Consider the following 57671-nt stretch of genomic DNA (forward strand, 5'->3'; position numbering starts at 1 on the left):
TGCCCACACCCGCCCGCGCGCGGCCGGGCCGGGGAAAGGGGGCGGGGGGGCCCCCCGCCCCCCCCCCCCCCGCGGGGGCGGGGGGGGGGGGCCGGGGGGGGGGGGGGCCGGGGGGGGGGCCCCCCCCCCGGCTCCTCACCGGAATGGGTGCGCTACGGCTTCATCGTGCACTCGATCTTCGGGCCCGCCGTCGGGCAACCGTCGAATCCGGGAATGTCGACCCAGTAGGAATCCGCGTCGAGAAGCCGGAAATGCGACGCGAACCCGCCGAACCGGTTCATGGATCCCGAGTTCTGCCAGCCGGACATGGACGAGCGTCCGCACACCTCGTTGAACGAGGGCGGGTCGTACCGGTCGTCGTCGTACAGCTTCCACGTGCCCTCGCCGATGCGGGTCGCGTAGGTCTGCACGCACGCATCGCCGGAGGACACCGGATTGCGCCCGCGCATCTCCGAAGGCATACCGGCGGACTGATAGGTGGAGGCGAAGGCGTATTCGTCGCAGGACGCCGTGTCGCCGGCGTTCCTCAGGGTGGTGTCCGGGTGGTAGGTGTACGACCTCGGGCAGATGACGTCCCGGTTCTTCTGCGTCTTCCGCTCGTACTGGTTCTTCTCGTCGGGAAGGTAGTTCATCGGCGAGTTGTACTTCTTGGACCCGGCGTGCGGTGACAGCGCGTTCTGGATGAGCCAGGCGTGCGCCGCGGCGGCCGGGTACTTCGCCGAGTTGAACTGGTAGGTGGGCCGGTATGTGCCGAAGCTGCAGCCTTCCGTGCCGTTGATGGCGAAGTTGTCGCACTGCGGGAGCAGGTCCTGGGCGTAGACCTTGATCGCGGTGGGGCCGGCCACGGGAGTGTAGCCCTGGAACTTCCAGTTGAAGCCGAGGATGTCCCAGCCCTTGGTCGAGGTGTAGTTGGTCCAGGAGTGCTTCTTCGTCGCCCTGGCTATGTGGGCGTCACCGGGTGTCCAGGTCAGCGACGAGTTCCACTGCTCGGTCTGGGACGTGCATGTGCTGCCTTCGTCGAAGCAGTTCATGCGCATGTCCAGAGTGATGTTGACCAGTTTCGGGTCCAGTGTTCCGATCGGCCAGACCTCCATCTGCTGCTCGAAGTCCTTCGACTTCTGGTTCAGCCTGATCTGCTGGAAGACGTCGAAGTCGGCTTCGGCGAAGGTCGAACCGTCCTCGGTGTCGATGGCCACGTACTCGTAGGTCGTGTGGAAGCAGGCCTCGAACCTCGTGTACCGGTGCGACCCGATGGTGTTGCTGCACCACGAGACAATGTCGCCCAGGGCGGAAGCGCTCTGCGCCGCTGTCTGCTTCCGCACCGCGGGCCGGCCGGCCATCTGCTGCTTGGTCGTGAGGAGACGGGAGCAGCCGCTGATCCCCTGAGAGTTCGCGGGAGAGCAGGAGTAACCCTTCAGCTTCGCCGGCTCGCCCCTGAACGCCGTGGCGCCGGAGCCGGGGCCCGCGTTGTCCGGAATGGCGGGCTCGTACTGCGGAGCCTCCATCGTCTGGGGTCCGTTGATGCTGTCCCAGTCGACGTTCGGCGCGTTCTCGTCCGGTGCCGGCAGCGTGATGTCGACGGTGGGGTAGCGGCCGGGCACGAAGGCCACCGCGTCGAACGCGATGTCCTCGTCGCCCGTGCCGTTGGGAGTGATCGTGTCCAGCTGGACTTCCGGCACGTTGTCGAAGGCGTAGATCCCCAGTTCGACCCAGCGGTTTCCGCTGCCCGGCTGGGAGATCGTCTTGGTACGCGTACCGTTCCTGGTCGTTATCCGGTACTTCGCGTACTTCGTCTGAGCGCCGTGGTCGGGAAGGTGGACCATGACCTTGGCCCGCCCCGTGAGCGACTTGTTCAGCTTCCAGTCACCCGTGATCTTCAACCGCTGGCCCTTGGCGTCATCGGCCCGGGTGTGGCCGAAGTAGAAGTGGCCGCCGAAGCCGGCCCCCAGTTGATGGAGGTCGATCTTGGCCGGGTAGACGGTCTCGACCCCGTTGTTCGCGAAACCGAGGGTGAAGGTGCCGGAGTTCGTCCAGGAGTTGGTGCACCCCGGGCGGACGACGGGAGTTCCCGCGGGGACGTCGTCGACGATCAGGGCGCCGTCCGGGAGACCGCTGACCGTGCAGTTGGGCGGATACGCCGTACCGTCGGCCTCCTCCGGTGAGCTGTCGCCGAAGCGAACGAACTCGTAGCCGCAGGTGTCGACGCAGTCGCTCTTCCAGGTCACCGACTTGTTCCACCAGCATTTGACGTCGTCACGGCCGCACGGACCACTGGACGCGGTGTCGTTCGAGGCGCCGTCGGAGATCCGGCTCGGGTCGCAGCTGTTGGAGGAGTCACAGAACGAGTCCTCGGGTGCCTTCAGATGTGCGCGGTTGTAGAGCGCGCTGCCCTTGACGGTGACGGCCGAGTTGGTGCCGTTCCAGGTGGCGGGCCGGAAGGCGGGAACCAGCGTGCCGGGCGATTCCAGGAAGGACGGCGGATGTGCGGCGAAGCCGAGGACCTTCTCCTGGTAGGGCCAGTTCTGCGGGCGGGCGGCGGCACTGGCGTCCTCGCCGCCGGCGGCGTTCTCCATGAACGGCAGCCGCCCGGCATCCCATTCGGGGTTGGCGGGGTTGTTGGCCCAGCCCAGCCCCCACGGTGAACCGTCACCGGCGTTGGGGTGGAAGCCGGAGTTGTAGGCCCACAGGGCGAAGTACCAGTTCTCCGGCCGGCCCGTGGTGCCGTGGTTGGCGATCATGCCGGCGGCGCGGGTCTCGTTCCACTTGGAGACCAGGGTCTGCAGACCGGCCGCGATGTTCGCGGTGTAGTCGAGAGCGGCAGCCCGCTGCTTCTGGTAGGGCCAGGCCTCGCCGCCGTGTCCGTCCTCACGGCCGGCCATACGCATGTGGTCGGTGATCTGTGTGATCCCATAACCGCAGTCCGCCTTGGCGAAGTTGACGTCCCAGTCGTTGCCGGTGTCACCGTCGTAGAGGTTGATTCCGTAGTAGTTGCCGATCAGCGGGCTGGCGGTGACACCGGGGACGGCTTCCCGGCCGGCCTGCCACATGTTCGACTCCTGCGTGGTCACGCCGAGCATGACCTGTGCCATTGCCCGGCCGCCGCCCTCCAGCGCGGGGTTCAGGAAGAGGGTCTGCGGCTGATACGCGGGCATCCCCAGGTTCTTCCAGCCTGCCGGACGCGAAATGTGCGTGTTGAGCAGGCCTTTGACCGCCATGTCGACCGCCCACTCCACTTGGCGCGGCTTGGGCTGCATGGCCTGGTTCAGCGGGTCGTTGCGTGGCACGGAACAGGTGCGCTCGGCCTCCACCGGATCGTTCGGGTCACCGGCGACCGTCGCCGTCACCGACGCCTTGCCGTTGCCTCCGGCACCGGACAGCAGCCCGGGCGACGCGTCACGGCCCTGGCCCGCATACGCCGACACCCGCAGGCCCGGATCCACGGTGAAGGAAGCCGTGCGGCCCGTACCGCGTGTGGTCAGGGACATCTTCACCGTGCGGGCCTTTGCGGCCTCGCCGGGCAGCAGCAGCGTCCCCTTGCCGTCGGCCCAGGCCGTGTGGGTCAGGACGGCCTCGCCACGCGTGGAGACGGTGGCGTCCTTCGGAGCGTCCGAGAGCCGTCGTACCGTCGACGGCAGCTGAACGGATCCGGAGCCGGCCTTGGTCCTGCCGGTCACATACACGGTCCCAGCACTGCGGGTGAGTCCCGTCTCGGTCGCGAGGCCCTGCGCCAGTACCGCCGCACGCGTCCGACGCGCGTCCGGGTGGGTCACGGCGGCGGCGGTGATGCGCTTGACCTGGGAGGTGAGGCCCCGCTTGTCGAGGAAGGTGACCCCGCCCTGGCCGTCCGGGGTGAGCCGGTAGGGCACGCCGTCGGTACGGACGAGGATCTTGCGCCCGCCGTGGGCGTCGACCCGTACGACCTCCGCACCGGAGGCCGCGGTCATGGTGCCGCCCGCGGTCGGCACCGCGGACGTGTACTGCCCCTTGAGATCGATCGCCTTACCAGGCTTGCCCGTTGACGTGTTCAGCTTGATCAGCCGCGTACCAGGCAGATCGTCGCCGCCGGACTGGGTGAGGACAGCCGTCTCTCCTGTGCCGCAGCCCGGGTTGTAATACGACAGCGATGCCTTGAGCTTCAGCTTCGTCACCTGGCCGTTCGTCAGGTCGACGATCGCCGTGAAGCCGCCGCGGGCCATCAGCTGCGGCTTGTTGGTGAAGGTGCGCGGCGCGTAGACCACAACCGCCCGCTTGCCGGAACCGGTGACACATATGTTGCCGATCCAGGCGTCTGCCTCGAACCCCGGCTCGGACAGCGAGGCGGCGGTCCGCCATGTGTAGCCGTCCTTCTTCTGTGCGGTGAGGACGTGGAAGCCCTCGGCGTCCCCCGACGTGGTCCACGCCAGGTCGCCCGACTTCTTCCAGTTCTTGCCCAGCAGCTCGGCGCGCCGGTCCGCCGATACCGAGGACGAGGCGAGCCTGCTGTCGGCGTCGCCTGCCGCCGGGCGCGGTACCGGGGCGGCGGCCGCCGCGGGCGGCTGTACCAGGCCCGCCACGGCTGTTGTCGCCGCCAGGGCAACCGCAACGGTCGTCCTGCGTCTTCTACGTGTCAACGCAACTCCCTCGAAGATGGATTGCTGCGTGTGGAGCACTCCGCCGCCGATTCCGAATGAAACAACTGCTCAATCCCTCGGAATTCGACCCACCGGGAACGGAACGACGGCCACCGAGCGATCCCAGCAAAAAAACAAATCGCAGACATGACATCACGAGGAAACCACCGAAAACACAGCCACTGCTGGCGTATTTACGCCCGACGGCCAGAAGGCCGAACAAGAAGGCGCCTAACCCGACATAAGCCGCGCAAAACACCCGCATTCAACCCGAAAAACCTGGCCACATGGCGCAATTACGCCAATTTTTTGCCCCGCTATACGCCAATAGGTGAGTATTAAACAACCTTGCTTGCACATAGCTGACACACATAGAGTGACGGAAGCGCACCACCAATCCGAAGCAAGAATGCTGGTAAGGCACACAAAAAACGGGGGCTCCCCATTGAGCCGCAAGTTATCTACCGATGACCTCGATATGGAGATCCTTCGCCTTATGCGAAACGGCCTCCCGGACAAAGCCATCGCCCAACATCTCGCCCTGGGACACAGAACTGTCCAGCGACGGGTGAACAGGCTGATGGAAGACTTGGAGGCCCGCGGGCGATTCGCGCTGGGCCTGCGCGTCAGTGAGATCGGACTGCTGAACGAAGCTGCGTGACCGTGTTTGGATGCGGCCGCTCAGCCATGTGTCGATCGAATGAAACCCGCACAGGAGAAGCGATGAAGAAGAAATCCGTGATCAAGGTCGCTGCCGTCACCGGAGCGGCGATGACCGCCGTTCTGATTCCGCTGGGTGGAACGTCGTACGCAGCGGGCTGCAACAGCACAGGGTGCGAGGGCAAGGGCCCCGTGTCGATGAACTGCGACGACGCGAACACGACCACGGCGCGTACGGTGAACAACAACGGTCGGATCGCCGAACTGAGGTGGTCGAGCACCTGTGACGCCGCCTGGGTCCGCGTGCACAACACGTCGAGCAATCCGACCTACAACGCCTTCGGGTCCATCGAGAAGTACAACTCGTCCGGAACGACGCTTATCAAGTCGTTTTCCCTCGCTGTGCCCGACTCCGGCAACGACTGGTCGAACATGCTGGGCGGCGCTTCGTACACGTATCGCGTGTGCGTCAGGTTCCAGGGGAACGAGTATCCCCTGAAGTGCAGCACCAAGTTCTGAATGACATCGGGGCCCGCCAGATGGCGGGCCCCGATGTTCATCAGTGATGCATCAGCATCCTCATCAGCCTCCGGAGCCTCCGAAGAGGCCTCCGTTCTGATTGCCTCTGGTGCTGTCCGTCTCGGTCGCGGTCGGTGTCGGTGTGCTGTCCCCGCCCGTGCCTCCGTCCGTGGTGCCGGCGTCCGTGCCGCCGTTGTTGCACTGGAAGAAGTTGTTGCAGGTCTCCGTGGCCGTGGGCGACGGCTGGATCTGCGTCTGCGTGGCGGTCGGAGTCGGGGACTGCTGCGCTTCCTCGGTCTCGGTGGCCGTGGGAGTGGGCGTCGCCGACGGTTCCGCGTTGACGACCTCACCGATCGGCTCGGGCTCCGGGAAGTCCTTCGCCGGCGTGCCTTCCAGGGCCTCGGCCATGTAGTCGTGCCAGATCTGGGCCGGGAACGAGGCGCCGTGGATCTTCTTCTGGCCACCCGTTCCGAACATCTTCAGGAACGTGCGGTTCTTGTTGTTCTCGTCGTCGTCCAGGCGGAACATGCTGATCGCGGTCGACAGCTGAGGTGTGTAGCCGACGAACCAGGCCGACTTGTTGCCGTCGGTGGTACCGGTCTTGCCCGCCACCTCACGGCCGGGCAGCTGAGCGTTGGTACCGGTGCCCCGCTCGACCACGGTCTTCAGGACGTCCGTGACGTTGTCGGCGACCTTCGAGGTGAAGGCCTGCTTCGACTCGACCTTGTGCGTGAAGATCTGGCCGTCCTCGCTGGTGACCTTCTCCACGGAGTACGGGTCGCGCTGTTTGCCGCTCGCGGCGAAGGTGGCGTACGAGCCCGCCATACGAATCGCGCTCGGGTCGGAGATACCGATCGAGAACGCGGGGAAGGTGGTGCCGGTGAGGCTGTCCTTCCGCAGCCCCGCACTGATCGCGGCGTCCTCCACCTTGTCCAGACCGACGTCCATGCCGAGCTGCACGAAGGCGGAGTTCACCGACTCGCGCATCGCCTCGCGCAGGTCGATCTTGAAGTCCGGCGCAGATCCGTACGAGGCGTTGCCGTCATTGGTCTGCAACCACTCCTGACCCTTCTCGTTCTTCCAGACCGTCCTGTTGTAGTCCTGGATCTTGAGCTTGTTCTTACCGCTGAACAGGCTCTCGGGGGAGACGATGGTGCGCTCGTCCTGCGCCTGCGACGACCCCAGGTCCGGGTCGCGCACGCCCCAGGTCATCGCGGCCGCCAGCACGAACGGCTTGAAGGTCGAACCGACCTGGGCACCGGTTTCGTCGGCGTTGTCGGTGAAGTGCTTGGTGGCGTCCTCACCGCCGTAGATGGCCCGGATGGCACCGGTGTCCGGCTCCACGGAGGCCCCGCCGAACTGGACGTGGGTGTCCGTCTCCGGGCGTTCCTTCGGCTTGATGTTGGCCTTCTGGACCTTCGTGACCGATTCCTCGAGCGCCTTGACCTTGTTCTTGTCGAAGGTCGTGTAGATCGAGTAGCCGCCCTGCTGCAGCAGGTTCTGGGTGATCCCGGTCTCCTTGCTGTGGGTCACCAGGTAACCGTTGGCGAGGTCGACGAGGTAGCCGACCTGACCGCTGAGCTGGGTGTTCGACCGCGGGTTCTTCACCGCGGGGAGCTTGGTGTACTTGGCGCGGACCGAGGCGTCGAGGTGGCCGTACTCGACCATCTTGTCGAGGGTGTCCTGCATCTGGAGCAGGGCCCGCTTGCTGTTCTTCTCGGGCGTGGCATTGACCGGGTCGATGGAGGTGGCACCCGCCGGGTCGTAGTACGTGGCGCCCTTCAGCATGGCGGCCAAGAAGGCGCACTCACCCGGGTTGAGCTTGATCGCGTCCTTGCCGAAGTAGCCGCGGGCGGCCGCCTGGAGGCCGTAGTCGTTGCGGCCGTAGTACGCGGAGTTCAGGTAGCCGGCCATGATCGTGTCCTTGTCGACCTCGGCGCCCACCTTTATCGACACGAAGATCTCCTTGAACTTACGGGAGATCGTCTGCGACTGGTCGTTCAGCATCGCGTTCTTGACGTACTGCTGGGTGATGGTCGAACCACCCTGCGTCTGACCGCCTCGGGCCATGTTGAACAGGGCCCGGGCGATGCCCTTGGGGTCGATGCCGCTGTCCTCGTAGAAGGTCTTGTTCTCCTGCGAGATCACCGCGTAGCGCATCTCCTGGGGGATCTGCGAGAGCGAGATGTTCTGACGGTTCGTCTCACCACCGGTGGCCACCATCTGGGAGCCGTCTTTCCAGTAGTAGACGTTGTTCTGGGCGGTCGCCGTCTTGTCGACGTCGGGCACACCCACCATGGCGTAGCCGATGCCCGCCACGGCCACCATGCTGCCGACGAAGCCGATGAACAGACCGGCGACGAGCTTCCAGGACGGCATCCAGCGCTGCCAGCCGTACTTGTCGGCGCGCGGATAGTCGATCAGGCGCTTCCTGCCGGGCGCCGAGCGCCCTCTGCCCCGGCCGGGGCCGGTCGGGCCGCCGCGGCGGCCGCCGGTGGGCTCGGGCCCTCTACGCCGGCCACCCGAGCTTCTCTGGGAGGCGCGTCGGGCATCGGCGCGGCCGGGGTACGACTGCTCCTCGCTTCCCGACCCAAGACCCAACCCATAGTCGGAAGGAGATCCGGTGGCGCCTCGCGGTGCGCGGCGGCCGAGGGGCGGCCCGGACTGGCCGCGTCGGGCCGCGGCTCGTCCGCCTCCCTGCGGCTGCGGCGGTTTGCGACGGTGCTCGCTCATCGAACGATTACTCCTAGGGCAGGCGCATCCGTGCGCGCCTGGAAAGGGCGGCTGGTTTCCTGTCCCCCCGAAGTACGGATGTGGTCGGTCGCGCATTCACCCGTACGGCACCGAGGGCCTCGACGCCCCCCGGCGTCCCTTGAGTCCCGGTGGTCTGCATGGCGCACAGACTACGCACCGTCAAAACCTGCCCAGCTCAGAGGTTCACCCCAAATCAGGCAAGTTGCCTGCAACGAATCGGTGATGTGATCCCGTTCACCGTCTCCCCTCTTGTCGCATCCGGAAGGCCGTTCTATCGTCGTGATGTATCGAGTCGATACATCAGAGCGAGATAAGCGAGCTGCGGACGAGAGGAGGCGACGTTGAGCCGACGCTCCGGCATCCTCGAGTTCGCCGTGCTCGGCCTGCTTCGCGAATCCCCGATGCATGGCTATGAGCTGCGCAAACGACTCAATACGTCACTGGGAGTGTTCCGTGCCTTCAGCTACGGGACGCTGTACCCCTGCCTCAAGACGCTGGTCGCCAACGGCTGGTTGATCGAGGAACCGGGGAACACCCCCGAGGACGCCCTCGCCGCGCCACTCGCAGGGCGTCGCGCCAAGATCGTCTACCGGTTGACGGCGGAAGGTAAGGAGCACTTCGAGGACCTGCTCTCGCAGACGGGGCCCGACGCGTACGAGGACGAGCACTTCGCGGCTCGTTTCGCCTTCTTCGGGCAGACCTCGCGCGACGTCCGGATGCGAGTCCTCGAAGGCCGCCGCAGCCGGCTGGAGGAGCGACTGGAGAAGATGCGCGCCTCCCTGGCGCGCACCCGGGAGCGCCTCGACGACTACACGCTTGAGCTCCAGCGCCACGGGATGGAGTCCGTGGAGCGCGAAGTGCGCTGGCTGAACGAGCTCATCGAGAGCGAGCGGGCCGGACGGGACCTGAAGGGTTCCGCTTCCGGGGGGTCCGCTCAGCAGAACACCAATGGAGCGCCGGGCGTCCTGCCCCGTCCCGGGGACACCCCCGGGACGGATACGCCCGGCGACACCACCACGTGAGCGCCCAGCCAGGGCCTCACTCGTACACACAGGGAGCAACCGGAATGGGTTCGGTTCGCGTAGCCATCGTCGGTGTGGGCAACTGCGCCGCATCGCTGGTGCAGGGCGTCGAGTACTACAAGGACGCCGACCCGGCGTCCAAGGTCCCGGGCCTGATGCACGTCCAGTTCGGCGACTACCACGTCCGTGACGTCGAGTTCGTCGCCGCGTTCGACGTGGACGCCAAGAAGGTCGGCCTGGACCTGGCAGATGCCATTGGCGCGTCCGAGAACAACACCATCAAGATCTGCGACGTGCCGAACACCGGTGTGAAGGTGCGACGCGGCCACACCCTCGACGGTCTCGGCAAGTACTACCGCGAGACCATCGAGGAGTCCGAGGCCGAGCCGGTCGACGTCGTGAAGATCCTCAAGAAGAAGCAGGTCGACGTCCTCGTCTGCTACCTGCCGGTGGGCTCCGAGGAGGCGGCGAAGTTCTACGCCCAGTGCGCCATCGACGCCAAGGTCGCCTTCGTCAACGCCCTCCCGGTCTTCATCGCCGGCACCAAGGAGTGGGCGGACAAGTTCACCGAGGCGGGCGTCCCGATCGTCGGTGACGACATCAAGTCCCAGGTCGGCGCCACCATCACGCACCGCGTCATGGCGAAGCTGTTCGAGGACCGCGGTGTCGTCCTGGACCGCACCATGCAGCTGAACGTCGGCGGCAACATGGACTTCAAGAACATGCTCGAGCGTGACCGCCTGGAGTCCAAGAAGATCTCCAAGACGCAGGCCGTCACCTCCCAGATCCCCGACCGGGAGCTCGGCGAGAAGAACGTCCACATCGGTCCGTCCGACTACGTCGCCTGGCTCGACGACCGCAAGTGGGCGTACGTCCGCCTCGAGGGCCGCGCCTTCGGTGACGTCCCGCTGAACCTGGAGTACAAGCTCGAGGTCTGGGACTCCCCGAACTCCGCGGGTGTCATCATCGACGCCCTGCGCGCCGCGAAGATCGCCAAGGACCGCGGCATCGGCGGCCCGATCCTGTCGGCCTCCAGCTACTTCATGAAGTCCCCGCCGGTCCAGTACTTCGACGACGAGGCCCGCGAGAACGTCGAGAAGTTCATCCGCGGTGAGGTCGAGCGCTAGCTCGACACCACGCGGTGCGCCAAGCGCGACCCCGCTGAAAATTCGCTCCTGCCAGGGCTGAGAAGGTCCCCGGGTCACATGGCCCGGGGACCTTCCCCGTATGTGAGGCTGGGCCCCATGGCCGTCGTCCGTGATCTGCGCGTCCTGCTGCGCTTCGGCAACTTCCGGCGCCTGCTCGCCGTACGGCTGCTGTCCCAGTGCGCCGACGGCGTCTATCAGGTCGCGCTCGCCACCTACGTCGTCTTCTCCCCGGAGAAGCAGACCTCGGCCGGCGCGATCGCCTCCGCGATGGCCGTCCTGCTGCTCCCTTACTCCCTGGTCGGCCCGTTCGCCGGCGTCCTGCTGGATCGCTGGCGCCGCCGCCAGGTCTTCCTCTACGGCAATCTGCTGCGCGCCCTGCTGGCGTCCGCGACGGCCGTCCTGATGATCAGCCACGTGCCCGACTGGCTCTTCTACGTCTCCGCGTTGTGCGTCACCGCCGTCAACCGCTTCGTCCTCGCGGGCCTCTCGGCGGCGCTGCCGCGGGTGGTCGACGCCGAGCGTCTGGTGCTGGCCAACTCCCTCTCCCCGACCGCCGGAACACTGGCCGCGGTCGCGGGCGGCGGTCTCGCCTTCGTCGTACGGCTGGCGATCGCGGACACCGATGCCGCGGTGGTACTGCTCGGCAGCGCGCTGTACCTGTGTGCCGGGCTCATGTCCCTGACCATGGCCGCCGACCTGCTCGGGCCCGACCGCGAACTCGTCCCGGCCCGGTTGGCGACCGCTCTCAGAGGAACGGCCCGAGGGCTCGCCTCAGGGGTGCGTCACCTGGCCGAGCCGAAGCGCAGACAGGCCGCCCGGGCGCTTGGCTCGATCACCCTGATGCGGTTCTGCTACGGCGCCCTGACTGTCATGGTGCTGATGCTGTGCCGGTACGCCTGGTCCTCGGACACCGACGAGGGACTGGCCCTGTTGGGCCTGGCCGTGGGGATCTCCGGCATCGGCTTCTTCGTCGCGGCCGTGGTGACCCCGCCGGCGGCGGCACGTCTGGGACCGGCCCGCTGGATCGTCGTCTGCTCCGCGGCGGCGGCCGTTCTGGAGCCGGCCCTGATGCTCCCGTTCGCCCGGACGACCACGTTCGTCGCGGCCTTCGTCCTCGGGCTAGTCACCCAGGGCGCGAAGATCTCCACCGACACCATCGTCCAGTCCTCGGTCGAGGACGGATTCCGCGGCCGGATCTTCTCCCTCTACGACGTCCTGTTCAACGTCGCCTTCGTCGGCGCCGCCGGTGTGGCCGCCCTGATGCTGCCGCCTGACGGCCGCTCAGCGGCGCTGGTGGTAACGGTCGCCGTTACCTACGGAGCAATTGCTGTGACTATGGCCCGCTTTGAGCGCCAGTAAGTGTCACATCAAAGACACAGACTTCCATTGAATCGCTGGACTGTCAGTGGGTGCCGGTACTTTACGTGGGTCTTATTTCGCGCCATGCGCACCCACGTTCTAGGGGGACCCCAGAAGTGACCACTCCGCCGCCTCCACAGGGCCAGAACCCGTACGCCCAGACGCCCACCGGCCCCATGGCGCAGCAGCCCGGTCAGCCGGGAGTCCCGGCACAGCCGTACGCCCCGTTCCCGAACCAGGGCGACGCTCCGGTTCCGCCGCCGCCGGCCCCGGCTCGGAGCGGCGGCAAGAAGGTGCTGCGGATCGTCGGCGCCATCGTCGTCGGCATACTCATCCTCGGCGTGAAGTTCGGCATCGGCTGGTGGGCCGACCGCACCGACGCCGAGACCACGTCCGTGGGTTCCTGCATGCACAACGACGGCAACAACACCGAGCCTGACCTCCAGGAAGTCGACTGCTCGTCAAGTAACGCGCAGTACAAGGTCGTCGAGAAGTTCGATGACACCAGTGACGACAGCAAGTGCGAGACCGTCACCGACGCGGAGATCTCCTACATCCAGTACGGCAGCGGCCACGACGTGGTGCTCTGCCTGAAGGAAGTCAAGTAACAGCACAGCCGTCATGCACGAGGGCCGATGTTTCACGTGAAACATCGGCCCTCGCACTGTGTGTCCGGGGGCGATGTTTCACGTGAAACATCGCCCCGTTTCACGGCCTCAGCTCTGCTCGGCCCACCACTCCTTGAGTGCCGACACCGCCGCGTCGTACTCCATCGGCCCGTTCTCCAGGCGCAGCTCCAGCAGGTGCTGGTACGCCTTGCCGATCACCGGGCCGGGGCCGACACCGAGGATCTCCATGATCTGGTTGCCGTCGAGGTCGGGACGGATCGCGTCGAGCTCCTCCTGCTCCTTGAGCTGAGCGATGCGCTCCTCCAGGCCGTCGTACGCCCGCGAGAGCGCGGCGGCCTTGCGCTTGTTGCGGGTCGTGCAGTCGGAGCGGGTCAGCTTGTGAAGGCGCTCGAGCAGCGGTCCCCCGTCGCGGACGTAACGGCGGACGGCTGAGTCGGTCCACTCGCCGGTGCCGTAGCCGTGGAAGCGCAGATGGAGCTCGACGAGGCGGGAGACGTCCTTCACCAGGTCGTTGGAGTACTTCAGCGCCGTCATACGCTTCTTGGTCATCTTCGCCCCGACCACCTCGTGGTGGTGGAACGAGACCCGGCCGTCCTTCTCGAACCGCCGTGTGCGCGGCTTGCCGATGTCGTGGAGCAGCGCGGCGAGCCGCAGCGTCAGGTCGGGGCCGTTCTCCTCCAGCGCGATCGCCTGCTCCAGGACGATCAGCGTGTGCTCGTAGACGTCCTTGTGCCGGTGGTGCTCGTCGCTCTCCAGCCGCAGGGCGGGCAGCTCCGGCAGGACGTGGCCGGCGAGGCCGGTGTCGACCAGGAGGGTCAGGCCCTTGCGCGGGTACGAGGAGAGGATCAGCTTGTTCAGCTCGTCCCGGACGCGTTCCGCGGAGACGATGTCAAGGCGCTCGGACATCTCCCTCATCGCCTTGACGACCTCGGGGGCGACCTCGAAGTCGAGCTGGGCGGCGAACCGGGCGGCGCGCATCATGCGCAGCGGGTCGTCCGAGAAGGACTCCTCGGGCGTGCCCGGGGTGCGCAGCACACGGGCCGCGAGGTCGTCGAGGCCGCCGTGCGGGTCGATGAACTCCTTCTCCGGGAGCGCCACGGCCATCGCGTTCACAGTGAAGTCACGCCGGACGAGGTCCTGCTCGATGGAGTCGCCGTAGGACACCTCGGGCTTGCGCGAGGTGCGGTCGTACGCCTCGGAGCGGTACGTCGTCACCTCGATCTGGTAGCCGTTCTTCTGCGCACCGACCGTGCCGAAGGCGATGCCGACCTCCCACACGGCGTCCGCCCACGGCCGCACGATCTTCAGCACGTCCTCGGGACGGGCGTCCGTGGTGAAGTCCAGGTCGTTGCCGAGCCGGCCGAGCAGCGCGTCCCGGACCGAGCCGCCGACCAGGGCGAGGGAGAACCCGGCCTCCTGGAAACGGCGGGCTAGGTCGTCGGCGACAGGCGCGACCCGCAGCAGTTCGCTCAGCGCGCGGTGCTGCACCTGGCTCAGGGCACGGGGAGTCTCTTCGTTGGCGTTCGGCACAACAGAAGAGGGTACGTGCCCCGGCGGCCCCGGGGCGCCCCGATTTGGCGGGCAGGACACCTCGGTGGATAGCCACCGAAGATCAGCGTTTGAGCTTTTTCACAGCCACTCCTCCCTATACGCGAACATAGAGGACAGGAGGAGGGCCTCACCTGATCTTGTGGAGGACTCCGCGGCACTTCACCTCAGCGCGCATCGTTACCATGCGTGGACGCACATTCCGACGACCACTGACGACGACGAGAGACGGGCGAACGCGTGGCCGAGGCGGCAGACTTCCCGGGGATGAGTCCCTCACCTGCCCGCCGGTGGCTGCGGCGCACCGGAGCACTGCTCGCCGGGGCGCCCCTGCTGGCCGGTCTGCTCCAGCTGCCCGCACACGCCGAGGCTCCCGCAACCGCCAAGGAGGCCTCCGACACGGGCTCGGTCGCCGTCGCCGTCGACTCCCTCAGCCCCGCTGTCCCGACCGACGGCGACACCGTCACCGTCTCCGGCACGGTGACCAACAAGGGCAAGCAGGCCGTCACCGAAGCGCACGTCGGACTGTCGGTGGGCTCCGCGCTGACCACCCGCTCGGCGATCGACGACGCCGCCAAGGACGCGAAGGACCTCGACGGCGCCTACGGCTCCGAGGTGGGCGGCAAGTACGTCGCCGAGTTCGCCAAGCTCACGCCGGGCGTGGCCGAGCACTTCAGCATCTCCGTACCGGTCGACAAGCTGGACCTCGGCGGCGACGGCGTCTACCCGCTCGGCGTATCCCTCTCGGGCGAGACGTCCGCGCAGCCGTGGGAGCGGGTGCTGGGCATCCAGCGGACCTTCCTGCCCTGGCAGCCCGACGGGGCGGACACGGCGACGAAGACGACGGTGCTGTGGCCACTGGTGTCCAGCGTCCACATGACGGCGGAGACGGGCTCGAACGCCCAGCAGACGCCCGTCTTCCTCAACGAGGACCTGGCCGAGGAGATCGCCCCCGGCGGCCGTCTCGACCAGCTCCTGAGCCTCGGCAAGGACCTCGACGTCACCTGGGTGATCGACCCGGACCTGCTGGCCTCCGTCGACGCCATGACGGGCAGCTATCGGGTCCGCTCCGACGGCGACACCACCAGGGCCGGCACCCACCAGGCCGTCGCCAAGCAGTGGCTCGCCGAGCTGCAGGAGGCGGTGGTCGACAAGGAGGTCGTCGCCCTGCCCTTCGCCGACCCGGACGTGGCCTCCCTCGCCCACAACGGCACGGGTGTCACCGGCTCGCTGAGCCAGCTGAAGGCGGCCACCGACGTCGCCGCGACCACGGTGGAGACAGTGCTCCACGTGACCCCGAGCACCGACTTCGCCTGGCCGGTGAACGGGGCCGTCGACCCGTCGATCGTCAAGGTCGCCACCTCCGCCGGCGCCGACAAGGTGATCGCCCGCAGCGACAGCCTGGCGGAGACCGGCGGCCTGTCCTACACCCCCTCCGCGGCCCGGCCCATCGGTGGCGGCACCACGGCGGTGGTCGCGGACGCACGCCTGTCGAAGACGTTCGAGGGGGACCTGACGAAGGCGTCCGCGTCCACACTCGCGGTGCAGGAGTTCCTCGCCCAGAGCCTGGCCCTGAACCTGCAGACGAACAAGCAGCGCAGCATCGTCGTCGCCCCGCAGCGCATGCCGACCGCGAGCCAGGCCCAGGCGATGGCGGCAGCGGTCACGGCGCTCCAGGGCGGCGGCTGGTCGCAGTCCCAGGGCCTCTCGGCGGCCGCCGAGGCCAAGCCCGACGGCGGTGCCACCACGAAGGTGCCGTCGCGGTCGGCGTACTCCTCCGCGCTGCGCAAGCAGGAACTGCCGAGGTCGGCCTTCGAGCAGATCGCGGCCACGCAGGACAAGCTCGACAACTTCAAGGTGATCCTCGCCGACAAGTCCCGGGTGGTGACCCCGTTCGGGCGGGCCATGAACCGGGAGATGTCCACCTCGTGGCGGGGCCGGTCCACCGCCGCGAGCACCTTCCGGCAGGACGTGCAGTCCTACCTCGACACCCTCACCGACCAGGTCAAGCTGATCGACAAGTCGGAGACCAAGCTCTCCGGGCGCAGTGCCACGATCCCCGTGACCGTGCAGAACAACCTGGTGCAGGGCGTCGACCATCTGATCCTGCGGCTCACCTCGGCCAACGACACCCGTCTGGAGATCGGCGGCCACGTCTACGACGAGCAGCCCATCGAGGTCTCGGGCGGACACAGCACGACGGTGAAGTTCACCACCTCCGCCAACGTGAACGGCCAGACCACGGTGATCGCCCAGCTGTACACCGAGGACGGCCAGAAGTACGGCGACGCGGTCACCTTCGATGTGAAGGTGACCGAGATCACGGCCACCGTGATGCTGGTCATCGGCGGCGGTGTACTGCTGCTCGTGCTGGCCGGCTTCCGCATGTACACCCAGCGCAAGCGGGCCGCGGCCCGGGAGGCGGAGGAGGCGGACGCCGAGGAGACCGACGAGGCCGAGGCCGACGGCGGCCCGGTGAACGCCGGGGGTTCCGAGGACCGTACGGAGGAAGAGTCGGGCGCCCGGTCCGGGGCAGACGACCCGGAGCAGCCGAGTGACGGGACAACGGACACCGCAGCGGAAAGCGCGGCCCCTTCGGGGACGGGTGAGAGAGTGGACCGTTGAGGATGTCGTGGCCGGTGGGCCCGGGACGATGAGGTGGGGTAGCCATGAACGCGCCGTACGAGGGTGACCGCGGCCAGGCCGCGGGCAACTCGGGTCACCCCGAGGGCCCGCCGCCCGAGCACGGCCAGGTGCCGCCGCAGCACCCCGCGGACATGTACCTCCAGGACGCCTACGACCAGGACCCCTACCGGTCCCAGGACCTCACCGCACAGGACCCGGTCGCCGAGGCGCTCTACGACCGTGCCGCACACCCCCCGCCGCCCCCGGGCACGTACCAGCCGCAGCAGCCGCTCTACGGCCGCCCCCCGCAGTCCCCGTACGCCCCCGACCCCCGTGTGTGGGCCCAGCCCCCGGCGCCCGAGCCGGAGGGCCCCACCCAGTACCTGCCCTACGGCGACGACCCGCGCACGACGCAGTTCGTGGGCGTGGACGACCTGGTGTCGCACTCCGGCGAGGAGGAGCACCGGCCCGACGCCTTCGCACACCTGTTCAAGGACCAGCAGCAGGGCGGCACCCGCCCGTCGGCCGAGCCGGCGGTGCCGGGCCCGGCCGTGGCTCCCGGCGGTCAGGGGCCCGCGCCGCGATACGCGGCTCCGGCTTCCGCACCGCCCGTGGACGACCGCACCATGAACCTCGGCAGCGCGGCCGCCGCGGCCGAAGCCCTGGAGCCCGATCCGGCTCCGGCCGCGAAGAAGGGCGGCCGCGCGGCAGGTCTGCTGAAGTCCAGCGCCGTGATGGCCGCGGGCACGATGGTCTCCCGCCTCACCGGTTTCGTCCGCTCCGCGCTGATCGTCTCCGCGCTCGGCGTCGGCCTGCTCGGCGACACCTTCCAGGTCGCCTACCAGCTGCCGACGATGATCTACATCCTGACCGTCGGCGGCGGCCTCAACTCCGTGTTCGTGCCGCAGCTCGTGCGGGCCATGAAGGAGGACGAGGACGGCGGCGAGGCGTACGCCAACCGTCTGCTGACCCTGGTCATGGTGGCGCTGGGCGTGCTCACGATCGCCGCGATCGCCGCCGCCCCCCTGCTGATCCGGGCCCTGTCCGACCCGGTCGCCAGCGACCCGGCGGCCAACGACGTCGCCGTCACGTTCGTCCGCTACTTCCTGCCCTCGATCTTCTTCATGGGCGTCCATGTGGTGATGGGCCAGATCCTCAACGCGCGCGGCAAGTTCGGCGCGATGATGTGGACGCCGGTCCTGAACAACATCGTCATCATCGTGACGCTCGGCATGTTCATCTGGGTCTACGGCACCGCCGCCGACTCCGGCATGAAGGTCACGTCGATCCCGCAGGAGGGCCAACGGCTCCTCGGCGTCGGCGTCCTGCTCGGCCTGGTCGTGCAGGCCCTGGCGATGATCCCGTATCTGCGGGAGACCGGCTTCCGGCTGCGGCTGCGCTTCGACTGGCGGGGCCACGGCCTCGGCAAGGCCGTGACACTCGCCAAGTGGACGTTCCTGTTCGTCCTCGCCAACCAGGCCGGCGCGATCGTCGTCTCCCAGCTGTCGACCGCGGCCGGCAAGGACTCGCCCGTCGACGGCACCGGCTTCGCCGCCTACGCCAACGCCCAGCTGATCTGGGGCCTGCCGCAGGCCATCATCACCGTCTCGCTGATGGCCGCCCTGCTGCCGCGCATCTCCCGCTCGGCGGCCGAGGGCGACGGGGGCGCGGTCCGCGACGACATCTCCCAGGGCCTGCGCACCACGGCCGTCGCGATCGTGCCGATCGCCTTCGGCTTCCTCGCCCTCGGCATCCCGATGTGCACCCTGATCTTCGGCTCCTCCGGCACCAGCGAGGCCACCAACATGGGCTTCATGCTGATGGCCTTCGGCCTCGGCCTGATCCCCTACTCCGTGCAGTACGTGGTGCTGCGCGCCTTCTACGCGTACGAAGACACCCGCACCCCCTTCTACAACACGGTCATCGTGGCCGCGGTCAACGCGAGTGCCTCGGCGGTCTGTTACTTCGTCCTGCCGGCCCGCTGGGCGGTGGTGGGCATGGCCACCGCGTACGGCCTGGCCTACGCGATCGGTGTCGGCGTCGCCTGGAACCGGCTGCGCAAGCGGCTCGGCGGCGACCTCGACGGCTCCCACGTCCTGCGCACCTACGCCAGACTGTGCATCGCCTCCGTACCGGCCGCCCTGATCAGCGGCGCGGCCTGCTACGGCATCGGGCACACTCTGGGCCAGGGCGTGATCGGCTCCTTCGCCGCGCTGCTGGCCGGAGGCGCCCTGCTGCTCGGCGTCTTCTTCGTCGCCGCCCGCCGCATGCGTATCGAGGAGCTCAACTCCCTCGTCGGCATGGTCCGCGGGCGCTTGGGGCGCTGATACAGGAGGTAACGCACAACCATCGTTCGCCGCCGCGTGTCGTGCATAGCGGCGGACTGTGGGCACAATTGGATCGGCGTCGGACGGCGCGCACGAGGTCGGACGGCGCGCACTGGATGGGGAGGCAGGAACGACGGTGGCGGAACGGAGTACGGCTGCCGTCGACGTGGCAGACAACAGCGGCGACGAGCCGCTGACCGCGCAGGCGGACCAGTCCACGGCCGACGGGGTGGCCAAGAACCGGGAGCGGGACACGGACAGCGACGAGGCACAGGGGAGTGGCGGGACGGAACATCCCGATAAGGCCTCACCGCCTGAACTGCACAGCGGCCACAAACTGGCCAGACGCTACCGTCTCGAGGAGTGCGTCACCCGTCTGGACGGTTTCAGCAGTTGGCGTGCCGTCGACGAGAAACTCCGTCGTGCCGTGGGCGTCCATGTCCTGCCCGCGGAGCATGCGCGCGCCCGTTCGGTGCTGGCGGCCGCCCGTTCCTCGGCGCTGCTCGGCGACCCTCGCTTCGTGCAGGTACTGGACGCCGTCGAGGAGAACGACCTCGTCTACGTCGTCCACGAGTGGCTGCCCGACGCCACGGAACTGGCCACGCTGCTCGCGGTCGGCCCGCTGGAGCCGCACGACGCGTACCAGATGGTCAGTCAGATCGCCTCGGCGATGGCCGCCGCGCACCGCGAGGGCCTGTCGCATCTGCGGCTGAACCCCAACGCCGTGCTGCGCACCTCCAGCGGCCAGTGGCGCATCCGCGGCCTCGCGGTCAACGCAGCCCTGCGCGGTATCACTTCCGACACCCCGCAGCGCACCGACACGGAGGCGATCGGTGCGCTGCTGTACGCGGCGCTCACCCAGCGCTGGCCGTATGAGAACGACGCCTACGGGCTGTCCGGGCTGCCCAAGGACGTCGGGCTGATCGCCCCCGACCAGGTCCGCGCCGGCGTCCACCGGGGTCTGTCCGAGCTCGCCATGCGCGCACTCGCCAACGACGGGGCGACCGCCTCCCGGCACGAGGCTGCGTGCACGACGCCGGAGGAACTGGTGAAGGCGATCGGCGAGATGCCCCGCATCCGCCCGCCGGAGCCCGCGTTCACCGCGCCGCCGGAGTACCAGCGCACGACGTACCAGCAGGGCACCTACGGCCGCCCCGCACCCCACCCGGGTGTGACGCAGCCGGTGCCGGCCCCACCGCCCCCGCTGCAGAGCCGCACCGGCCGCGCCCTGAAGTGGGCTGTCTCCGCCCTGCTCATCGCCGCGCTGGGCCTGGGCAGCTGGCAGCTTGCGGACGCCCTGATGGACCAGAGCAAGTCCGACGAGACGAACAAGACGCAGACGACGGACGACGGCGACAAGAGCAGCGCGGCTCCGAAGCCGGCGGCGCTGAAGATCCAGGGTGCGGCCGAGTACTACCCCGATGGGAAGGCCCAGCACGCCAACGACGTGAAGCTCACCTACGACGGCGACAGCTCCACCTACTGGCGGACGTACTCCTTCAACGCGGGACCCGTGCTGGCCCCGTACAAGCAGGGTGTGGGCATCGTCTACGACCTCGGATCCGAGCAGAGCGTGTCGGCGGCTTCGATAGAGCTGCACTACGGCGGGAACTACACCGCGGCCACTCTGTACGCGGCCGATTCACTCTCGTCGTCGGCTCCCCTCAGTTCCATGACGAAGATCGCCACCGCACAGACCACCGGTAAGGAACTGAAGATCTCCGCCAAGACGGCGGTGAAGGCACGGTACGTTCTGCTCTGGATCACGGCGGCGCCCTACTCGGGGCAGGACTCCTACAGCGGTGCCGGCTACAAGCAGGCGATCACGGACGTGCAGTTCACGGGCTGACGTCCCACCGAAGGGGGAGGAGGTCCGATGGCGGAGAGCGCCGGATATGACGCGGCGAGCGATCAGGACCTCCTCGCCCGGCACGTGGAGGGCGACCAGGACGCCTTCGGTGAGCTTGTGCGGCGTCACCGGGACCGGCTCTGGGCCGTCGCCCTGCGGACGCTGGGAGACCGCGAGGAAGCCGCTGACGCCGTCCAGGACGCCCTGGTGTCGGCCTACCGCGCCGCCCACACCTTCCGCGGCCAGTCCGCCGTCACGACCTGGCTGCACCGCATCACCGTGAACGCCTGTCTGGACCGGGCCCGCAAGGCGGCCTCGCGCAAGACCTCGCCGGTCGACGACACCGAACGGCTGGAGCAGCTGCTGGAGCCGCACGAGTCGGCCTCGGCCCCCGCCGAGCGCAACGACCTGCACCGCCAGCTCCTCGAAGCCCTCGGCACCCTCCCTCCCGATCAGCGCGCCGCCCTCGTCCTGGTGGACATGCAGGGCTACCCCGTCGCCGAGGCCGCCCGCATGCTCGACGTGCCGACCGGGACGGTGAAGAGCCGCTGCGCCCGGGGCAGAGCCAGGCTCCTGCCGCTGCTGACCCATCTGCGGCCGGAGAACACCGGCGACGAGAAGGAAAGCGGCAGGGGAAGGAACCGGACGCAGGGGACATCCGTCCCACCGGCAGCGGCCCCTCGGGACGAAGGGGCCGACAGCGCCGGGCCAGGCGATTCAGCTGCTGTGAAGGGCGGAGGTGGGCGAGCGTGACATCGACGACGGACACGACCGGACACCCGGACGTCGCGGAGATCTCCGACCTCACCGAAGGCCTGCTCGCACCGTCCCGCAGCGCCGATGTGCGCCGGCATCTCGACGGCTGTGAGCTCTGCGCCGATGTCCACGCGTCACTCGAGGAGATCCGCGGTCTGCTGGGCGAGCTCCCCAATCCGCCTCGGATGCCGGACGACGTCGCCCAGCGCATCGATGCCGCCCTCGCCGCCGAGGCACCGCATGTTTCACGTGAAACAGCGACCGCGACGGACCGGCCCTCGGGACACGCCCGCACCGCCACCACCGGCCCGGGACGCAAGAACGGCAAGGACGGCAGCGGCCCCCGACGGGGCGGACGCCGCAGGGTCGCGGTCCTGGGCGCTCTCTTCGGCGTCGCGGCTCTGGGGCTCGGTGGCGTCCTGGTGTCCTCGCTGACGGGAGGCGGAGGCCCGGGAACCGCCACGCCCGGGCAGTCCACCGCAGCCGACACCTTCGCCCAGGGCACTCTGGAAGGAAAGGTCGCCGACCTTCTCGACAAGGCCCAGGGCTCCAAGGCCCCGGACAGCCTGGGTGCCGCGACCGTACCCGGCACCGGGGGGCCCAGGGTCCTGCAGGAAACCTCGGTCCCCGTCTGCGTCCAGAAGGGCATCGGCCGCAGCGACACCGCCCTCGCCACCGAGAAGGGCGTGTACCAGGGCACGGACGCCCTGCTCGTCGTGCTGCCCGACACCTCCGACGGCACCAAGGTCGACGCCTACATCATGGACAGGACCTGCGTCACGCACCGGACGTCCGACCCGGCCAAGATCCTTCTGAAGAACTCCTACACCCGTCACTGACGGCCCACCTGCGACTCCGTCCCCAGCGGCTCTCTCCACGGCGTCGTCCCTCCGTGTGCCCGGACACACCGGGAATGCGCGCCCCTTAGGATCCGTTGGGTGGGGTGAGAGTTCAGAGCAACTCCCACCGGTCGAACGACGCAGACCAGAGACGAGGAACAAAGCCGTGAGCGACGTCCGTAACGTGATCATCATCGGCTCCGGGCCCGCCGGCTACACCGCCGCGCTCTACACCGCGCGCGCGTCGCTGAAGCCGCTGGTGTTCGAGGGGGCCGTCACCGCGGGCGGTGCCCTGATGAACACGACCGAGGTGGAGAACTTCCCCGGGTTCCAGGACGGCATCATGGGTCCCGAGCTCATGGACAACATGCGCGCCCAGGCCGAGCGCTTCGGCGCCGAGCTCGTCCCGGACGACATCGTCTCCGTCGACCTCACCGGTGAGATCAAGACCGTCACGGACACCGCCGGCACCGTCCACCGCGCGAAGGCCGTCATCGTCACCACCGGCTCCCAGCACCGCAAGCTCGGTCTGCCGAACGAGGACGCCCTCTCCGGCCGCGGTGTCTCCTGGTGTGCCACCTGTGACGGGTTCTTCTTCAGGGACCACGACATCGCCGTGATCGGCGGCGGCGACACCGCAATGGAAGAGGCGACCTTCCTCTCCCGCTTCGCCAAGTCCGTCACGATCGTCCACCGCCGGGACACCCTGCGCGCCTCCAAGGCGATGCAGGAGCGCGCCTTCGCCGACCCGAAGATCAAGTTCATCTGGGACAGCGAGGTCGCCGAGATCCAGGGCGACCCGAAGCTGGCCGGTCTGAAGCTGCGCAACCTCAAGACCGGTGAGCTCTCCGACCTGGCGGTCACGGGCCTGTTCATCGCGATCGGCCACGACCCGCGCACCGAGCTCTTCAAGGGCCAGCTCGACCTGGACGAGGAGGGCTACCTGAAGGTCGCCGCGCCCTCCACCCGGACCAACCTGACCGGTGTCTTCGCCGCCGGTGACGTGGTCGACCACACCTACCGCCAGGCGATCACCGCGGCCGGTACCGGCTGCTCCGCCGCTCTCGACGCCGAGCGCTACCTCGCCGCCCTCGCGGACGAGGAGCAGGCCGAGCCCGAGAAGACCTCTGTCTGACCCCCCTCTCCCGCCCCACCGCACAAGGAATTAAGGAGCCCCCTGTGGCCGGCACCCTGAAGCAAGTGACCGACGACAACTTCGACGAGGTCGTTCTCAAGAGCGACAAGCCCGTTCTGGTGGACTTCTGGGCCGAGTGGTGCGGCCCGTGCCGTCAGATCGCTCCCTCGCTCGAGGCCATCGCGGCCGAGCATGGCGACAAGATCGAGATCGTCAAGCTCAACATCGACGAGAACCCGACCACGGCCGCGAAGTACGGCGTCATGTCGATCCCGACGCTGAACGTGTACCAGGACGGCGAGGTCGCCAAGACCATCGTCGGTGCCAAGCCGAAGGCCGCGCTCGTCCGCGACCTGGAGATCTTCATCTCCGAGTGACGCGCTGTTTCACGTGAAACACAAAGGGGCCGGCCCGTAAGGGCCGGCCCCTTTCACATGCTTACAGCGGCCGCAGCGCCGGCTCCTTCTGCACGGCCCCCAGCAAGCGGTCCAGCGCCATCTCCACGTCCTCCTTCCAGGACAGCGTGGTCCGCAGCTCCAGCCGCAGCCGAGGGTGGCTGGGATGCGGGCGCACGGTCTTGAAGCCCACGGCCAGCAGATGATCGGCAGGGAGCATGCAGCCCGGTTCCTTCCAGCGGGCGTCGCCGAACGCCTCGATCGCCTTGAAGCCCCTCCGCAGCAGATCCTTGGCGACCGTCTGCACCATCACCCGGCCGAGTCCCTGCCCCTGGTATCCCGGCATGATGAACGAGGTCATCAGCTGCACTGCGTCCGGTGCCACGGGGCTTGTGGGAAACACCGCCGAGCGGGGCACATAGGCGGGCGGAGCGTAGAGGACGAACCCGACGGGGACGTCATCCACGTACACGACCCGGCCGCAGGATCCCCAGTCCAGCAGGACGGCGGAGATCCAGGACTCCTTCTCCAGGGCGGCAGTGCCCGCCTTTACCGCGGCCTCACCGCTGACGGGGTCCAGTTCCCAGAAGACACACGAGCGACAGCGCTTGGGAAGGTCTTGAAGGTTGTCCAGCGTGAGCGGTACGAGCCGGCGCCCCATGAAGGCTGTTCCTCGCTTCCTTCGCCCGCGGCGTCGCGAGCGGCTGTCAGAGCGCTGCGTTCCCTGAGCAGACTGCCGACGAAGCCGCCGACCGCGCCCAGCCCCAGCCCCGCGCTCACCAGTCCGGTCCGGCTCATCGTTCGCATGGCCCCCGCCTCCCACTCCGAGGTGCTGCCTGGTGGATGCGCCATACCCCACCGCATCGTATCCGCGATGCGATTCCCGTCGATACCGACTGAACGCAAAGAGCGAGCCGTGTTCCGGACACACCGGACACGGCTCGCTCGGGCGGTCGTACGCCGACGGGCGGCTCAGTCGTCCGTCAGCTCGGCGTCATCGCCGGCCTTCGGCAGGGTGAAGCCCTCACCGGGAGCAAGGGTGCCGAGGATCCGCTCCAGGTCCTCCACGGAGGCGAACTCGACGGTGATCTTCCCCTTCTTCTGCCCCAGGTCGACCTTCACCCGGGTCTCGAAGCGGTCCGAGAGGCGCGTGGCGAGCTCGGACAGCGCCGGGGAGACCAGTGCACCGGCACGCGGCTTCCTGGCGCGCTGGGCCGTCTGCGGCCGGGAGCCCATGAGGGTCACGATCTCCTCGACGCTGCGCACCGACAGGCCCTCGGCCACGATCCGGTGGGCCAGTCGCTCCTGCTCCTCCGAGTCCTCCACGGAGAGCAGCGCCCGGGCGTGCCCGGCAGAGAGCACTCCTGCCGCCACCCGGTTCTGGACCGCCGGCGAGAGCTTCAGCAGACGCAGCGTGTTGGATACCTGCGGGCGGGACCGACCGATACGGTCCGCCAGCTGGTCATGCGTGCAGTTGAAGTCCTTCAGCAGCTGGTCGTAGGCGGCTGCCTCTTCCAGCGGGTTCAGCTGCGCCCGGTGGAGGTTCTCCAGGAGGGCGTCCAGCAGCAGCTTCTCGTCGTCCGTGGCCCGCACGATCGCCGGGATCGCCTCCAGGCCCGCCTCACGGCAGGCCCGCCAGCGCCGCTCGCCCATGATGAGCTCATACTGCCCGGAGCCCACCTCCCGTACGACGACGGGCTGGAGGAGGCCGACCTCCTTGATGGAGGTGATGAGCTCGTCCAGTGCGTACTCGTCGAAGACCTCTCGCGGCTGGCGCGGGTTCGGCGTGATCGCATCGAGGGGGATCTCCGCGAAGTACGCACCGATGGGCGTGGCCGGCATCTCCACCGCGCCGTAGGCCGGCAGATCCTCCGTTTCACGTGAAACATTCGGCAGCGTGGCCACCTTGGCCGCGGCCACACCGCGGTCGGAGTTCGGGCCCGGAACAGTCGCCTGGGGCACGGAGCCCGCGTTGCCCACTGCGGTCTGCGCCGGCGTCTTCTCCGTCGGGGCGGCAGGGATCAGTGCGGCGAGGCCTCGGCCCAACCCCCTCCGTCGCTCATTCACTGGATCCCCTCCACCATGCTCGGATTGTTCTGAGCGCCGATGTGGGCGTGGGTGGCGTCATAGCTGACGCCCACACCCTTCAGCGCGATCTCTCGTGCCGCCTCAAGGTAGGAGAGGGCACCGCTCGATCCTGGATCGTAGGTCAGTACCGTCTGCCCATAGCTCGGCGCCTCGGAGATACGGACCGAGCGAGGAATGCTCGTCCGCAGCACCTCGTCGCCGAAGTGGGTGCGCACCTCCTCGGCGACCTGCGACGCCAGGCGCGTCCGGCCGTCGTACATGGTGAGCAGGATGGTCGACACATGCAGGGCGGGGTTGAGGTGCCCCCGCACCAGGTCGACGTTGCGCAGCAGCTGGCCCAGTCCCTCCAGCGCGTAGTACTCGCACTGGATCGGGATGAGGACCTCCGCACCGGCCACCAGCGCGTTGACCGTCAGCAGGCCGAGCGAGGGCGGGCAGTCGATGAGGATGTAGTCCAGCGGCTGCTCATAGGCCTGGATGGCCCGCTGCAGTCGGCTCTCTCGGGCCACCAGGGACACCAGCTCGATCTCCGCACCGGCGAGATCGATCGTGGCGGGAGCACAGAAGAGGCCTTCGACATCGGGGACCGGCTGGACGACTTCCGCGAGCGGGCGGCTCTCGACCAACACGTCATAGATGGACGGAACCTCGGCGTGATGGTCGATCCCGAGGGCAGTGGACGCGTTGCCCTGGGGGTCGAGGTCGACCACAAGGACGCGGCCGCCGTGCAGGGCGAGGGAAGCGGCAAGGTTGACGGTCGTCGTCGTCTTGCCGACCCCACCCTTCTGGTTGGCGACCACGATGATCCGGGTCTGCTCAGGGCGTGGCAGACCCTCGCCGGCGCGGCCCAGTGCCTCTACCGCCAGTTGGGCAGCACGACCGATCGGAGTGTCGTCCATCGGGGGCGGTGTTTCACGTGAAACATCCTCCCCCAAGGACTCGGTACGGGGACCGGGGACCGGATCGGCCATCGGTCCCGCGATGTTGGCGTCGGACCGCAAGGATTCACTCTCCTCGACTTCAAGCTCGCAATGAACAGAGCCTGCCATGTCTTCGGGGTCGCGAACCAGTGAGGCCTGTTGTTCTGTGGAGAAATCCACCTCTGTGGACAACTTCACGCCCGCATCGAGTGAACCGAGAGGCTTACGGTCGCGGGGTTCGGCCGCGGCGCGACCGCGGCTGATGATGCCGTGCAGTAGGGAGCGACGTTTCACGTGAAACACGATGCACAGCACCCACGGCCGAACTGTCGCGACACTCCGTTGGGCGTAGGTGGGGCAGCTTGTGTGGAGTACGCCGCGCTACTGCGCCTCCCGTTTCCTCGTCAGCGACGGCGGCGTGCCCGCCCCGTCCGGGCCGCCTTCGCCCGCTTGGCCGCGAACCGCACACCGCCGGGGCTCTCCCCGACCTCGACCCGCACCACCGTGGAGAGCGGATCGACGACGCCCTCGCCGACCTGGAGGATGGAGGTGCCGACCGCGCCGAGCTTGCTCAGGGCGGTGGCCGCGCTCTTCAGCTCCTCCTCTGCGGTGTCGCCCTTCAGGGCGAGCATCTCGCCGTAGGGACGCAGCAAGGGGATGCCCCAGGTGGCCAGGCGGTCCAGCGGGGCCACGGCGCGGGCGGTGACCACATGGACGGGCGGGATCTTGCCCATGACCTCCTCGGCACGGCCGCGGACGACGGTCACATGGTCCAGGCCGAGGAGCTCGACGACCTCGGTCAGGAAGTTCGTACGCCGCAGCAGCGGCTCCAGAAGGGTGATCTTCAGGTCCTCGCGCACAAGCGCCAGGGGGATACCGGGCAGTCCGGCACCTGAGCCGACGTCGCACACGGTCACCCCCTCGGGCACGACCTCGGAGAGCACCGCGCAGTTCAGGATGTGCCTCTCCCACAGGCGGGGCACCTCGCGCGGGCCGATGAGGCCGCGCTGCACGCCTGCCTCGGCCAGGAGCTCGGCGTACCGGACCGCATCCGCGAAGCGATCGCCGAATACCTCGCGTGCCACCTCGGGCGCAGGGGGGAGCTCCGCTGCCTCCGTCACGGGGACCGTCCTTCCGTACCGCATCGGCGCGTCCAGCGCCGACCACCAGAACTACCAGGCTGACAAAGACCGGCCCCGCCTGCGCTACAGACGGGGCCGGGAGAGACGTATGTACCGAATCAGTTGGGGAGCACGACGACGAAGCGCTGCGGCTCCTCGCCCTCGGACTCGCTGCTCAGGCCCGCGGCCTTGACCGCGTCGTGCACGACCTTGCGCTCGAAGGGAGTCATCGGCTTGAGCTTCACGGGCTCGCCGCTGTTCTTGGCGTCGGCCGCGGCCTTGGCGCCCAGCTCGGACAGCTCGGCGCGCTTCTTGGCGCGGTAGCCCGCGATGTCCAGCATCAGCCGGCTGCGGTCGCCGGTCTCCCGGTGCACGGCCAGGCGCGTCAGCTCCTGCAGCGCCTCCAGCACCTCGCCGTCCCGGCCGACCAGCTTCTGCAGGTCACGGGTGCCCGCGTCGCTGATGATCGAGACGGAGGCGCGGTCGGCCTCCACGTCCATGTCGATGTCGCCGTCGAGATCGGCGATGTCCAGCAGACCCTCGAGGTAGTCCGCCGCGATCTCGCCCTCCTGCTCCAGGCGGGTCAGGGTGTCTGCACCCTCGGCGGCGGCGGAGGTGGTGCCTTCCGTCACGGGATGGGCTCCTTCTTACTTCTTGGACGGGGACTTGGGGCGCTGCGGGCCGCCCTTGCGCTGCCCGGACTGGGCCTTGCTGCGGCCACCGGAACCGGCCTTGGGAGCGGCCTGCTGGGCGGCGCCGGAGGGCTTGGCGTCCTCGGGCTCGTCGGACTTGCTCAGCGAGGTCGTCTCACCGGCCGCCTTGGGGCTGCCGGACTGACGCTGCGACTTCGACTGCCGCTTCGGCTGCTGCCGCTTGGCGGCGGCCGCGCTCGTAGCCGTGCCGTCCTCGGTCTGGGCGACGTCCTGGGACTCGCCCTTGACCACGGTGCCGTCGGCCTGGGCCGCGAAGCCCGCCTTGTTCAGAGCGTTGATGAACTTGCGCTCGGCCTCGTTGCGGTCGCGGCCCTTGGCGACGATCGCCTTGATGATGGCGCGCTGCCCGCGGTTGCGGGTCTTGCCGGCGTGGGTGACGTGCTTGTAGAGGCGCTCCAGGTACGCGGCCTGGGCCTTGGAACCCGGGGTCGGGTTGTTGTGGATGACGTACATCTGCTGGCCCATGGTCCACACGTTGGTGGTCAGCCAGTAGACGAGGACACCGACCGGGAAGTTGATGCCGAAGACGGCGAACATGACCGGGAAGATGTACATCAGCATCTTCTGCTGCTGCATGAACGGCGTCTTCACCGAGGTGTCGACGTTCTTCGTCATCAGCTGGCGCTGGGTGAAGAACTGCGAGGCCGACATCAGGACGATCATGATGGCGGTGACGACCCGCACATCGGTGAGGGAGGCGCCGAGGGACTCCGCCTTCGCCGCGCTGTCGGTGAACTTCGCGGCCAGCGGAGCACCGAAGATGTGCGCCTTCTGCGCGCTCTCCAGCAGGCTCTGGTTGATCACGCCAATGGTGTCACCGGACGCGATGCCGTTGAGCACGTGGTACAGGGCGAAGAAGAACGGGGACTGCGCCAGGATGGGAAGGCACGAGGACAACGGGTTGGTGCCCGTCTCCTTGTACAGCTTCATCATCTCTTCGGACTGGCGCTGCTTGTCGTTCTTGTAGCGCTCCTGGATCTTCTTCATCTCGGGCTGCAGCGTCTGCATGGCCCGGGTCGCCTTGATCTGCTTCACGAAGAGCGGGATCAGGCAGATGCGGATCAGAATCACCAGGGACACGATCGACAGGCCCCAGGCCCAGCCGGTGTCAGGCCCGAAGATCTTGCCGTACACCGTGTGGAACTGGACGATGACCCAGGAAACGGGTGTCGTGATGAAGCTGAAGAGGCTGGCAATCGTGTCCACTAATCATGCTCCTTGGGCATGGGACGGGGTCTCTGCGGCCGGGCTCGAAGGACGATTCTCTTCGGTGGTCGAAGAGGGCTTGTCTTCGGTGGCCGTTTCGGCGGCGGAGGTCCCGCCACTGCGTGCACGCCAGGCGTCGCGCAGCATTTCGTGCCACCGCGGGCGCTTCCGCGGCGGGACATGGTCCACGCCCCCCAGCGACCAAGGGTTGCACCTCAGGATGCGCCAGGCAGTGAGTGCCGTTCCCTTGATCGCGCCGTGCCGGTCGATGGCCGTGTAGCCATAGTGAGAGCACGACGGGTAGTACTTGCAGACCGGCCCGAGCAGCGGACTGATCGTCCACTGGTAGAGCTTGATCAGGGCCAGCAGCGGGTACTTCATCGCGCGCCCCCTCCCAGCAGCCGTTGAAGGGCGGCATCAAGGTCTTGGGCCAGCTGTGCGTGGTCGGCGTCGCCCGCGCCGGGCAGCGCCCGTACGACTACCAGGCTACCGGGGGGCAACAGGACGACTCGATCGCGCATCAGATGGCGAAGCCTGCGCTTCACCTTGTTGCGTACGACCGCTCCACCCACGGCCTTGCTCACGACGAAACCCGCACGCGTCGGGGGAGCGCTCTCCCCAGGCGCGTGCGGGTCCGTGGCACCGCTTCGAAGGTGGACGACGAGCGTCGGGCGTCCGGCCCGGCGCCCCCGTCGTACCGCGGTCGCGAAGTCCTCGCGCCGCCTCAGCCGGTTCTCGGTGGGCAGCACGACGGCATGACCTGACCGGAATCAGGCGGACAGGCTGGCGCGACCCTTGGCACGACGGTTCGCGAGAATCGCGCGACCGGCACGGGTGCGCATCCGCAGGCGGAAGCCGTGGGTCTTGGCGCGACGACGGTTGTTCGGCTGGAAGGTGCGCTTGCTCACTCGGGGGCTCCAGAAATCAAATCGGTGGTGGCGGGTGCCGTCCTGGCTGTCACCGTGCGCCCACGAGTAGCTCTCGTTACGCCCGAGTGCACCGCTTCCCGATCACCTGACGCGATCTGTGCCCATCGGAGGCAGGCGGCAGCAGCCATCGACAACTCGACCTGGTTACGGTACGCGCGGCTGCGCCATCCGGTCAAACCAGGGGTCACCGGGAGACACTATCCACAGCCTGGGGACAACAACTTGAACCGCACCCGCCGCCCTGACTACCGTGGCTGGACTCCGATTCGTTCCTTTGTCCCCTGTTCCTGGTCCCCCCGATGCGAATCCCGACCCGTCCCGCAACCACACGTTCGTGGGACCCACGAGAGAGCGTGCCCTGTGGCTGATGTACCTGCCGATCTTGCCGCAGTGTGGCCACGAGTACTGGAGCAGCTCCTCGGTGAGGGCCGGGGCCAGGGTGTCGAGGTGAAGGACGAGCACTGGATCCGGCGCTGCCAGCCGCTCGCGCTGGTGGCCGACACCGCCCTGCTCGCCGTACCGAACGAGTTCGCGAAGGGCGTACTGGAGGGTCGGCTCGCCCCGATCGTCAGCGAGACGCTGAGCCGCGAGTGCGGCCGCCCGATCCGTATCGCGATCACCGTGGACGACTCCGCCGGCGAGCCCCCCGCCCCGCCGGCACCCCCTGTCCAGCAGCCGCCGCAGCCCCGCTACGAGGAGCCCGAACTCCCGTCCGGCCCGTACGACAGCCCGTACGACGAGCAGCCCAAGCCCGGCCGCTACGACAGCACGTACGACAACGGGTACGACAGCCCGTACGAGGGGTATGGCCGGCACCGCGCCGAGCAGCGCCCGGGCCCCTCCGACGGCTCGCGCGGGGACCAGATGCCGACCGCGCGGCCCGCGTACCCGTCGGAGTACCAGCGGCCCGAGCCCGGCGCCTGGCCGCGGCCCCAGCAGGACGAGTACGGCTGGCAGCAGCAGCGGCTCGGTTTCCCGGAGCGCGACCCGTACGCCTCGCCTTCGCAGGACTCCTACGGCTCCCCGAAGGACCCGTACGCCTCGCCGTCCCAGGACGCCTACTCCCAGGACTCCTACGGCCCGCCGGCGCAGGACTACCGTCCCCAGCCGATGGAGCGGCCGTCGTACGACTCCTCTCCGTACGAGCAGAAGCGGCCCGACTACGACCAGCGGGACGCGGTCCGGCGGGAGCTGCCCGAGCCGCCGGCCGGTTCCGGGCCGCCGCAGCGGCCCGGCGGACCCGGTATGCCCGGGTCGTCGGCCGTGCCGTCGCCGTCGGGGGGCGGGCCCGGGGAGCCGACCGCTCGGCTGAACCCGAAGTACCTGTTCGACACGTTCGTCATCGGCGCGTCCAACCGCTTCGCGCACGCGGCGGCGGTCGCCGTCGCCGAGGCGCCGGCGAAGGCCTACAACCCGCTCTTCATCTACGGCGAGTCGGGGCTCGGCAAGACGCACCTGCTGCACGCGATCGGACACTACGCGCGGAGCCTCTACCCCGGCACGCGTGTGCGGTACGTGAGCTCCGAGGAGTTCACCAACGAGTTCATCAACTCCATCCGCGACGGCAAGGGCGACAGCTTCCGCAAGCGGTACCGGGAGATGGACATCCTGCTCGTCGACGACATCCAGTTCCTGGCGGACAAGGAGTCGACGCAGGAGGAGTTCTTCCACACCTTCAACACGCTCCACAACGCGAACAAGCAGATCGTGCTCTCCAGTGACCGGCCGCCCAAGCAACTGGTGACGCTCGAGGACCGGTTGAGGAACCGTTTCGAGTGGGGCCTGATCACCGACGTCCAGCCGCCCGAGCTGGAGACGCGGATCGCGATCCTGCGCAAGAAGGCGGTGCAGGAACAGCTCAACGCCCCGCCGGAGGTGCTGGAGTTCATCGCCTCACGGATCTCGCGCAACATCCGTGAGCTGGAGGGCGCGCTGATCCGGGTGACGGCGTTCGCGTCGCTCAACCGCCAGCCGGTGGACCTGGGCCTGACGGAGATCGTCCTGAAGGACCTAATCCCCGGCGGCGAGGACTCGGCGCCCGAGATCACCTCCACGGCCATCATGAGCGCAACCGCGGACTACTTCGGCCTCACGGTCGAGGACCTCTGCGGAACCTCACGCGGGCGCGCGCTGGTGACCGCCCGGCAGATCGCCATGTACCTGTGCCGCGAGCTGACGGACCTCTCGCTGCCGAAGATCGGCGCGCTGTTCGGCGGCCGCGACCACACCACCGTCATGCACGCCGACCGCAAGATCCGCAATCTGATGGCCGAGCGGCGCTCCATCTACAACCAGGTGACCGAGCTGACCAACCGCATCAAGGCCGGCTGAGAGGGCCTCTCACCCGCCGTCGAGGGCGCCCCGGGATCACGTCCCGGGGCGCCTTTCGCGTGTGCGGGAGAGGGCGTGGGGGCGTCGGCCACCCCGGGCCCGGGGGGTGCGCTGGAAGCCCGCCGGTCATCCGCTGTTCGATTAGCCGTCGGGTTACGGCCTCTCTCCACAGATTCGGTGACTTTTTCCCGTCCACACCCTGGGGACCGGGAAGTTGTCCAGACTGTATCCACAGGCGAGCCTGTGGGGAGACCATCGAGCCAGGTCAACAGGTTGTGGATTCGTGGACGAAGGATCTCCACAGGCTGTGGACAAAAAGTTGATCCACAGGCTGTGCACGAAGTTGTCCACCGGCAACCCACAGGCTGTGGCCGGTTGTCCCCAGCAATCAGCGGTTTCTCCACATCCCTGTCCACTGTTCGGCAACGTGACGCACCTCCTCACCGCGTCGAGTGAAAGGCGTCACATGAACGTGACGGGTTGGGCTGTGGGAAAGGTGGGTAAAGCTGGGGACGACGCTGGGGAGAACTCGCCCCTCCCTGTGCACGGAGTGTGCAGAACTTTCTGTTCTCCACAGACGGCCCCGGTTGTCCACCGCCTCCGCCCACAGGGCCCGTGGACAAAATATCGCCTCTGAGCTGCGCAAACGCAGTTATCCACGGTATCCACAGGCCCTACTACTACTGACGACTAGAGAGAGCCTGGAATCCGTTTCGAAGAGGGTCCTGTGCACAACTCGCTCTTCGTTGCCCGGCTGCCCCTCGTCACGACTTGACCCCGAGAGGCACCTACTGTCAGTGCGGTGCGTCAGACTGGACCCCGGTGGTCCTTCCCTTCCGAGGGGCCGATCACACCGAGACAGACGACGAAGCCAGGCAGGGCGAGAAGCGCCGGCAACAGCAGGAGGCGGCAAGAGTGAAGATCCGGGTGGAACGCGACGTACTCGCGGAGGCAGTGGCCTGGGCGGCGCGCAGCCTCCCGGCCCGTCCGCCGGCGCCTGTCCTCGCCGGCCTCCTGCTGAAGGCCGACGACGGTGCCCTCAGCCTCTCCAGCTTCGACTACGAGGTCTCCGCGCGCGTGTCCGTCGACGCGGAGGTCGAGGAGGAGGGCACGGTCCTCGTCTCCGGCCGACTGCTGGCCGACATCTGCCGCGCCCTCCCCAACCGGCCGGTGGAGATTTCCACAGACGGTGTACGGGCGACCGTGGTCTGCGGATCCTCGCGGTTCACCCTCCACACCCTGCCTGTGGAGGAGTACCCCTCGCTGCCCCAGATGCCGAACGCGACGGGCACGGTCCCCGGCGAGGTCTTCGCCTCCGCGGCCGCCCAGGTCGCCATCGCGGCCGGCCGCGACGACACGCTCCCCGTCCTCACCGGTGTGCGCATCGAGATCGAGGGCGACACCGTCACGCTGGCCTCCACCGACCGTTACCGCTTCGCGGTCCGCGAGTTCCTGTGGAAGCCGGAGAACCCGGACGCCTCCGCGGTCGCCCTGGTGCCCGCCAAGACGCTCCTGGACACCGCCAAGGCGCTCACCAGCGGTGACAGCGTCATCCTGGCGCTGTCCGGCTCGGGCGCGGGCGAGGGCCTGATCGGTTTCGAGGGCGCCGGTCGGCGCACGACCACCCGTCTCCTCGAAGGCGACCTGCCGAAGTACCGCACGCTGTTCCCGACCGAGTTCAACTCCGTCGCCGTGATCGAGACCGCCCCCTTCGTGGAGGCCGTCAAGCGTGTGGCCCTGGTCGCCGAGCGCAACACCCCGGTGCGGCTCAGCTTCGAGCAGGGCGTGCTCATCCTGGAGGCCGGCTCCAGCGACGACGCACAGGCTGTGGAAAGGGTCGACGCCCAGCTGGAGGGCGACGACATCTCGATCGCCTTCAACCCGACCTTCCTGCTGGACGGCCTGAGCGCGATCGACTCCCCGGTCGCCCAGCTGTCCTTCACGACGTCCACCAAGCCCGCGCTGCTGAGCGGCAAGCCGGCGCTCGACGCCGAGGCGGACGAGGCCTACAAGTACCTGATCATGCCGGTGCGGCTGAGCGGCTGAGCGATCCGAGGCAGCCTGAAGTTGTCCACAGGCCGTGGAGAACCGACTCCCGGCCTGTGGGGAAACCCGCAGGTGGGACCGTACGTCTGAGCGCGTATGCCCACAGGTGTGCGTGACCGTCCGGGTTTAGGCTCGGACATGGGTACGAAGGTGCCCCACACGCCACACAGCGACCTAAGGAACAACTGATGGAGCTCGGTCTCGTCGGCCTCGGCAAAATGGGCGGCAACATGCGCGAGCGGATCCGCCGCGCGGGCCACACCGTCGTCGGATACGACCGCAACCCTGACCTCGCGGATGTCCACAGCCTCGAAGAGCTTGTGGGCAAGCTCAAGGGCCCGCGCGTGGTGTGGGTGATGGTCCCGGCGGGTGCCGCCACCCAGTCGACGATCGACGAGCTCGCCGAGCTCCTCGAGCCGGGCGACGTCGTCGTGGACGGCGGCAACTCCCGCTGGACGGACGACGAGAAGCACGCCGAGGAGCTGGCCGCCAAGGGCATAGGCTTCGTCGACTGCGGTGTCTCCGGCGGCGTCTGGGGCCTGGAGAACGGCTATGCGCTCATGTACGGCGGCGACGCGGAGAACGTCGCCAAGGTGCGGCCCGTCTTCGACGCGCTCAAGCCCGAGGGCGACTTCGGATCGGTGCACGCCGGCAAGGTCGGCGCCGGCCACTTCGCCAAGATGGTCCACAACGGCATCGAGTACGCCATGATGCAGGCCTACGCCGAGGGCTGGGAGCTCCTGGAGAAGGTCGACTCCGTCACGGACGTGCGCGAGGTCTTCCGCTCCTGGCAGGAGGGCACGGTCATCCGGTCCTGGCTGCTCGACCTCGCGGTCAACGCCCTCGACGAGGACGAGCACCTCGACAAGCTGAAGGGCTTCGCACAGGACTCCGGCGAGGGCCGCTGGACCGTGGAGGCTGCCATCGACAACGCCGTGCCGCTGCCCGCGATCACGGCCTCGCTGTTCGCGAGGTTCTCCTCCCGCCAGGAGGACTCGCCGCAGATGAAGATGATCGCGGCGCTGCGCAACCAGTTCGGCGGCCATGCCGTCGAGAAGAAGTAATCCACAGATCCACAGTTCCAGATCCACAGATCCGCGGGCCCAGCGGCCGTGGATCCACACCCTGGGGGAGGTCGGCGAACGACCATGCACGTCACGCATCTGTCGCTGGCCGACTTCCGCTCGTACGCCCGGGTCGAGGTCCCGCTCGACCCGGGCGTCACCGCCTTGGTCGGCCCCAACGGGCAGGGCAAGACGAATCTCGTCGAGGCCGTCGGCTATCTCGCCACCCTCGGCAGCCACCGGGTCGCCTCCGACGCGCCCCTGGTCCGCATGGGCGCCGACCGCGCGATCGTCCGGGCCCAGGTCCGGCAGGGCGACCGGCAGCAGCTGGTCGAGCTGGAGCTCAACCCCGGCAAGGCCAACCGCGCCCGCATCAACCGTTCCTCGCAGGTCAGACCCCGGGATGTGCTGGGCATCGTACGGACCGTGCTGTTCGCGCCCGAGGACCTCGCGCTCGTCAAGGGCGACCCCGGGGAGCGGCGGCGGTTCCTCGACGAGCTGGTCACCGCGCGCTCCCCGCGGATGGCCGGGGTGCGCTCGGACTACGAGCGGGTGCTCAAGCAGCGCAACACCCTGCTGAAGTCGGCGGCGCTCGCGCGGCGGCACGGCGGGAGGTCGATGGACCTGTCCACGCTCGACGTGTGGGACCAGCACCTCGCGCGCGCGGGTGCCGAGCTGCTCGCCCAGCGGCTCGACCTGGTCGCCGCGATCCAGCCGCTCGCCGACAAGGCGTACGAGCAGCTGGCGCCGGGCGGCGGACCGGTCGCCCTGGAGTACAAGCCGTCCGCGCCCGGCGAGGCGCACACGCGGGAGGACCTCTACGCGCAGCTGATGGCGGCGCTCGCGGACGTCCGCAAGCAGGAGATCGAGCGGGGCGTCACGCTCGTGGGCCCGCATCGGGACGATCTGCTGCTCAAACTCGGTCAGCTGCCCGCCAAGGGGTACGCCTCGCACGGCGAGTCCTGGTCCTACGCGCTGGCGCTGCGGCTGGCCTCCTACGACCTGTTGCGGGCCGAGGGCAACGAGCCGGTGCTGGTGCTCGACGACGTGTTCGCCGAGCTGGACGCGCGCCGGCGGGAGCGGCTGGCCGAGCTGGTCGCGCCCGGTGAGCAGGTGCTGGTGACGGCCGCGGTCGACGACGACGTACCGGATGTGCTGGCCGGGGCGCGGTACGCCGTGGCGAACGGGACGGTGGAGCGCGTATGAGCGAGCAGGAGCCCAGGAGCACGCCCGAGCCCTCCGGCGTCGACCTCGCGCGCGTGGCCCTCAGAGCGGCGCGCGAGCAGGCACGCGCGCGGGGGGACGCGGCGCAGCAGAAGAAGCAGGCGCGGCGCGGTGGCGGTCTGCGCTCCGGTGCGCGGGCGGACGGGCGCGACCCCATGGCGCTCGGCGCCGCGATCAACCGGCTGCTGAACGAGCGCGGCTGGGAGGCGCCGGCCGCGGTGGGCGGGGTGATGGGCCGCTGGCCGGAGATCGTCGGCGAGGACGTGGCCAAGCACTGCGTGCCGGAGCGGTACGACGAGGACGAGCGGGTGCTGGTGGTGCGCTGCGACTCGACGGCCTGGGCGACTAACCTGCGGCTGCTCGCCCCGACCCTGGTCGCCCGGCTCAACGAGGACCTCGGGCACGGCCGGGTCAAGCAGATCAAGGTGCAGGGTCCCGGCGGCCCCGCCCGCCGCTACGGCCCGCTGCGGGCCCCGGGGAGCACCGGACCCGGCGACACCTACGGGTGATCTGTGTCACGTACCAGGACGGCGGGGGTGGTGTCACGCACCACTCCGGCCGTCTTTCTGTGCCGTCGGCGATGGTCTGCGGGTGGCTTGCGGGTGGCCTGCCGGGGGCCCGCGGAGGGCCGTGAACAGCCCGCACGAGGTTGCGATTTCCGACCTGACTCCCCGGTAGCCAAGGGTTGACACCCGGAAGCGCTGAGTGCCGCTGTGAGCCTCTTGGAGCCCCCTTCCGCATATCGGGACCCGTCGGAGACCGGTTGAGGGCGGCACATCCGGACTCAGGTACCGGCAAACCCCCATCACTGTCAGTGCTACCGGTAGACTGGAAGCCAATCCCGCCCCAAACGTGGGGACCGCCCGGGACAAGCTGAGCAACGCTGATCAAGGCTTACCAACGCAACATGCCGCAGCCGCTCCGGCAACTCGCCGAGGAGCCTGGCTAGTGCTGTGCCAGAAAGGGCGCTTCGTGGCCGATTCCGGCAACCCCAACGAGAACAACCCGTCCACCGACGCCGGCGTGAACGGCGAGGTCACCGCCTCGTACGACGCCAGCGCCATCACCGTCCTCGAGGGCCTGGACGCGGTCCGCAAGCGCCCCGGTATGTACATCGGCTCCACGGGCGAGCGTGGCCTGCACCACCTCGTGTACGAGGTCGTCGACAACTCGGTCGACGAGGCGCTGGCCGGCCACGCGGACACGATCGACGTGACGATCCTGGCCGACGGCGGCGTCCGCGTCATCGACAACGGCCGTGGCATCCCGGTGGGCATCGTCCCCTCCGAGGGCAAGCCGGCCGTCGAGGTCGTGCTCACCGTGCTGCACGCGGGCGGCAAGTTCGGCGGCGGCGGTTACGCGGTCTCCGGCGGTCTGCACGGCGTGGGCGTCTCCGTGGTGAACGCCCTGTCGTCCAAGGTCGCGGTCGAGGTGAAGACCGACGGCCACCGCTGGACGCAGGACTACAAGATGGGCGTCCCCACGGCCCCGCTGGCCAAGCACGAGGCCATCGAGCAGACCGGCACCTCGGTCACCTTCTGGGCCGACGGCGACATCTTCGAGACCACCGAGTACTCCTTCGAGACGCTCTCGCGGCGCTTCCAGGAGATGGCGTTCCTCAACAAGGGTTTGACGATCAAACTCACCGACGAGCGCGAGTCGGCGAAGGCCACCGCCGGGGCGGACGAGGCGGGCGCCGACGAGAAGTCCGAGGTCAAGACCGTCACGTACCACTACGAGGGCGGCATCGTCGACTTCGTGAAGTACCTCAACTCCCGCAAGGGCGACGTGGTGCACCCGACGGTGATCGACCTCGAGGCCGAGGACAAGGAGCGTGCCCTCTCCCTCGAGGTCGCGATGCAGTGGAACAGCGGTTACAGCGAGGGCGTGTACTCCTTCGCGAACATCATCCACACGCACGAGGGCGGTACGCACGAGGAGGGCTTCCGCGCGGCCCTGACCAACCTGGTCAACAAGTACGCGCGCGACAAGAAGCTGCTGCGCGAGAAGGACGACAACCTCACGGGTGACGACATCCGCGAGGGTCTGACCGCGATCATCTCGGTCAAGCTGAGCGAGCCGCAGTTCGAGGGCCAGACCAAGACCAAGCTGGGCAACACGGAGGCGAAGACCTTCGTCCAGAAGGCGGTCTACGAGCACCTCCAGGACTGGCTGGACCGCAACCCGGTCGAGGCGGCCGACATCGTCCGCAAGGGCATCCAGGCGGCCACCGCGCGCGTGGCGGCCCGCAAGGCCCGCGACCTGACGCGCCGTAAGGGTCTGCTGGAGTCGGCGTCCCTGCCGGGCAAGCTCTCCGACTGCCAGTCGAACGACCCCACCAAGTGCGAGATCTTCATCGTCGAGGGTGACTCCGCCGGCGGCTCGGCCAAGTCCGGCCGCAACCCGCAGTACCAGGCGATCCTCCCGATCCGCGGCAAGATCCTCAACGTGGAGAAGGCGCGGATCGACAAGATCCTGCAGAACCAGGAGATCCAGGCGCTGATCTCGGCCTTCGGCACCGGTGTGCACGAGGACTTCGACATCGAGAAGCTGCGCTATCACAAGATCATCCTGATGGCGGACGCCGACGTCGACGGCCAGCACATCAACACCCTGCTGCTGACCTTCCTGTTCCGCTTCATGCGGCCCCTGGTCGAGGCCGGGCACGTGTTCCTCTCCCGCCCCCCGCTCTACAAGATCAAGTGGGGCCGGGAGGACGTCGAGTACGCGTACTCCGACCGTGAGCGCGACGCGCTGATCGAGATGGGCCGCCAGCGCGGCAAGCGCGTCCGCGAGGACTCGATCCAGCGCTTCAAGGGTCTCGGCGAGATGAACGCCGAGGAGCTGCGCGTGACCACCATGGACCAGGAGCACCGCGTCCTCGGCCAGGTCACCCTCGACGACGCCGCGCAGGCCGACGACCTCTTCTCGGTCCTCATGGGCGAGGACGTCGAGGCCCGCCGTGCCTTCATCCAGCGCAACGCCAAGGACGTCCGCTTCCTCGACATCTGAGTCGGTCTCAGCTGACCGCACCAGGAAGGATCTTCACCAGCAATGGCCGACGAGAACACTCCAGTCACCCCTGAAGAGGGCGGCGAGCTGGCGATGCGCATCGAGCCCGTGGGGCTCGAGACGGAGATGCAGCGCTCGTACCTCGACTACGCGATGTCCGTCATCGTCTCCCGCGCCCTGCCCGACGTCCGGGACGGTCTCAAGCCCGTCCACCGGCGCGTGCTGTACGCGATGTACGACGGCGGCTACCGCCCCGAGCGCGGCTTCTACAAGTGCGCGCGCGTGGTCGGCGACGTCATGGGCAACTACCACCCCCACGGCGACTCCTCGATCTACGACGCGCTGGTCCGCCTCGCCCAGCCGTGGGCGATGCGCATGCCGCTCGTCGACTCCAACGGCAACTTCGGCTCTCCGGGCAACGACCCGGCGGCCGCCATGCGCTACACCGAGTGCAAGATGGCGCCGCTGTCGATGGAGATGGTCCGTGACATCGACGAGGAGACCGTCGACTTCACGGACAACTACGACGGCCGCTCGCAGGAGCCGACCGTCCTGCCCGCCCGCTTCCCGAACCTGCTGATCAACGGCTCCGCCGGTATCGCGGTCGGCATGGCGACCAACATCCCGCCGCACAACCTGCGCGAGGTCGCGGCCGGCGCCCAGTGGTACCTGGAGAACCCGGAGGCCTCGCACGAGGAGCTCCTGGACGCCCTCATCGAGCGCATCAAGGGCCCCGACTTCCCGACCGGCGCCCTGGTCGTCGGCCGCAAGGGCATCGAGGAGGCGTACCGCACGGGCCGCGGCTCGATCACCATGCGGGCGGTCGTCGAGGTCGAGGAGATCCAGAACCGCCAGTGCCTGGTGGTGACGGAGCTGCCGTACCAGGTGAACCCGGACAACCTCGCGCAGAAGATCGCCGACCTGGTGAAGGACGGCAAGGTCGGCGGCATCGCGGACGTCCGCGACGAGACGAGCTCGCGCACGGGCCAGCGTCTCGTGATCGTCCTGAAGCGGGACGCGGTCGCCAAGGTCGTCCTGAACAACCTGTACAAGCACACGGACCTGCAGTCGAACTTCGGCGCCAACATGCTGGCGCTGGTCGACGGCGTCCCGCGCACGCTGTCCCTCGACGCGTTCATCCGCCACTGGGTGACGCACCAGATCGAGGTCATCGTCCGCCGTACGCGCTTCAGGCTGCGCAAGGCCGAGGAGCGCGCGCACATCCTGCGCGGCCTGCTGAAGGCCCTGGACGCCATCGACGAGGTCATCGCCCTCATCCGGGGCAGCGAGACCGTCGAGATCGCGCGCACGGGCCTGATGGACCTCCTGGAGATCGACGAGATCCAGGCCAACGCCATCCTCGAGATGCAGCTGCGCCGACTGGCCGCCCTGGAGCGCCAGAAGATCGTCCAGGAGCACGACGAACTCCAGGCGAAGATCACCGAGTACAACGAGATCCTGGCCTCGCCGGTCCGCCAGCGCGGCATCGTCAGCGCGGAACTCGCCGCGATCGTCGAGAAGTTCGGCGACGACCGCAAGACCATGCTGGTGCCCTACGACGGTGACATGTCCATCGAGGACCTGATCGCCGAGGAGGACATCGTCGTCACGGTCTCGCGCGGCGGTTACGTCAAGCGCACCAAGACCGTCGACTACCGCGCCCAGAAGCGCGGCGGCAAGGGCGTGCGCGGTACGAAGCTGAAGGAAGACGACATCGTCGACCACTTCTTCGTCTCCACCACGCACCACTGGCTGCTGTTCTTCACCAACAAGGGCCGGGTGTACCGGGCGAAGGCCTACGAGCTGCCCGACGCCGGCCGGGACGCGCGTGGCCAGCACGTGGCGAACCTGCTCGCCTTCCAGCCGGACGAGGCGATCGCCGAGATCCTCGCGATCCGCGACTACGAGGCGGCGCCCTACCTGGTCCTGGCCACCAAGGGCGGCTTGGTCAAGAAGACGCCGCTGAAGGATTACGATTCGCCCCGTTCCGGCGGTGTGATCGCCATCAACCTCCGTGAGATGGAGGACGGTTCCGACGACGAACTGATCGGAGCCGAACTCGTCTCGGCCGACGACGATCTGCTGCTGATCAGCAAGAAGGCACAGTCGATCCGATTCACGGCGACGGACGAAACACTGCGGCCCATGGGCCGTGCGACCTCGGGTGTCAAGGGCATGAGCTTCCGTGAGGGAGACCAGCTGCTCTCGATGAATGTTGTTCGACCCGGTACGTTCGTGTTCACTGCCACAGACGGCGGGTACGCGAAGCGGACCGCCGTCGACGAGTACCGCGTCCAGGGTCGCGGCGGCCTCGGCATCAAGGCCGCCAAGATCGTGGAGGACCGTGGTTCGCTCGTCGGCGCGCTGGTGGTCGAGGAGACCGACGAGATCCTCGCCATCACGTTGTCGGGCGGTGTGATTCGTACGCGAGTCAACGAGGTCAGGGAGACGGGCCGTGACACCATGGGCGTCCAACTGATCAACCTGGGCAAGCGCGATGCCGTCGTGGGCATCGCACGTAACGCCGAGGCGGGGCGCGAGGCGGAGGAGGTCGACGGCGACGAGGCCGTGGACGAGACCGCCGAGAGCGCCGCGACCACCGGCACGGACGAGGGTGAGGCGCCCTCGGCCGAGTAGGCACGAGGAGTGAGTCATCGTGAGTGGAGCCACGGGCGCCGGTACGTCTGCCGGCACGGACAAGAACGGCGGCGGCCGTGGCTCCGCCGCGCCGGAGGGGGACGCGCGCAAGACCAGCGCGCGGGGCGCGGAAGGGCCGGTGGCGGACACCCACACGACCCAGCTGAAGGCGATCAAGCCGGCACCGGCCGAATCGCCCTCCGCGGCGCCCGAGACGCAAGGATCCAAGGGATCCCAGGGGGGAACCGTGACGGACACCCGAGGCGGCCAGCAGGCCCAGCAGCAGCCGCCCTCACCGCTGCCCGGTGAGCGCCAGACCCAGCAGCCCGCGGGGCCGTACCACCCGCCGCAGGCCTACCCGACGCAGGCGACGCCGCCCGGTACGGTACGCCGCCCCCGCACCGGTGCCCGCACCGTGCCGCGGGTGCGCAAGGCGCGGCTGCGGGTGGCGAAGGTCGACCCGTGGTCGGTGATGAAGGTCAGCTTCCTGCTGTCGATCGCGCTGGGCATCTGCACGATCGTCGCGGCGGCGGTGCTGTGGATGGTCATGGACGCGATGGGCGTCTTCTCGACCGTCGGCGGCACGATCTCCGAGGCGACGGGCTCCAACGAGTCGAACGGCTTCGACCTGCAGTCGTTCCTGTCCCTCCCCCACGTCCTGACGTTCACCTCGATCATCGCGGTCATCGACGTCGTCCTCGCGACGGCCCTCGCGACGCTCGGCGCGTTCATCTACAACCTCTCCGCCGGCTTCGTCGGTGGTGTCGAGCTGACGCTCGCCGAGGACGAGTGAGGCACTGCGGACCTCCCGTGGGCGGTCCCACGACTATCGATTTTGGGACTGCCCACGTCGTGCGCTAATCTTCAGGAGTCAGCGCGCGGGACACACACCGCAGAGCGCGGCGGGGCTATAGCTCAGTTGGTTAGAGCGCATCCCTGATAAGGATGAGGCCACAGGTTCAAATCCTGTTAGCCCCACCAGCCAGAAGACCCCCGGACCATCGGTCCGGGGGTCTTTTGACACCCATGGTTGACGCGAACGAGGGCGACCAGTGGCGGGAAGGCCAGCAGGGTGCCGCAGGTGTGCCGGGCGAGCCGGACCGTGATGCGGCGGACGCCGGCCCGCTTCACGAGGCGATCGAAGCACCGGGAGAAGCCGGTGGGGTCGATCATGCCGCCGTGCTCGGCGAGGACGAGCACCAGGACGCAGGCCGCGTAGAGGCGGTGCGCGCGGGTCGAGCGGAGGAACGTGATCGCTTCCCGTGCGCTCCACGCCGTGCCCTTGTCCTTGTTGACCTTGGGCATGTCGACCAGGAGCGCGACGTTGCGCGTGAGCAGCTCTTCGCGCATGGCCCGGTTGAGGGCGTTCCGGAGGACGCGCAGCAACCTCGAAGAGGGTGGCCGCGCCTACCTCCTCCCGCCTCAGTGTGGCCATGAGGGCGCGGAGCTGGGCGGGCGTCAGCTTGGTGAGCGGCTTCTTGCCGACGTGGGGGAGCAGGTAGAGCCGGACCTTGGACTCGTACTTGGCGTGGGTGTTGTGCTCCCGTTCTGGTTTGACGATGCAGGTGTTCGAAACGCGATCGCATCGATCATCTCCCGGTGGTCCCGCCACCGGCCACCCGTGCAGCGACGCCGGGACTCACCTGGCACTGCTTTCCCTGGGCTCACCCGTCCCGGTGTCCACCTGCCTGGATGCACGGGACAACTTCACGGTGTCCTTTCCGGTCGGCTCGTTCAGCGTGGTATCTGACGGCCTGACCTGAAGACGTGCTCTCATGAGCATCAGGGCGAAGCGCCGGCTCAATGCGATGTCCGCGCTGGCCACGCGCGCAGGTTGCCACAACTGTGAAGAAGGGCTGTTGAAGTGAGTCGATGGCTGTTGAGCCATATGCCCGGGCCGACACTCGTCTTGCTGGTCGTCGGAGTCTTCGCCTTGACCGGGGCCATTTTGCTCGCCGTCGTACGCCGATTTGTGAAGCCATATCTCCCTAAGCTCAACGAAGGGCTGCCGGTTGCTTTGGGTCTATATGGAGCTATTTACGGCGTGATTCTGGCTTTCAGTATTGTTGTGCTATGGCAGGAACTTCAGACGTCACGGACAGATGTGGCCGGGGAGGCAACAGCACTTTCGCAGCTGGTCCGGAACGCGCAAGTTTTCGACGGTGAGGCACGCGCGGCCGTCGACGGTGCCGTGGATTACTATGTTCATGATGTCGTGGAGGGTGAGTGGCCAACCATGAAGGCTGGGAAGAAAGTGGCCGTAGCCAGCCAGCCGCTCGAGAATCTAATCTCCACAATTCAACGGCAGACACCTGATTCAGCCAAGGAATCCGTATTCTACGGAGACATGGTAAAGAATCTGGACGAGGTGATCCTCAACCGGCGTCAACGGATCGAGCGGAGCGACCACAGCCTGCCTCCGATCTTTTACGCCCTGGTTCTTGGCGGCGGCCTGGCGGTCACACTTCTCGTCTGCATGCTCGAAATTGAAAGTCTCGTCACTCACTTTTTTCTGGCGATGGCAGTGAGCGTACTGCTCGGTTTCAGCGCGGCCCTCATTGTAACGCTGGATCACCCGTTCATGGGCGAATTGGCGGTGAGTCCTCATGTATTCAAGGAAGGAGTTCTCCAGCGTTTCTGGTAACGCTTGGGCTGGCACGCCCGGACCAACGTCCAGCCGATCCAAACGAAACTGCCTAATCCCGGGACTCCGCTGTCGCTGTGGAGTCCCTCGAATCAGGCCTCGGTCACCTTGACGCTAAATTGTCCGAAAGCGTCGTCGACAGCCTCCCTTGGGGAGCTTCCGGCGCAGCAGGTTGTGCCAGTAGTCCCCGCGCTCCTGAAGTCGGCATAGGACCTCGGCCTTCGCCTCGGCCTCGGTCCGCTCGCGTCCGCCCGTGAGCGCATGACGCAGGCCGGAGAACCTGCGCCTCGGTGCCGGGACGGATCCCGAACTCTCACTCGTCACGTTCATCTCCAGATAGGTGGCTGCGGTCACTTCGTCGTGTCCACCGCCGTGGGGGTTCGTCGGCAAAGTCGACGAACCAGCCGCACAGATTTTGAAACACCTGGTCAGAAGGGGTGAATCATCGCTCTCCGGACGCTCCGAGCCCAAGCGATCGCTGCGAAGACGCGCCGGGGTCATCCGTCGTGCAGCGCCACGGCCGTATGACCGAGGTCGCCGCCCCGTGTGACCGACCTGATATGGATGAGGCCGCAGGTTCAAATCCTTTTAGCCCCACCAGCACAAAGGCCCCAACCGATCATGGTTGGGGGCCTTTGACATCAACGCAGGTGTGCCGGGCGAGCCGGACCAGTGGGGTGTGCTGGGGAGAGTGGTGGGTGAGGAAGTGGGCGGCTGATCAGTTGTGCTTGGGCCAGATCGGGCCCTGGTCGGTCCAGATGACGCCCTTGTTGCGGCACAGGCAGAAGGGGTGGCCGATCGGGTCGGTGTAGACCTGCCAGCCGTAGCCGTTGGGGCCGATGAAGTCCTGCCTCAGCGTCGCGCCGAGGTCGAGGACGCGGCGCTGCTCGGACTCGATCTCGTCCACTTCGAAGTCGAGGTGGAACTGCTTGGGGTGCTCGCTGTCGGGCCACTGCGGAGCGCGGTAGTCGTCCACCCGGATGAATGCCAGCTCGATCTCGCCGAACTGGATGCCGGCCCAGTCCTCGGAGCTGCCTTCCTTGATCGGACGGCCCGTCACCTCGGAGTAGAAAGCCGCAAGCTTCATCGTGTCCGGGCAGTCGATGATGAAATCGGTGAGTCGCAGCATCCCGTGATCTTGTCACGGTCCGGGGGTCTTTTGACACCAGTGGTTGACCGCGGAACCGGACCTCTCACGGCACGGCTCCCATCGGGACGGACACGGCTGCGGCCTCGGTCGCGTCGGTGGGCACTTTCGCTTCGGTGCGGCGCAGGTCGAGCACGATGAGGACGATCGCGGCGACGCCGAGATAGATGAGCAGGTTGATCAGTGCCTGGCTGGTTCCGTGGCCGTCGAAGTAGATGGTGTGGTGCAGCAGGATGTAGCCGTTGCGGGGCGGCAGGTAGGGCCCGATGTCACGCCAGAACGCAGGCAGGTACGGCACTCCACTCGCACCGCCCGAGGACGGGTTGCCCAGCAGGATCATCGCGACGACCGTCACGAGGGTGCCGATGGGTCCGAGCAGTTTCAGACCGCTGACGACGGCGAACCCGGCGAGCTGGGCGGCACGCCAGCGCCCTGCCGCCTTACCGGTGGCGGACAGGAGCAGGGTCGAACTCATGTATCCACCGATGAGCAGGGGAACGAGCATGAGTGCCTGGACCAGGCCGAACGGGTCCTTGGCTGCCAGCGGGAGCGGGGCGTACTGCTGGACTTCCAGTTTCTGCCCGGTGCCGCGGGCGGCCTCTTCGAACCGCACCGCGAGATCGAGGGGCGCCAGGTCACTCAGGGAGGGCACCACGATCAGGGTGTTCGATCCACCGGACGAGACCAGCGCACCGTAGATGCGGGCCTGGTCGATGGCGGACTTCGCCGCCGCTTCGTCCGGGTAGTCAGTGACCTTCAGGGAGATGTTCTTCTCGGCCGCGGCCAGGACGGGCGAGGATCCGACCGCGCCGAACGGGAGGTTGGAGGCCTTGGGGGCATGCCCCGCGCTCATGTAGGTGGTGGCGAACAGGCTTTGCATGACGGCGCAGATGCCCAGCGCGACGAGCATCCCGATCACGGCCCGGCGGCGGTCGGGAGCGCTCGCCGCATTGCCCGGCGGCGGCGACGGGGGCTGCGGACCGCCTGCCGCGGTGGCCGACCTGGCCGGGCGGATGCGGCCGAACCAGGCGATGACGGCCGTTCCGGCAACGACGTACAGGAGCAGCACGACCAGCGGGGTGGAGATGTCGTTCCCGTCGAAGTAGAGCACGTGGTTGACCAGGGTCACCGCGCTCTGCGGCGGGAGGATCACTCCGATGTTGCGCCAGTAGACCGGCAACAGGTACGTGCCCAGTCCACCCGCCGGCGGACCGCCGATGACGATGAACAGCACCGCCACCAGCAGCGTGCCCAGCCTGCCCAAAAGCGCCTGCATCGCGGCGGCCGCCAGCGCCACGGCCGAGGTGATGAGCCAGAAGCACGGCAGCAGCGGCCAGAAGTGGCTGCTGGAGTACGCACCGATCCCCAGTCCGGCGATCAGGTCGGTCAGCAGCGCGCCCACCAGGGCGTATCCGATCAGGATGGCCGCCCGCCACGGCGCGGCGGCGACACCATGAGCCGCCTTGAAGACCAGCACGGCCGCCAGATAGCCGCCGATCAGCAGCGGCAGCAGCAACAGCGACGTCACGGCGCCGATCGGGTCGCTGGAGGCAAGCGGCCTGACCGTCTGCACGGTGACGGAGCGACCCAGCTTGTGCGCCGCGTCCAGGAACGCCGACTCCAGCTCCGTCTGGGCGAAGAAGCTTTTCGCCGGGACCACGATCAAGGTGTCGGACGAACCCTTGTCGAGGTACGCGCCGTACAGCTCGCCCCGATCCGCCGCGTCCATGACCGCTGACTCGTTCGGATAGGAGGACAGGTCGAGGCCAGTGCGCGATGCCACCGCGGCGACCACAGGGGAGGGAGGGCCGGCCACGCCGAAGGGCATGTTCCGTGGCACCAGAAGCTGTTGGGCACTGACCAGGCACAACGCCAACAACGCCTGCGCGGCGAGCACCACGGCCAACGCGGCGACGATCTTCAGGATGTTGCTCCGTCCTCCCGCGGCCGGAGCTTCCTGGGCCAGTCGCCTCGCCATCCCTGTCCTCCATCAGCGTCCGCAGCCCGGCCCACCCGCTGCTACCGGCTTCCCTGGGCAATCTCCACACCCGGCGCAGGTAGGTAGGGCCGAAGCCTGGCTATTGCCGGTGGCGGGACGCGGTTTGTCGTGGTGGCAGGGTCAAGGTGATCTGCCGGACGAGTTGCTGGAAGCAGGCCAGGGACGCCATGGCCGGCAGGGCGGCTCCTGCGATGCCGGCGAGGGTTTTCTCGGCCTGAGTCACGCACAGCATTATCGCGACAGAGGAAAACATCAGAACGACGAACCATGAGTGCAGAGCCCGGCGCCGATGCAAGGCATTGCGCAGAATGGAGAGTGAGGCCACAATCCAGGGGCCGTAGACGAGAAGCGGCCACCAGGAGGTTTTCCCGCCCTTCGCTCCGGACGTGATGTGCTGCAGAGGCGCGTAGGTGGCCATGGCGCCGAAGACACTGACCATCGCCACGATGACGGCCACGAATGCGACGATCACAAAACTGCCGGTCTGCAACCACCTGAAGCGAAGTTTGCGGACCCGGATCTTCCGATGCCCGGCGGAAGAATGCCGGATGGGCGGCAACTGCGCCGTGATCTGTGCCAGATTCTCCAGCGGGTCGGTGAACTCGACGCCGGACGACGGCTCGCTGCGCGGCGGCGGCACGGTGGGCCGCTCCGTCGGCACGGCGTCCTGCAGGAGATAGGCGAGTTCCTCGACCGGGTCCCACCCCGGATCAGGAGGTTCCAAGGGTGCCCCTGAGTGCAGGGCGTCGACAGGACCGCCGTGCCAGCCGGTACCCGACCCGAAAGGGTATGCGTCGGGGTACCATTCACGCTGCGTAAACGAGAGATCCACATAGTCATGATTCATGGTCATTCGCTCACGTCACATGCGGTCCGTGTGGAAGTCAGACTTTCTCTGGCCGCTCCACCGCCGATTGAGTTCCTCCTGGGCCGCGTCCAACAGGGTGAGAAACTCCATGATCAGGGACTCGGTGGCTCGGCTTTCGTCCTTGCCGGGCAGGTAGGTGTATCTCCCCACTGTCACATCGCCGGCGGGGGGCAGGGGCGCCGTCCTCGCTGTGCGGCGGGGCAGGTCGAGAGGCATTGGTTTCGTCATGTCCCGCTAACGCGGTGCCCACTCCTCCAGTTGCGCGGCAAATGAGTGACCGTAGCGCGGGGGAAACGTTGATGAGAACGTTTTTTAATTTGTGTAATCCGCGCTTTATGCAACGAAAGTGAATTCGCCGGCGGCAGGCCGGGCGCAGGCCTCGCCGCTCCGGCGGGCGCGAACAGCGGCGGCCGGCGCCGGATCTCGGCATGAAAAGGCCCGGTCGCTGGCGACGGGGGATGCACCAGCGACCGGGCTTGGGCCAAGGCTAACAAGGGTGGTTGATCAACGGGAGGCGACTGGTCGGGCGGAGTGGTGAGTTGTGATCGGGATCACTCCGGAAGTCAGCTGTCGCACGGAGGATCGTACGAGAGGCGGGGCAGGTACTCGTTCCACTTCTGGGGGGTCAGGACGTTCCGGGTGGTGGAGCAGATGTGGGTGATGGCCTGGTCGACGTCGAGGTTCCAGAGGCGGACGGTGTCGGCGCCGCTGGAGACGCCCAGCATCTGGCTGTTGGGGCTGAAGGAGAGGAAGTTGCCGGTCTTGGCGTTGGGGCTCATCGACTGGCCGATGGGGGAGGCGTCGGAGGGGACGCGGACGTTCCAGAGGCGGACCGTGTTGTCGTTGCCGCCGCTGGCGAGCGTGCCGCCGTCCTGGCTGAAGGTGAGGGAGACGACCGCTTCGGAGTGGCCGGTGAGGGGGGATCCGAGGCCGGCGGCCTTCGTGGGGTCGGTGATGTTCCACAGGCGGACCGTGTCGTCGTCGCTGCCGGATGCCAGTGTCTTGCCGTCGGGGCTGTAGACGAGCGCGTTGATCGGGCCCGAGTGGCCCTTGAGGGGGTTGCCGAGGCCGGCGGCCTTCGTCGGGTCGGTGATGTTCCACAGGCGGATCGTGCCGTCGGCGCTGCCGGATGCCAGTGTCTTGCCGTCGGGGCTGAAGACCAGGGCGTTGACGTATCCCTTGTGGCCCGTGAGCGGGGAGCCCAGCGGGGCGGGGCGGGTGGGATCGGACACGTTCCACAGCTGGATGGTGCGGTCGTCGTAGCCGGTGGCCAGGACGCGGCCGTCGGGGCTGTACGCGAGGGCGTCGGGGCCGGTGAAGCGGGTGCGCAGGGTGATCGGCGATCCGTAGGAGACCGGGTGGGCCGGGTCCGCGACGTTCCAGAGGTGGACCGCCCGGTTGTCCGTGAGTACCGCGAGCGTGCGGCCGTCGGGGGAGAAGGCCAGCGAACGGTAGCCGCCGTCCGCGGGCATGAACGGTGCGCCGAGCGGCTCGGGCCGGTCGGGGCGCTCCACGTTCCACAGGTGGACGCGTCCGTCGCGGGCGGCCGTGCCGAGCACCCGCCCGTCCGGGCGGAACGCTCCGCTGCGGCCGATCATGTCCGACGTGGGCACCGACCACAGGCGGATCTTGTTGTCCCCGCTGCCGGTGGCGAGGGTGGTGCCGTCGGGGCTGAAGCCGAGGGCGTACATCTCACCGCTGCTGCCGGCGAGGGGCTCGCCGACCTGGGACGGGTACGCCGGATCGCTGACGTTCCACAGGATGGCCGTGCTGTCCGCGCTGGCGGCGGCGAGCAGCGAGCCGTCCGGGCTGAACGACACGGACCAGACCGGGCCGGTGTGACCGGTGAGGGGGGCGCCCAGGGCGGTCGCGTGCGAGGGGTCCGTCACGCTCCACAGACGTACGGTGTCGTCCGCGCTGCCCGACGCCAGCGTCTTCCCGTCGGGGCTGAACGCGACGGAGTGGATCGTGCCGTCGTGGCCGGTGAGGGGCCGGCCCAGGGGGTGCGGGTGGCCGGGATCCGTCGTGTTCCAGAGTCGTACGGTGTTGTCGTCGCCGCCTGTCGCGAGCGTGCGGCCGTCGGGGGTGAACGCCACGGAGCGTACGGCGGCGGTGTGGCCGGGCAGGGTGGCGAGGGCCGTGGGGGCGGACGGGTCGGCGACGTTCCAGAGGCGGACCTCGCTGTCCTCGTTGGCGGAGGCCAGGGTCTTGCCGTCCGGGCTGAAGGCGACCAGGTAGATCGTGCCGCCGCCCCGGGCCGCGAGGGGCTTGCCGAGGGGGCGGGGCGTGGCGGGGTCGCGTACGTCCCACAGGCGGATCGTGCCGTCGTCGCCCGCGCCGGCGAGCGTGTGACCGTCCGGGCTGAAGACCGCGCTGCTCACCCAGCTGCTGTGGCCGGTGAGGGGCTTGCCCAGCGGCTCGGGCCGGGAGGGGTCGGCGACGTTCCACAGGCGGATCGTCCGGTCGTAGCTGGCGGTGGCCAGGGTCTTGCCGTCCGGACTGAACGAGGTGAGATAGACGGCGCCGGTGTGGCCGAGGAGCGGGGTGGCCAGCGGGGCGTTGACGATCGAGATCAGCCGGTTGCGCGCGCCCTCGTCACCCGGCCGTAGCCGGTGGGCCACCAGGTCGAGCTGGGCGGACAGCGACGGGTCCGTGTACTGGACACGGTCCGCCTCGGCGACCACCTGTTCGAACACGGCGTCATTGCGCTGCTGCCACGCGACGACCGCCGCGCCGACCGCCAGCATCGCCAGCACCACCAGGGCCGACACCGCGCCCCGGCTGATCCACACCGTGCGCCGGCGCAGTCGGACCGACGCGGCCAGGAAGTCCACCGCGCTGCGGGTGAGGAAGGTGTCGCCGGCCGACTTCGCCCAGGTGTGGGCCTGTTCCAGGCGCGAACCCCGGTAGAGCAGCGAGGAGTCGCGGTTCGAGCCCTCCCAGGACCGGCCGTCCTCCTCGAGGCGCTGGCGCAGCAGATGGTCGCTGCGGTCCTCGTCGATCCACTCGCGCAGCCGCGGCCACGCGGTCAGCAATGCCTCGTGGGTGATCTCCACGGACTCCGCGTCCAGTGTCACCAGCCGGGCGCGCACCAGCGCCTCGAGGGACTCCTCCGTCGCGCCGGGGTCCGTCGACTCCTGCGCCAGCTGACGGCGGGTGCCGCGCCTGCGGGTGGCCTGGGTGTCCTCGCCGAGCCGGACCAGCCGCAGGAGGAGGAGCCGGGCGGCGCTCCGGGCGGCCGGATCCAGGCCGGACCAGGCCCGTTCGGCGGTCGCGGCGACGGCGCCCTGGATGCCGCCGGCCGCGCGGTAGCCGGCCAGGGTCAGCCGGCCGGCCTTGCGGCGCTGCCAGGTGGCGAGCAGGGCGTGCGAGAGCAGGGGCAGGACACCGGCGTCATGGGCGCCGCGCGGACCGTCGGCGCTGACCTCCCGGACGATCAACTCCGCGAGGCCGGGTTCGAGTTCGAGCCCGACGGCCTTGGCGGGGCCGGTCACCGCCTCGCGCAGCTCCGCCGTGGTCAGCGGGCCGAGGACCATGTGCCGGTGCTGGAGGGCGTCGGCCAGTTCGGGATGGGCGAGGCACTGCTCGTAGAAGTCGGCGCGGATGCCGAGGACGACGAGCACCGGCGCCTGCTCCCCCGGCCGGGCGGGTGTGGCCGCGGCGTGCAGCAACTGGACGAAGGCGCGTCTGCTCGCCTCGTCGGAGCAGAGGGTGAAGGCCTCCTCGAACTGGTCCACGATGACGACGGGTCGCGCGGGGTCGGTCGTCGCCCGGTACGCCCAGGCCGTGACGGCCGCCCGTACGGCGTGCGCGAACTCCCGAGTGCCGGGGCGCGGTTGCGGAGTTCGGCGTTCCGCTGTGCCGTGCGGGTCCGGAGCGTGGGGTGTCGGTGCCGCGTCCCGTGGGTCCGGGGCGCGGGATGCCGGTGATGTGCCGTGTCCTTGCGGAGCGCGGGACTCCGGTGACGTACCCCTCGGATCCGGTACGTCGTGCCCCGTCGTCGTCTCCGTCTCCGGAACGGCGGGTTCCCGTACCCCTTTCACCAGGGCCGCGAGCTCGGGGATCCGGGCGGAGAGCTCCGCGAGCGGATCGGCTCCCGGGACGAGTTGCAGTACGTCCCTCGCCGCGCCGTTCTCGTCACCGAGCGCGCCCTCGCGCAGCGCGGGCACCAGACCGGCGCTGAGCAGCGAGGACTTGCCCGCGCCCGAGGCGCCCACCAGCATCACCAGGCCGCCCGTGCGTCCGGCCGCCCGTAGCTGGGCGACCAGGGCGTCGGTGCTGCGTTCCCGGCCGAAGAACCAGCGGGCGTCCTGCGGACGGTAGGAGGCCAGGCCCCGGTAGGGGCACACGCCTCCGGGGACGGCGGCGGCATCGGCCGGGGGTTGTTCCCTCTCCGTCTCCTCGGCGGTCGCGGCGCCCTCGCCGGCCGCGACCGGGTCGGCCAGCGCACGCTCCCAGAGGCGCTGCCACTGGGGCATGTCGTACAGGCCGGGGGAGACCGGGGTGGGGCGGGCGCGCCGGGCGTCGGGTATCAGGACGTGCAGGACGGCGGCGAGGGCGGCGAACTGGGCGGGTACGTTCCTGGCCCGGCGCCAGTCGCTGATCCGCTGGGCGGACACCCGCACCTGGCGGCCGCGCTCGTCGACCCGCTGGAGCCGGGCGACGGCCTCGGACACGCGTTTGAGAGGCGGGTTGCCGGCCTCCTTGTACAGCAGCGCGAGGCGTTCCGCGAAGGCCGTGCGTGCCCCTGAGTCGAAACTCAAGGTCTCCACCCCTTTACTTCCCCCGCACCTGGAATCCGGACCGGAAAACTCACTTTATATGTCTGACCTGCGGTAACGGGGTGGACCGGATGTCGGTACCCTCCTCGCCGCGAGCCCCAGCTGGCAGGATCCGAAGGGCAACCGGACGTCACCCGCACCGTTCGGCAGCGGTCCGCACGAGGGGAGGGACCGGTGCCGAACGGTGTGGCGTGCGCGATGGCGTGTGCAGTGCGCACCGGTCACTTTCCGCTCCTCGGTTCCCGAACCGAGTTGAGCTACCCCGGGCTTGCCACTCTCACTCATTGATCCATTTCCGGGGCCACTTCCCGATCACCTTTGGCCGAGACTCGGACCCTGCTGGCAATGAGCCCGGCTGTCCGGATGCTTGATTCGCGTCTAGTGAGAATGTAGTTTTCAAAAATCGAGAGTGCGGATCCAGCAGGGCGTGCGGGAGGAACCGACATGCAACGGGACGATCTGATCCTGATCAGCGTGGACGACCACATCATCGAGCCGCCGGACATCTTCGTGAACCACCTGCCGAAGCGGTACCGGGACGACGCCCCGCGCCTCGTGCACCGCGAGGACGGCAGCGACGTGTGGCAGTTCCGCGACAACACCGTGGGCAACGCCGCGCTCAACGCGGTGGCCGGGCGGCCCAAGGAGGAGTACGGCCTCGATCCCCAGGGCATGGACGAGATCCGGCCCGGCTGTTACGACGTCCACGAGCGGATCAAGGACATGAACGCGGGCGGGATCCTCGCCCAGATGAACTTCCCGTCCTTCCCCGGCTTCTCGGCCAGGATGTTCGCCACCGAGGACTCCGACTTCTCCCTCGCGCTGGTCCGTGCGTACAACGACTGGCACATCGACGAGTGGTGCGGCGCCTACCCCGGGCGGTTCATCCCGATGGCGCTGCCCGCGATCTGGGACGCCGAGCTGTGCGCGGCCGAGCTGCGCCGGGTCGCCGCCAAGGGCTGCCACTCGATGACGTTCCCCGAGAACCCGGCCCCGCTCGGCTACCCGAGCTTCCACGACCCCTACTGGAACCCCCTGTGGAAGGCGGCCTGCGACACCGGAACCGTGCTGTCGATCCACATCGGCTCCTCGGGCCGGCTCGCCATCCCGGCCGTCGACTCGCCGCCCGACGTGATGATCACGCTCCAGCCGATCAACCTCGTCCAGGCCGCGTCCGACCTCCTGTGGTCCCGGGTCCTCAAGGAGTACCCGGACCTGAGGATCGCCCTGTCGGAGGGCGGTACGGGCTGGATCCCGTACTTCCTGGAACGGGTGGACCGCACCTTCGAGATGCACGCGGCCTGGACCCTCCAGGACTTCGGCGGCAAGCTCCCCTCGGAGGTCTTCCGGGAGCACTTCCTGACCTGCTTCATCACCGACAAGCTGGGCGTACGCCTGCGGCACGACATCGGGATCGACAACATCGCCTGGGAGGGCGACTACCCGCACAGCGACTCCCTGTGGCCGGACGCGCCCGAACAACTGCACGAGGTGCTGGTCGACTGCGAGGTCCCGGACGCCGACATCGCGAAGATGACCCACGAGAACGCGATGCGCTGGTACTCCTTCGACCCGTTCCGTCACATCCCGCGCGAGCGGGCCACGGTGGGCGCGCTGCGGAGGGCCGCCGAGGGCCATGACGTGAGCATCCGCTCCCGCAGCCGGCAGATGAAGGAGCCGGTGGACAAGCTGGAGGCGTTCCGGGCCAGGGCGCGGGCGGCGATCGCCGCGGGGCAGTAGGCGGCGCAGTGGAGGGAACGGGTGAGCGGGACGGCGGGCCGTCGGGCTCTGGTTAGCTGACGCCCCGTCAGATATGGTCGCCCTGCCGTGTTGCCGTGTTGCCGTGTTGCCGTGTTGCCGTGTGCCGCGGAAGGGAAGGTGAGCGCCATGGAGACCCGACAGACCCGTCCCCAGAGCCCGCAGCCGCCGGGGGCTCCCCGCTGGGTCGCGATGTTCCACGATCCGTCCTCGCAGTCCTGGCGGCCCGCCGCCCAGTCGCCCGACCGGACGCCCGTGCTGTACGCGATGGGCGAGATGACCCAGGTCAAACGGGCGCGGGACGAGGAGGTGACGGTCGCCCTGTGGGGTCCGAAGGACGGTGCGTGGCACCGCTACGACACCTCCCCCACCCCCGTGACCGGCCCCGGGACGCCCGAGGAGCCGGCGCCCGGCCCCGCCCAGGGACCGACCAGGCTCGCGGAACGCATGGAGGACCGCCGGCACCAGGTCCTCATGGCGGGCCTGAGCAAGGCCGGCCTCTACGACCTCACCCCGGACGACGTGACGGCCGTCCGGGCCCTGGTGGACGGCGCCGACGAGACGACCCTGCGACGGCTCGCCCACTGGCTGGCCGTCGCCGCGGGTCAGTCGACGGCGGGGTAGCTCCAGCCGAGGGACGCGAGCGCCCGGGCCCTGGCTTCCGCGATCGTCATCCGCGCCTGTCGTTCGGCGGGGTCGACGTGCGAGGCCTGGCCCGTGGCCTGCCCGTCCCACTTGCGGTAGAGGAGGCCGACCTCCGGGGTGAACCAGCCGCGGCTCACCGCGTTCAGCGCGAGCAGCAGGCCGGTGTCCTCGGACGCGGGCAGCGCCATCCAGCCGCCCAGGGCCGCCAGCAGGTCCCGGCGGACGAAGAGGGACGCCGGGTGGACCTGGGCGAGCCAGCCGTTCGCCCGCCAGTGGTCGAGCACGGCTCCCCGCTCGATCGGCCCGCCCGCGGGATCGCCCGGGAAGCCGACCGTGGAGCCGTCCGGCAGCAGGTCCAGGACC

At 68.5% G+C, this 57671-nt stretch carries 42 protein-coding genes and 1 tRNA gene (1 of these 43 running past the window's edge); 25 read left to right on the forward strand and 18 right to left on the reverse strand.

Annotated features, from left to right (window positions below):
• Positions 1 to 152: 152 nt before the first annotated feature.
• A complete protein-coding gene (locus tag ACIRF9_RS35745) occupies positions 153 to 4610 on the reverse strand; it encodes a hypothetical protein (protein WP_403830931.1) in 4458 nt (1485 codons plus the stop codon).
• A 478-nt stretch (positions 4611 to 5088) separates the two neighbouring features.
• Here ACIRF9_RS35745 and ACIRF9_RS35750 point away from each other — a divergent pair, with 478 nt between their 5' ends.
• Positions 5089 to 5271 carry a helix-turn-helix domain-containing protein gene (locus ACIRF9_RS35750; RefSeq protein WP_403831280.1) on the forward strand — a complete coding sequence of 61 codons (183 nt, stop codon included), beginning with the start codon at positions 5089 to 5091 and terminating at the stop codon, positions 5269 to 5271.
• Between the two features lie 62 nt (positions 5272 to 5333).
• Positions 5334 to 5789, forward strand: a complete 456-nt coding sequence (locus ACIRF9_RS35755; protein WP_403830934.1) for a DUF2690 domain-containing protein — start codon at positions 5334 to 5336, stop codon at positions 5787 to 5789.
• Between the two features lie 63 nt (positions 5790 to 5852).
• Here the strand turns inward: ACIRF9_RS35755 and ACIRF9_RS35760 are convergent, their stop codons facing one another.
• On the reverse strand, positions 5853 to 8522 hold the full coding sequence (locus tag ACIRF9_RS35760; protein WP_403830937.1) for a transglycosylase domain-containing protein: 2670 nt from the start codon (positions 8520 to 8522) through the stop codon (positions 5853 to 5855).
• Between the two features lie 362 nt (positions 8523 to 8884).
• On the opposite strand from ACIRF9_RS35760, the gene ACIRF9_RS35765 reads away from it, so the two are divergent.
• From ACIRF9_RS35765 to ACIRF9_RS35780, 4 genes are all read left to right on the forward strand, one after another.
• Entirely contained in the window at positions 8885 to 9565 is a 681-nt protein-coding gene (locus ACIRF9_RS35765) for a PadR family transcriptional regulator (RefSeq protein ID WP_403830939.1), read from the forward strand.
• Between the two features lie 44 nt (positions 9566 to 9609).
• On the forward strand, positions 9610 to 10692 hold the full coding sequence (locus ACIRF9_RS35770; RefSeq protein ID WP_403830941.1) for an inositol-3-phosphate synthase: 1083 nt from the start codon (positions 9610 to 9612) through the stop codon (positions 10690 to 10692).
• A gap of 117 nt (positions 10693 to 10809) precedes the next feature.
• A complete protein-coding gene (locus ACIRF9_RS35775) occupies positions 10810 to 12072 on the forward strand; it encodes an MFS transporter (RefSeq protein WP_403830944.1) in 1263 nt (420 codons plus the stop codon).
• 116 nt (positions 12073 to 12188) lie between these two features.
• Positions 12189 to 12680 carry a hypothetical protein gene (locus tag ACIRF9_RS35780; protein WP_403830946.1) on the forward strand — a complete coding sequence of 164 codons (492 nt, stop codon included), beginning with the start codon at positions 12189 to 12191 and terminating at the stop codon, positions 12678 to 12680.
• Between the two features lie 108 nt (positions 12681 to 12788).
• Here ACIRF9_RS35780 and ACIRF9_RS35785 read toward each other — a convergent pair whose 3' ends face one another.
• Positions 12789 to 14231 (reverse strand): CCA tRNA nucleotidyltransferase, encoded by a 1443-nt coding sequence (locus ACIRF9_RS35785; protein WP_403830948.1) that lies wholly within the window; start codon positions 14229 to 14231, stop codon positions 12789 to 12791.
• Positions 14232 to 14489: 258 nt separating this feature from the next.
• On the opposite strand from ACIRF9_RS35785, the gene ACIRF9_RS35790 reads away from it, so the two are divergent.
• From ACIRF9_RS35790 to trxA, 7 genes are all read left to right on the forward strand, one after another.
• Positions 14490 to 16874: a DUF6049 family protein gene (locus ACIRF9_RS35790; RefSeq protein WP_403830951.1), complete on the forward strand. Its 2385-nt coding sequence runs from the start codon at positions 14490 to 14492 to the stop codon at positions 16872 to 16874.
• Between the two features lie 44 nt (positions 16875 to 16918).
• The gene (murJ, locus tag ACIRF9_RS35795; protein WP_403830953.1) at positions 16919 to 19201 is read left to right on the forward strand and encodes a murein biosynthesis integral membrane protein MurJ; all 2283 of its coding nucleotides are present in this window, start codon (positions 16919 to 16921) and stop codon (positions 19199 to 19201) included.
• Between the two features lie 136 nt (positions 19202 to 19337).
• Positions 19338 to 21050 (forward strand): protein kinase family protein, encoded by a 1713-nt coding sequence (locus ACIRF9_RS35800; RefSeq protein ID WP_403830956.1) that lies wholly within the window; start codon positions 19338 to 19340, stop codon positions 21048 to 21050.
• Between the two features lie 27 nt (positions 21051 to 21077).
• Positions 21078 to 21803, forward strand: a complete 726-nt coding sequence (gene sigM, locus ACIRF9_RS35805) for an RNA polymerase sigma factor SigM (protein WP_403830959.1) — start codon at positions 21078 to 21080, stop codon at positions 21801 to 21803.
• On the forward strand, positions 21800 to 22645 hold the full coding sequence (locus ACIRF9_RS35810; RefSeq protein WP_403830962.1) for an anti-sigma factor family protein: 846 nt from the start codon (positions 21800 to 21802) through the stop codon (positions 22643 to 22645). Before sigM ends, ACIRF9_RS35810 begins: the two co-directional genes overlap by 4 nt.
• Before the next feature lie 166 nt (positions 22646 to 22811).
• Positions 22812 to 23780 carry a thioredoxin-disulfide reductase gene (gene trxB / locus ACIRF9_RS35815; protein ID WP_403830964.1) on the forward strand — a complete coding sequence of 323 codons (969 nt, stop codon included), beginning with the start codon at positions 22812 to 22814 and terminating at the stop codon, positions 23778 to 23780.
• A 44-nt stretch (positions 23781 to 23824) separates the two neighbouring features.
• The gene (trxA, locus tag ACIRF9_RS35820; protein WP_403830967.1) at positions 23825 to 24157 is read left to right on the forward strand and encodes a thioredoxin; all 333 of its coding nucleotides are present in this window, start codon (positions 23825 to 23827) and stop codon (positions 24155 to 24157) included.
• Positions 24158 to 24218: 61 nt separating this feature from the next.
• Here the strand turns inward: trxA and ACIRF9_RS35825 are convergent, their stop codons facing one another.
• The 9 genes from ACIRF9_RS35825 to rpmH all read right to left on the reverse strand — a co-directional run bounded on the left by ACIRF9_RS35825 (position 24219) and on the right by rpmH (position 31131).
• The gene (locus ACIRF9_RS35825) at positions 24219 to 24836 is read right to left on the reverse strand and encodes a GNAT family N-acetyltransferase (RefSeq protein WP_403830969.1); all 618 of its coding nucleotides are present in this window, start codon (positions 24834 to 24836) and stop codon (positions 24219 to 24221) included.
• A 311-nt stretch (positions 24837 to 25147) separates the two neighbouring features.
• The gene (locus ACIRF9_RS35830; RefSeq protein WP_403830971.1) at positions 25148 to 26242 is read right to left on the reverse strand and encodes a ParB/RepB/Spo0J family partition protein; all 1095 of its coding nucleotides are present in this window, start codon (positions 26240 to 26242) and stop codon (positions 25148 to 25150) included.
• Positions 26239 to 27312 (reverse strand): AAA family ATPase, encoded by a 1074-nt coding sequence (locus tag ACIRF9_RS35835; RefSeq protein ID WP_403831282.1) that lies wholly within the window; start codon positions 27310 to 27312, stop codon positions 26239 to 26241. The genes ACIRF9_RS35830 and ACIRF9_RS35835 overlap by 4 nt, the downstream gene beginning before the upstream one ends.
• A 275-nt stretch (positions 27313 to 27587) precedes the next feature.
• Positions 27588 to 28304: a 16S rRNA (guanine(527)-N(7))-methyltransferase RsmG gene (gene rsmG / locus ACIRF9_RS35840; protein ID WP_403830972.1), complete on the reverse strand. Its 717-nt coding sequence runs from the start codon at positions 28302 to 28304 to the stop codon at positions 27588 to 27590.
• Positions 28305 to 28423: 119 nt separating this feature from the next.
• Entirely contained in the window at positions 28424 to 28936 is a 513-nt protein-coding gene (locus ACIRF9_RS35845; RefSeq protein ID WP_403830975.1) for a protein jag, read from the reverse strand.
• Positions 28937 to 28951: 15 nt separating this feature from the next.
• Positions 28952 to 30223, reverse strand: coding sequence for a membrane protein insertase YidC (yidC, locus tag ACIRF9_RS35850; RefSeq protein ID WP_403830977.1), 1272 nt, complete (start codon positions 30221 to 30223; stop codon positions 28952 to 28954).
• 3 nt (positions 30224 to 30226) lie between these two features.
• Positions 30227 to 30604, reverse strand: coding sequence for a membrane protein insertion efficiency factor YidD (gene yidD, locus ACIRF9_RS35855; RefSeq protein WP_403830980.1), 378 nt, complete (start codon positions 30602 to 30604; stop codon positions 30227 to 30229).
• Positions 30601 to 30972 (reverse strand): ribonuclease P protein component, encoded by a 372-nt coding sequence (rnpA, locus tag ACIRF9_RS35860; protein WP_403830982.1) that lies wholly within the window; start codon positions 30970 to 30972, stop codon positions 30601 to 30603. Before rnpA ends, yidD begins: the two co-directional genes overlap by 4 nt.
• Before the next feature lie 21 nt (positions 30973 to 30993).
• A complete protein-coding gene (gene rpmH, locus ACIRF9_RS35865; protein WP_015659252.1) occupies positions 30994 to 31131 on the reverse strand; it encodes a 50S ribosomal protein L34 in 138 nt (45 codons plus the stop codon).
• 381 nt (positions 31132 to 31512) lie between these two features.
• Between rpmH and dnaA the strand changes: the two genes are divergently transcribed.
• The 9 genes from dnaA (at position 31513) to ACIRF9_RS35910 (ending at position 44447) form a co-directional block, all read left to right on the forward strand.
• Positions 31513 to 33483 carry a chromosomal replication initiator protein DnaA gene (gene dnaA / locus ACIRF9_RS35870; protein WP_403830984.1) on the forward strand — a complete coding sequence of 657 codons (1971 nt, stop codon included), beginning with the start codon at positions 31513 to 31515 and terminating at the stop codon, positions 33481 to 33483.
• A gap of 915 nt (positions 33484 to 34398) precedes the next feature.
• A complete protein-coding gene (gene dnaN, locus ACIRF9_RS35875; RefSeq protein WP_403830987.1) occupies positions 34399 to 35529 on the forward strand; it encodes a DNA polymerase III subunit beta in 1131 nt (376 codons plus the stop codon).
• A 188-nt stretch (positions 35530 to 35717) separates the two neighbouring features.
• The gene (gene gnd / locus ACIRF9_RS35880; RefSeq protein WP_403830990.1) at positions 35718 to 36593 is read left to right on the forward strand and encodes a phosphogluconate dehydrogenase (NAD(+)-dependent, decarboxylating); all 876 of its coding nucleotides are present in this window, start codon (positions 35718 to 35720) and stop codon (positions 36591 to 36593) included.
• An 84-nt stretch (positions 36594 to 36677) separates the two neighbouring features.
• Positions 36678 to 37799, forward strand: coding sequence for a DNA replication/repair protein RecF (recF, locus tag ACIRF9_RS35885; protein ID WP_403830993.1), 1122 nt, complete (start codon positions 36678 to 36680; stop codon positions 37797 to 37799).
• Positions 37796 to 38326 carry a DUF721 domain-containing protein gene (locus ACIRF9_RS35890; RefSeq protein WP_403830995.1) on the forward strand — a complete coding sequence of 177 codons (531 nt, stop codon included), beginning with the start codon at positions 37796 to 37798 and terminating at the stop codon, positions 38324 to 38326. Before recF ends, ACIRF9_RS35890 begins: the two co-directional genes overlap by 4 nt.
• Positions 38327 to 38765: 439 nt before the next feature.
• The gene (gyrB, locus tag ACIRF9_RS35895) at positions 38766 to 40829 is read left to right on the forward strand and encodes a DNA topoisomerase (ATP-hydrolyzing) subunit B (protein ID WP_403830997.1); all 2064 of its coding nucleotides are present in this window, start codon (positions 38766 to 38768) and stop codon (positions 40827 to 40829) included.
• Between the two features lie 42 nt (positions 40830 to 40871).
• The gene (gyrA, locus tag ACIRF9_RS35900; RefSeq protein ID WP_403830999.1) at positions 40872 to 43466 is read left to right on the forward strand and encodes a DNA gyrase subunit A; all 2595 of its coding nucleotides are present in this window, start codon (positions 40872 to 40874) and stop codon (positions 43464 to 43466) included.
• Positions 43467 to 43485: 19 nt separating this feature from the next.
• Complete coding sequence (locus ACIRF9_RS35905) at positions 43486 to 44259, forward strand: DUF3566 domain-containing protein (RefSeq protein ID WP_403831002.1); 774 nt, start codon at positions 43486 to 43488, stop codon at positions 44257 to 44259.
• Between the two features lie 111 nt (positions 44260 to 44370).
• Positions 44371 to 44447: transfer RNA gene (locus ACIRF9_RS35910), tRNA-Ile, on the forward strand.
• On the opposite strand, the gene ACIRF9_RS35915 is transcribed toward ACIRF9_RS35910, so the two are convergent.
• Entirely contained in the window at positions 44436 to 44852 is a 417-nt protein-coding gene (locus ACIRF9_RS35915; RefSeq protein ID WP_403831005.1) for a hypothetical protein, read from the reverse strand. The genes ACIRF9_RS35910 and ACIRF9_RS35915 overlap by 12 nt on opposite strands.
• Positions 44853 to 45330: 478 nt before the next feature.
• Between ACIRF9_RS35915 and ACIRF9_RS35920 the strand changes: the two genes are divergently transcribed.
• Positions 45331 to 46110, forward strand: a complete 780-nt coding sequence (locus ACIRF9_RS35920; RefSeq protein WP_403831007.1) for a DUF4239 domain-containing protein — start codon at positions 45331 to 45333, stop codon at positions 46108 to 46110.
• 718 nt (positions 46111 to 46828) lie between these two features.
• Here ACIRF9_RS35920 and ACIRF9_RS35925 read toward each other — a convergent pair.
• The 4 genes from ACIRF9_RS35925 to ACIRF9_RS35940 form a co-directional block, all read right to left on the reverse strand.
• Positions 46829 to 47239: a VOC family protein gene (locus tag ACIRF9_RS35925; protein ID WP_403831009.1), complete on the reverse strand. Its 411-nt coding sequence runs from the start codon at positions 47237 to 47239 to the stop codon at positions 46829 to 46831.
• A 64-nt stretch (positions 47240 to 47303) separates the two neighbouring features.
• Positions 47304 to 49235 carry a hypothetical protein gene (locus ACIRF9_RS35930; RefSeq protein WP_403831012.1) on the reverse strand — a complete coding sequence of 644 codons (1932 nt, stop codon included), beginning with the start codon at positions 49233 to 49235 and terminating at the stop codon, positions 47304 to 47306.
• Positions 49236 to 49335: 100 nt separating this feature from the next.
• Complete coding sequence (locus ACIRF9_RS35935; RefSeq protein ID WP_403831014.1) at positions 49336 to 50103, reverse strand: DUF2637 domain-containing protein; 768 nt, start codon at positions 50101 to 50103, stop codon at positions 49336 to 49338.
• A 584-nt stretch (positions 50104 to 50687) separates the two neighbouring features.
• Positions 50688 to 54887, reverse strand: coding sequence for an AAA family ATPase (locus tag ACIRF9_RS35940; protein WP_403831016.1), 4200 nt, complete (start codon positions 54885 to 54887; stop codon positions 50688 to 50690).
• A 462-nt stretch (positions 54888 to 55349) separates the two neighbouring features.
• On the opposite strand from ACIRF9_RS35940, the gene ACIRF9_RS35945 reads away from it, so the two are divergent.
• Both ACIRF9_RS35945 and ACIRF9_RS35950 read left to right on the forward strand, forming a co-directional pair.
• On the forward strand, positions 55350 to 56645 hold the full coding sequence (locus tag ACIRF9_RS35945; RefSeq protein ID WP_403831019.1) for an amidohydrolase family protein: 1296 nt from the start codon (positions 55350 to 55352) through the stop codon (positions 56643 to 56645).
• 147 nt (positions 56646 to 56792) lie between these two features.
• Entirely contained in the window at positions 56793 to 57287 is a 495-nt protein-coding gene (locus tag ACIRF9_RS35950) for a hypothetical protein (RefSeq protein WP_403831022.1), read from the forward strand.
• On the opposite strand, the gene ACIRF9_RS35955 is transcribed toward ACIRF9_RS35950, so the two are convergent.
• On the reverse strand, positions 57269 to 57671 hold the 3' portion of the coding sequence (locus tag ACIRF9_RS35955; RefSeq protein WP_403831025.1) for a glycosyltransferase family 2 protein. The gene runs 368 nt beyond the window's last position; the window shows 403 of its 771 coding nt (coding positions 369–771); its start codon lies beyond the right edge, outside the window; the stop codon is at positions 57269 to 57271. The two genes, ACIRF9_RS35950 and ACIRF9_RS35955, sit on opposite strands and share 19 nt — an antisense overlap.

Origin of the sequence: Streptomyces sp. NPDC096132 (assembly GCF_044763345.1) — a bacterium.
Classification (GTDB): domain Bacteria; phylum Actinomycetota; class Actinomycetes; order Streptomycetales; family Streptomycetaceae; genus Streptomyces.

Bases quoted from the DNA above. Each gene is read 5' to 3' on its own strand.
- ACIRF9_RS35750 (WP_403831280.1), top strand. From the start codon at position 5,089: ATGGAGATCCTTCGCCTTATGCGAAACGGCCTCCCGGACAAAGCCATC.
- ACIRF9_RS35755 (WP_403830934.1), top strand. From the start codon at position 5,334: ATGAAGAAGAAATCCGTGATCAAGGTCGCTGCCGTCACCGGAGCGGCG.
- ACIRF9_RS35760 (WP_403830937.1), bottom strand. From the start codon at position 8,522: ATGAGCGAGCACCGTCGCAAACCGCCGCAGCCGCAGGGAGGCGGACGA.
- ACIRF9_RS35770 (WP_403830941.1), top strand. From the start codon at position 9,610: ATGGGTTCGGTTCGCGTAGCCATCGTCGGTGTGGGCAACTGCGCCGCA.
- ACIRF9_RS35775 (WP_403830944.1), top strand. From the start codon at position 10,810: ATGGCCGTCGTCCGTGATCTGCGCGTCCTGCTGCGCTTCGGCAACTTC.
- murJ (WP_403830953.1), top strand. From the start codon at position 16,919: ATGAACGCGCCGTACGAGGGTGACCGCGGCCAGGCCGCGGGCAACTCG.
- sigM (WP_403830959.1), top strand. From the start codon at position 21,078: ATGGCGGAGAGCGCCGGATATGACGCGGCGAGCGATCAGGACCTCCTC.
- ACIRF9_RS35825 (WP_403830969.1), bottom strand. From the start codon at position 24,836: ATGGGGCGCCGGCTCGTACCGCTCACGCTGGACAACCTTCAAGACCTT.
- ACIRF9_RS35835 (WP_403831282.1), bottom strand. From the start codon at position 27,312: ATGGCAGGCTCTGTTCATTGCGAGCTTGAAGTCGAGGAGAGTGAATCC.
- yidD (WP_403830980.1), bottom strand. From the start codon at position 30,604: ATGAAGTACCCGCTGCTGGCCCTGATCAAGCTCTACCAGTGGACGATC.
- gnd (WP_403830990.1), top strand. From the start codon at position 35,718: ATGGAGCTCGGTCTCGTCGGCCTCGGCAAAATGGGCGGCAACATGCGC.
- recF (WP_403830993.1), top strand. From the start codon at position 36,678: ATGCACGTCACGCATCTGTCGCTGGCCGACTTCCGCTCGTACGCCCGG.
- ACIRF9_RS35890 (WP_403830995.1), top strand. From the start codon at position 37,796: ATGAGCGAGCAGGAGCCCAGGAGCACGCCCGAGCCCTCCGGCGTCGAC.
- gyrA (WP_403830999.1), top strand. From the start codon at position 40,872: ATGGCCGACGAGAACACTCCAGTCACCCCTGAAGAGGGCGGCGAGCTG.
- ACIRF9_RS35925 (WP_403831009.1), bottom strand. From the start codon at position 47,239: ATGCTGCGACTCACCGATTTCATCATCGACTGCCCGGACACGATGAAG.
- ACIRF9_RS35930 (WP_403831012.1), bottom strand. From the start codon at position 49,235: ATGGCGAGGCGACTGGCCCAGGAAGCTCCGGCCGCGGGAGGACGGAGC.
- ACIRF9_RS35935 (WP_403831014.1), bottom strand. From the start codon at position 50,103: ATGAATCATGACTATGTGGATCTCTCGTTTACGCAGCGTGAATGGTAC.
- ACIRF9_RS35945 (WP_403831019.1), top strand. From the start codon at position 55,350: ATGCAACGGGACGATCTGATCCTGATCAGCGTGGACGACCACATCATC.
- ACIRF9_RS35950 (WP_403831022.1), top strand. From the start codon at position 56,793: ATGGAGACCCGACAGACCCGTCCCCAGAGCCCGCAGCCGCCGGGGGCT.